This window comes from Rhodococcus sp. YL-1, assembly GCF_001942025.1.
GTDB lineage: Bacteria > Actinomycetota > Actinomycetes > Mycobacteriales > Mycobacteriaceae > Rhodococcus_F > Rhodococcus_F qingshengii.
This window is the reverse complement of record NZ_CP017299.1, coordinates 3,241,190-3,298,860: the sequence shown is the minus strand read 5'-3', so window position 1 is coordinate 3,298,860 and position 57,671 is coordinate 3,241,190. Positions and strand designations below refer to the sequence as shown.

Annotated in this window: 52 protein-coding genes, 2 tRNA genes and 1 riboswitch (2 of these 55 running past the window's edge); of the genes, 26 read left to right on the top strand and 28 right to left on the bottom strand. The window is 63.0% G+C overall.

Features of this window, described 5'->3' with window-relative positions:
• The 6 genes from BH682_RS15315 to BH682_RS15290 all read right to left on the bottom strand — a co-directional run.
• On the bottom strand, positions 1-21 hold the 5' end (the start) of the coding sequence (locus BH682_RS15315) for an SCO6745 family protein (RefSeq protein ID WP_075833275.1). It extends 864 nt beyond the left edge of the window; only the first 21 of its 885 coding nucleotides appear in the window; its start codon is at positions 19-21; its stop codon lies off the left edge, out of view.
• 65 nt (positions 22-86) lie between these two features.
• The gene (locus BH682_RS15310; protein WP_075833273.1) at positions 87-947 is read right to left on the bottom strand and encodes an ABC transporter permease; all 861 of its coding nucleotides are present in this window, start codon (positions 945-947) and stop codon (positions 87-89) included.
• Positions 944-1,888 carry an ABC transporter permease gene (locus BH682_RS15305; protein WP_075833272.1) on the bottom strand — a complete coding sequence of 315 codons (945 nt, stop codon included), beginning with the start codon at positions 1,886-1,888 and terminating at the stop codon, positions 944-946. Before BH682_RS15305 ends, BH682_RS15310 begins: the two co-directional genes overlap by 4 nt.
• Positions 1,889-1,986: 98 nt before the next feature.
• Positions 1,987-3,519, bottom strand: coding sequence for an ABC transporter substrate-binding protein (locus tag BH682_RS15300; RefSeq protein WP_190287613.1), 1,533 nt, complete (start codon positions 3,517-3,519; stop codon positions 1,987-1,989).
• Between the two features lie 130 nt (positions 3,520-3,649).
• Positions 3,650-4,624, bottom strand: coding sequence for an oligopeptide/dipeptide ABC transporter ATP-binding protein (locus BH682_RS15295; protein ID WP_075833268.1), 975 nt, complete (start codon positions 4,622-4,624; stop codon positions 3,650-3,652).
• Positions 4,624-5,535: an ABC transporter ATP-binding protein gene (locus tag BH682_RS15290; RefSeq protein ID WP_232354218.1), complete on the bottom strand. Its 912-nt coding sequence runs from the start codon at positions 5,533-5,535 to the stop codon at positions 4,624-4,626. Before BH682_RS15290 ends, BH682_RS15295 begins: the two co-directional genes overlap by 1 nt.
• 275 nt (positions 5,536-5,810) lie before the next feature.
• Here BH682_RS15290 and BH682_RS15285 point away from each other — a divergent pair, with 275 nt between their 5' ends.
• Positions 5,811-6,368: a QsdR family transcriptional regulator gene (locus BH682_RS15285; protein ID WP_021333511.1), complete on the top strand. Its 558-nt coding sequence runs from the start codon at positions 5,811-5,813 to the stop codon at positions 6,366-6,368.
• Positions 6,369-6,453: 85 nt separating this feature from the next.
• Here the strand turns inward: BH682_RS15285 and BH682_RS15280 are convergent, their stop codons facing one another.
• Both BH682_RS15280 and BH682_RS15275 read right to left on the bottom strand, forming a co-directional pair.
• Complete coding sequence (locus BH682_RS15280; RefSeq protein WP_031331541.1) at positions 6,454-7,275, bottom strand: class II glutamine amidotransferase; 822 nt, start codon at positions 7,273-7,275, stop codon at positions 6,454-6,456.
• A 21-nt stretch (positions 7,276-7,296) separates the two neighbouring features.
• On the bottom strand, positions 7,297-7,740 hold the full coding sequence (locus tag BH682_RS15275) for a DUF7144 family membrane protein (protein WP_042451026.1): 444 nt from the start codon (positions 7,738-7,740) through the stop codon (positions 7,297-7,299).
• A 344-nt stretch (positions 7,741-8,084) separates the two neighbouring features.
• On the opposite strand from BH682_RS15275, the gene BH682_RS15270 reads away from it, so the two are divergent.
• From BH682_RS15270 to BH682_RS15250, 5 genes are all read left to right on the top strand, one after another.
• Positions 8,085-8,807: a hypothetical protein gene (locus tag BH682_RS15270; RefSeq protein WP_064688168.1), complete on the top strand. Its 723-nt coding sequence runs from the start codon at positions 8,085-8,087 to the stop codon at positions 8,805-8,807.
• Entirely contained in the window at positions 8,804-9,418 is a 615-nt protein-coding gene (locus tag BH682_RS15265) for a class F sortase (protein WP_223304532.1), read from the top strand. Before BH682_RS15270 ends, BH682_RS15265 begins: the two co-directional genes overlap by 4 nt.
• Positions 9,419-9,511: 93 nt before the next feature.
• Positions 9,512-10,312, top strand: a complete 801-nt coding sequence (gene thiD / locus BH682_RS15260; protein WP_075833264.1) for a bifunctional hydroxymethylpyrimidine kinase/phosphomethylpyrimidine kinase — start codon at positions 9,512-9,514, stop codon at positions 10,310-10,312.
• A gap of 48 nt (positions 10,313-10,360) precedes the next feature.
• Entirely contained in the window at positions 10,361-12,844 is a 2,484-nt protein-coding gene (pepN, locus tag BH682_RS15255; protein WP_075833262.1) for an aminopeptidase N, read from the top strand.
• Positions 12,845-12,909: 65 nt separating this feature from the next.
• Positions 12,910-14,199, top strand: coding sequence for an alpha/beta hydrolase (locus tag BH682_RS15250; RefSeq protein ID WP_007731985.1), 1,290 nt, complete (start codon positions 12,910-12,912; stop codon positions 14,197-14,199).
• On the opposite strand, the gene BH682_RS15245 is transcribed toward BH682_RS15250, so the two are convergent.
• The gene (locus BH682_RS15245) at positions 14,161-16,428 is read right to left on the bottom strand and encodes a DUF2254 family protein (RefSeq protein ID WP_075833260.1); all 2,268 of its coding nucleotides are present in this window, start codon (positions 16,426-16,428) and stop codon (positions 14,161-14,163) included. The genes BH682_RS15250 and BH682_RS15245 overlap by 39 nt on opposite strands.
• 4 nt (positions 16,429-16,432) lie before the next feature.
• On the bottom strand, positions 16,433-18,568 hold the full coding sequence (locus tag BH682_RS15240) for a bifunctional lysylphosphatidylglycerol flippase/synthetase MprF (protein ID WP_075833258.1): 2,136 nt from the start codon (positions 18,566-18,568) through the stop codon (positions 16,433-16,435).
• A gap of 139 nt (positions 18,569-18,707) precedes the next feature.
• Here BH682_RS15240 and BH682_RS15235 point away from each other — a divergent pair, with 139 nt between their 5' ends.
• From BH682_RS15235 to gcvP, 11 genes are all read left to right on the top strand, one after another.
• On the top strand, positions 18,708-19,322 hold the full coding sequence (locus tag BH682_RS15235; RefSeq protein ID WP_003946186.1) for an NUDIX hydrolase: 615 nt from the start codon (positions 18,708-18,710) through the stop codon (positions 19,320-19,322).
• Between the two features lie 109 nt (positions 19,323-19,431).
• Complete coding sequence (locus BH682_RS15230) at positions 19,432-20,031, top strand: CDP-alcohol phosphatidyltransferase family protein (protein ID WP_030537518.1); 600 nt, start codon at positions 19,432-19,434, stop codon at positions 20,029-20,031.
• Positions 20,028-20,894 carry a DUF881 domain-containing protein gene (locus tag BH682_RS15225; RefSeq protein ID WP_075833256.1) on the top strand — a complete coding sequence of 289 codons (867 nt, stop codon included), beginning with the start codon at positions 20,028-20,030 and terminating at the stop codon, positions 20,892-20,894. Before BH682_RS15230 ends, BH682_RS15225 begins: the two co-directional genes overlap by 4 nt.
• A 13-nt stretch (positions 20,895-20,907) precedes the next feature.
• The gene (locus BH682_RS15220) at positions 20,908-21,258 is read left to right on the top strand and encodes a small basic family protein (protein WP_003946178.1); all 351 of its coding nucleotides are present in this window, start codon (positions 20,908-20,910) and stop codon (positions 21,256-21,258) included.
• A gap of 3 nt (positions 21,259-21,261) precedes the next feature.
• Positions 21,262-22,044, top strand: a complete 783-nt coding sequence (locus BH682_RS15215; RefSeq protein ID WP_075833253.1) for a DUF881 domain-containing protein — start codon at positions 21,262-21,264, stop codon at positions 22,042-22,044.
• 45 nt (positions 22,045-22,089) lie between these two features.
• The gene (gcvH, locus tag BH682_RS15210) at positions 22,090-22,494 is read left to right on the top strand and encodes a glycine cleavage system protein GcvH (protein WP_003946160.1); all 405 of its coding nucleotides are present in this window, start codon (positions 22,090-22,092) and stop codon (positions 22,492-22,494) included.
• Between the two features lie 211 nt (positions 22,495-22,705).
• The gene (gene garA / locus BH682_RS15205) at positions 22,706-23,200 is read left to right on the top strand and encodes a glycogen accumulation regulator GarA (protein ID WP_003946166.1); all 495 of its coding nucleotides are present in this window, start codon (positions 22,706-22,708) and stop codon (positions 23,198-23,200) included.
• Positions 23,200-23,937 (top strand): transcriptional regulator FtsR, encoded by a 738-nt coding sequence (gene ftsR, locus BH682_RS15200; protein WP_003946161.1) that lies wholly within the window; start codon positions 23,200-23,202, stop codon positions 23,935-23,937. The genes garA and ftsR overlap by 1 nt, the downstream gene beginning before the upstream one ends.
• A gap of 93 nt (positions 23,938-24,030) precedes the next feature.
• Positions 24,031-24,504 carry a bifunctional nuclease family protein gene (locus BH682_RS15195; protein ID WP_003946194.1) on the top strand — a complete coding sequence of 158 codons (474 nt, stop codon included), beginning with the start codon at positions 24,031-24,033 and terminating at the stop codon, positions 24,502-24,504.
• 332 nt (positions 24,505-24,836) lie between these two features.
• On the top strand, positions 24,837-25,391 hold the full coding sequence (locus tag BH682_RS15190) for a MerR family transcriptional regulator (protein WP_021344354.1): 555 nt from the start codon (positions 24,837-24,839) through the stop codon (positions 25,389-25,391).
• Positions 25,392-25,611: 220 nt separating this feature from the next.
• A riboswitch (glycine riboswitch) is annotated at positions 25,612-25,740 on the top strand.
• A gap of 53 nt (positions 25,741-25,793) precedes the next feature.
• Positions 25,794-28,652: an aminomethyl-transferring glycine dehydrogenase gene (gcvP, locus tag BH682_RS15185; RefSeq protein ID WP_058038820.1), complete on the top strand. Its 2,859-nt coding sequence runs from the start codon at positions 25,794-25,796 to the stop codon at positions 28,650-28,652.
• Between the two features lie 22 nt (positions 28,653-28,674).
• Here gcvP and BH682_RS15180 read toward each other — a convergent pair whose 3' ends face one another.
• The 8 genes from BH682_RS15180 to BH682_RS15145 all read right to left on the bottom strand — a co-directional run bounded on the left by BH682_RS15180 (position 28,675) and on the right by BH682_RS15145 (position 37,879).
• Entirely contained in the window at positions 28,675-29,823 is a 1,149-nt protein-coding gene (locus tag BH682_RS15180) for a metallophosphoesterase (RefSeq protein ID WP_058038819.1), read from the bottom strand.
• Entirely contained in the window at positions 29,823-31,517 is a 1,695-nt protein-coding gene (locus tag BH682_RS15175; protein ID WP_058038818.1) for a VWA domain-containing protein, read from the bottom strand. Before BH682_RS15175 ends, BH682_RS15180 begins: the two co-directional genes overlap by 1 nt.
• A 159-nt stretch (positions 31,518-31,676) precedes the next feature.
• On the bottom strand, positions 31,677-33,860 hold the full coding sequence (locus BH682_RS15170) for a malate synthase G (protein ID WP_058038817.1): 2,184 nt from the start codon (positions 33,858-33,860) through the stop codon (positions 31,677-31,679).
• Between the two features lie 152 nt (positions 33,861-34,012).
• Positions 34,013-35,263, bottom strand: coding sequence for a saccharopine dehydrogenase family protein (locus tag BH682_RS15165; protein WP_042451005.1), 1,251 nt, complete (start codon positions 35,261-35,263; stop codon positions 34,013-34,015).
• 44 nt (positions 35,264-35,307) lie between these two features.
• Complete coding sequence (locus tag BH682_RS15160; protein WP_003946198.1) at positions 35,308-35,739, bottom strand: universal stress protein; 432 nt, start codon at positions 35,737-35,739, stop codon at positions 35,308-35,310.
• A 156-nt stretch (positions 35,740-35,895) separates the two neighbouring features.
• Positions 35,896-37,437 (bottom strand): SDR family NAD(P)-dependent oxidoreductase, encoded by a 1,542-nt coding sequence (locus tag BH682_RS15155; protein WP_074447104.1) that lies wholly within the window; start codon positions 37,435-37,437, stop codon positions 35,896-35,898.
• Positions 37,438-37,545: 108 nt separating this feature from the next.
• A tRNA-Leu gene (locus tag BH682_RS15150) sits at positions 37,546-37,631 on the bottom strand.
• Between the two features lie 162 nt (positions 37,632-37,793).
• Positions 37,794-37,879: transfer RNA gene (locus BH682_RS15145), tRNA-Leu, on the bottom strand.
• 118 nt (positions 37,880-37,997) lie between these two features.
• Here BH682_RS15145 and BH682_RS15140 point away from each other — a divergent pair.
• Together BH682_RS15140 and BH682_RS15135 are read left to right on the top strand one after the other, a co-directional pair.
• The gene (locus BH682_RS15140; protein ID WP_075833251.1) at positions 37,998-39,350 is read left to right on the top strand and encodes a M20/M25/M40 family metallo-hydrolase; all 1,353 of its coding nucleotides are present in this window, start codon (positions 37,998-38,000) and stop codon (positions 39,348-39,350) included.
• A 65-nt stretch (positions 39,351-39,415) separates the two neighbouring features.
• Positions 39,416-39,952 carry a YbhB/YbcL family Raf kinase inhibitor-like protein gene (locus BH682_RS15135; RefSeq protein WP_007733394.1) on the top strand — a complete coding sequence of 179 codons (537 nt, stop codon included), beginning with the start codon at positions 39,416-39,418 and terminating at the stop codon, positions 39,950-39,952.
• A gap of 58 nt (positions 39,953-40,010) precedes the next feature.
• On the opposite strand, the gene BH682_RS15130 is transcribed toward BH682_RS15135, so the two are convergent.
• The 3 genes from BH682_RS15130 to BH682_RS15120 form a co-directional block, all read right to left on the bottom strand.
• Complete coding sequence (locus tag BH682_RS15130; protein WP_075833249.1) at positions 40,011-41,081, bottom strand: quinone-dependent dihydroorotate dehydrogenase; 1,071 nt, start codon at positions 41,079-41,081, stop codon at positions 40,011-40,013.
• Positions 41,082-41,144: 63 nt separating this feature from the next.
• Positions 41,145-41,393 carry a DUF5703 family protein gene (locus tag BH682_RS15125; protein WP_003946171.1) on the bottom strand — a complete coding sequence of 83 codons (249 nt, stop codon included), beginning with the start codon at positions 41,391-41,393 and terminating at the stop codon, positions 41,145-41,147.
• On the bottom strand, positions 41,393-42,418 hold the full coding sequence (locus tag BH682_RS15120; RefSeq protein ID WP_007733389.1) for a hypothetical protein: 1,026 nt from the start codon (positions 42,416-42,418) through the stop codon (positions 41,393-41,395). Before BH682_RS15120 ends, BH682_RS15125 begins: the two co-directional genes overlap by 1 nt.
• A 183-nt stretch (positions 42,419-42,601) precedes the next feature.
• On the opposite strand from BH682_RS15120, the gene BH682_RS15115 reads away from it, so the two are divergent.
• Positions 42,602-43,024, top strand: coding sequence for a hypothetical protein (locus tag BH682_RS15115; protein WP_042924727.1), 423 nt, complete (start codon positions 42,602-42,604; stop codon positions 43,022-43,024).
• Here the strand turns inward: BH682_RS15115 and BH682_RS15110 are convergent.
• The 5 genes from BH682_RS15110 to BH682_RS15090 form a co-directional block, all read right to left on the bottom strand.
• Positions 43,005-43,868, bottom strand: coding sequence for a heme ABC transporter ATP-binding protein (locus BH682_RS15110; RefSeq protein ID WP_007733386.1), 864 nt, complete (start codon positions 43,866-43,868; stop codon positions 43,005-43,007). The genes BH682_RS15115 and BH682_RS15110 overlap by 20 nt on opposite strands.
• Entirely contained in the window at positions 43,865-44,959 is a 1,095-nt protein-coding gene (locus BH682_RS15105; RefSeq protein ID WP_050655282.1) for a FecCD family ABC transporter permease, read from the bottom strand. Before BH682_RS15105 ends, BH682_RS15110 begins: the two co-directional genes overlap by 4 nt.
• Positions 44,960-45,022: 63 nt before the next feature.
• Positions 45,023-46,030 carry a heme/hemin ABC transporter substrate-binding protein gene (locus BH682_RS15100; protein WP_075833247.1) on the bottom strand — a complete coding sequence of 336 codons (1,008 nt, stop codon included), beginning with the start codon at positions 46,028-46,030 and terminating at the stop codon, positions 45,023-45,025.
• A complete protein-coding gene (locus tag BH682_RS15095; protein ID WP_003946162.1) occupies positions 46,027-46,713 on the bottom strand; it encodes a biliverdin-producing heme oxygenase in 687 nt (228 codons plus the stop codon). The genes BH682_RS15100 and BH682_RS15095 overlap by 4 nt, the downstream gene beginning before the upstream one ends.
• Before the next feature lie 92 nt (positions 46,714-46,805).
• The gene (locus tag BH682_RS15090; protein WP_003946175.1) at positions 46,806-47,741 is read right to left on the bottom strand and encodes an aldo/keto reductase; all 936 of its coding nucleotides are present in this window, start codon (positions 47,739-47,741) and stop codon (positions 46,806-46,808) included.
• Positions 47,742-47,969: 228 nt separating this feature from the next.
• Between BH682_RS15090 and BH682_RS15085 the strand changes: the two genes are divergently transcribed.
• Genes BH682_RS15085 through BH682_RS15070 form a run of 4 tightly spaced genes read left to right on the top strand, consistent with a single transcriptional unit; the run spans position 47,970 to position 51,035 of the window.
• The gene (locus BH682_RS15085; RefSeq protein ID WP_030537531.1) at positions 47,970-48,815 is read left to right on the top strand and encodes an undecaprenyl-diphosphate phosphatase; all 846 of its coding nucleotides are present in this window, start codon (positions 47,970-47,972) and stop codon (positions 48,813-48,815) included.
• A 58-nt stretch (positions 48,816-48,873) separates the two neighbouring features.
• Entirely contained in the window at positions 48,874-49,569 is a 696-nt protein-coding gene (locus tag BH682_RS15080) for a histidine phosphatase family protein (protein WP_003946173.1), read from the top strand.
• Positions 49,570-49,624: 55 nt separating this feature from the next.
• Positions 49,625-50,224, top strand: a complete 600-nt coding sequence (locus tag BH682_RS15075; RefSeq protein WP_003946200.1) for a DUF3090 domain-containing protein — start codon at positions 49,625-49,627, stop codon at positions 50,222-50,224.
• Positions 50,225-50,228: 4 nt separating this feature from the next.
• Positions 50,229-51,035 (top strand): SCO1664 family protein, encoded by an 807-nt coding sequence (locus BH682_RS15070; protein WP_030537533.1) that lies wholly within the window; start codon positions 50,229-50,231, stop codon positions 51,033-51,035.
• Here the strand turns inward: BH682_RS15070 and BH682_RS15065 are convergent.
• Positions 51,032-51,493 (bottom strand): MarR family winged helix-turn-helix transcriptional regulator, encoded by a 462-nt coding sequence (locus BH682_RS15065; RefSeq protein WP_003946187.1) that lies wholly within the window; start codon positions 51,491-51,493, stop codon positions 51,032-51,034. The two genes, BH682_RS15070 and BH682_RS15065, sit on opposite strands and share 4 nt — an antisense overlap.
• Positions 51,494-51,620: 127 nt before the next feature.
• Between BH682_RS15065 and BH682_RS15060 the strand changes: the two genes are divergently transcribed.
• Both BH682_RS15060 and mshC read left to right on the top strand, forming a co-directional pair.
• Complete coding sequence (locus BH682_RS15060) at positions 51,621-53,711, top strand: MMPL family transporter (protein ID WP_411561120.1); 2,091 nt, start codon at positions 51,621-51,623, stop codon at positions 53,709-53,711.
• Between the two features lie 10 nt (positions 53,712-53,721).
• Positions 53,722-54,963 carry a cysteine--1-D-myo-inosityl 2-amino-2-deoxy-alpha-D-glucopyranoside ligase gene (gene mshC / locus BH682_RS15055; protein ID WP_075833243.1) on the top strand — a complete coding sequence of 414 codons (1,242 nt, stop codon included), beginning with the start codon at positions 53,722-53,724 and terminating at the stop codon, positions 54,961-54,963.
• A 57-nt stretch (positions 54,964-55,020) separates the two neighbouring features.
• Here mshC and BH682_RS15050 read toward each other — a convergent pair whose 3' ends face one another.
• Positions 55,021-57,671, bottom strand: partial view of a TIGR02680 family protein gene (locus BH682_RS15050; RefSeq protein WP_075833241.1) — the 3' portion only. It continues 1,525 nt past the right edge of the window; 2,651 of the gene's 4,176 nt are visible here — the last part of the coding sequence; the start codon falls outside the window, past its right edge; the stop codon is at positions 55,021-55,023.

The following is a 57,671-nucleotide window of genomic DNA, read 5'->3' as shown; positions in this document are numbered from 1 at the left end:
TTCTGGTGCGATCAAGGTCATCGGTATTCCTTCATGCGGGTGGTGTGGTGGTCGAGAAGTCGGACTGGGTGCGGGATCTTCGTAAGCTATCTCCCCTTGACGTACATGCGGTCTCGGACGGCATCACCCACTCGGTAGACGGCCAGGACGACCAGTGAAATCAGAATGCCGGAGGGGAGAATCTGTTGTGGGGCGCTCAAGATGTGCAGGTACGCATCGGATAAGTCACCGCCCCAACTCGGAGTGGGCGGCTGTATACCCAACCCGAGGAACGAGAGGGCGGCCTGCGCGAGAAAGGTCAGACCGGTGAGCACAGTCACCTGAACGACAACCGGTCCGATCGCGTGCGGTAGGAGATGACGCAAAAGCACTACGTGCGGCGGACATCCCGAGAGTCGCGCGCTCAGGACGAAGTCTCGGTTCCTCGTCTCGCTGACCCCGGCAGCCAGAATTCTTGCAATCGTGGGTGCGTAGACGACTCCGAGGGCAGACATCGACGTAATCAGGCTCGGCCCCAGAACGCCCGTAATTGCCACTGCAAGAACCAAACCGGGGAATGCCAGTAGTGCGTCTGCCACCCGGAGGAGCGACGCACCGATCCAGCGTGGCCAGTATCCGGCGATCAGTCCCCATGGAATTCCCAACAGCAGGCTGACAGCGACCGCAATCGCAACGCCGAAGAAGGCGGAGCGTCCTCCCCAGATGAGCCGACTGAGCACGTCGCGGCCGAATCCGTCAGTGCCCAGCAGGTGCTGGGCACTTGGCCCGGCGAACGTGTTGGTCAGGTTCTGATCGGTCGGACTGTACGGAGCCACGAACGAGGCCAAGGCGGACGCCGCGATCAGTATTCCGAGAAAGCAGTAGCTGAGCCATAATCCGGGCGCCAGTCGGTAACGAGGCCGCTTGGAACGAAATTCGCCTGCAGTGGTCACTACGAGTTGGCTCACGAGATCGTTCCCTTTCTCAATTGCGGGCTGATCATGTTGTTGACGACGTCGACCAGGATGTTCACGAGAAGCACGATCACGACGAACAGCAACACGATGCCTTGAAGCATCGGATAATCTCGCGTGTCGATCGCGATGACCAAAGCGCTGCCGAGGCCCGGGAGCACGAAGATCTGCTCGAGGATGACCGTCGCACCCAGCATTGCCACGGCGAGCAATCCATAGACTGTGACAATGGTGGGAACGATGTTTCGTAACGCATAGCGCCACACGATCTTCCGCTCGTCGATACCCATCGCACGCGCGGTTCGCACGTAGTCACCGGACAGCGTCTCGATCATCGCGGCCCTGGTCTGCCGGACCGCAATCGATGCTGCGCCGGCAGCGAGTGCCGTTGCAGGTAGGACGAGATGGCTCAGATTGTCGATCACACCGTCGCCCGGAGGAACCCAGCCGAGCACCGGTAGAACTCCCAAGCCGAGGGCAAAGACATCGACCAGCACGATAGCGAGGAAGAAGTCCGGCACCGCGAGTCCGATCCCTGAAACCGTGCGGGTCAGGCCATCGCTGCGTCGTCCCTGCCGCGTCGCGGTCCACACTCCGAGCGGTATGGCGACGACGGCGGAGAGTAACAGTGCGAGTACAACGAGCTCGGCGCTCGCCGGCAGGCGCGCAAGGATCTGTGGGCCGACGGGGGCGCTGTTCTGTAGCGACGTGCCTAGATCTCCGTGCAGAGCCGACACCACCCAGTTCCAGTACTGGGCCAGGAAGGGTTGATTCAATCCGAGGCGCTCGTTGAGTGCGGCGATCGATTCATCGCTGCCGTTCGGACCGAGAAGGGCCTCGGCTGGTCCACCTGGAATGATCCGGATAAGGGCAAAGGTTATGAAACTGGCGATAACCGCGGTCGGAATGATTTGCGCGAACCGGACGGCGATCATCCGTATATGTGGATTGACGGGCGATCGGTGAGAGTTTCGAGTCGGAACGCTCTCAGGCTCGGGCCTCACCGAATTCTCGTGTGATACGACGGTCGCTGTCATGACTTCGAGAGGTACGTCAGATTGGGGGAGCCGTTCAGTGCAGGAACGGCCCCGTGGACGTTCTTGGTGTAGGCGACCACGTCGGGAGTGAAGTACAACGGTACGTACTCAGCGGACTTGATCACGACTTGATTGATCTGTTTGACGATGTCGAGCTGAGCGGTTTCGTCATACGTGTTGTTCAACAGTGCGATCAACTTCTCCAAATCCTCGTTGGGGACGGAATTCTGCCGGAAGTACGACCGCGAACCCAGCGAGGCTTCGAAATTGAGCGGTGCGGATGCTCGCGTGGGCCATCCCACGCTGAAGACGTCCGCGCTGTTGTGTGCGACGAACTCCGTAATCGCCTGAGGTCCACTCATTTCGACGAAGTCGACCTTGATGCCGACTTTCTCCCATTGTTCTCCGACAAGGACCGCGTTGGTCGAGTACGGCGGTAGGTTGCCTGCTAGTCCGCGCACGGTGACCCCATTCGGATACCCCGCCTCCGCTAGCAGCGATTTGGCCTTCTCCGGGTCGTACGGCCATGCATCTTCGGTTTCCTCGTCGTAGAACTGCGAACCGGGAGGATATTGACCGAACGCCGCAGTTCCTTCCGAGCTGTCCAGCGCGGCTCGCGCAATTGCCTTGCGGTCGAGCGCATACTGCATCGCCAGACGAACCCGGACGTCGTTAACCACAGGGTTCTTGTTGTTGATCACGACGAGCGCAACTCCGAGTCTCGGGTCGTGACTGACGTTCAGGTTGGGATTCCGTTCGAGGATCGGAGCACTCGACGGTGTGAGCCCGTATGCAAAATCCGCAGCGTTCGATGTCAGGGCATTTGTCAGCGCTGTGGGATTGGAGATCACCTGGATCTGGATCTTGGCGAGCTGGGGGCTGGGTGGACCTGCCGGTTTGTAATCGTCGAATCGACTGAATGTGTATGAACTGTTCGGGACTGCGCTGGTGAATGTGTACGGCCCTGCGCCTACAGGCTTGTTGGCGAAGTCTGCCCCTGCTGCTGCCAGCGCAGTGGGGGAGACCACCATTCCCAATCTGCCGTTGAGCCAGCCTGGTAAACCGGAGGTAGGTGAACTCAACGAGATCGTGACGTGATCTGGGGACGTTGCTTCGATGCTCTTGATCGTCGGGACGGAAACGATTCCGAGACTCAAGCAGTGTTCCATGCTTGCCTTGACGGCTGCTGCATCGACAGCTGTACCGTCGTGGAAGGTCAAGCCGTTCTGCAACGTCATCTCGAACGTCAGGTTGTCCGGTCCGGAGAAGCCCCACTCGCTGGCGATTCCGGGCCGCAACTTCTGGGTGGCAGGTTCCGCATCGATCAGTGGTGCATACATCAACTGTAAGTAGTCGATGTCGTATCCGATGTTTCCCGCACACGGGTCGAGCGAGGCGGGGACGTGCGATGTCGCGACCTTGAGTTCGGCGTTCGGATCGGCAGGTCCGGTATCGCCGGCGGTACCGGTGGCGCTGCTCGAACAGCCGCTGAGCACAAGAGCAGAAAGTGCAAACGCAGCTACCAGCACACGTGGGCCACTTTTCCCATGATTCTGGAAGCGTGTGATCGGATATCGGGATCGCAAAGACAGACGCGGATTCATATGGTGGACTTTCGCTTTGGTCTTCTCGGAAGGGGGAGACTGACGCGGCACGCATTTACTGCGGCGGGTTGGAGATTCCGATCGATGTGGCCGGGGACGATAGATGGCAGGCGGAGCTGTGTGCGGAATTCGAGGCCGCGCGAAGTGACGGCGCTTCCGACGCACAGCGATCCATCGCAAACGGGCAGCGGGTGCGGAATCGACAGCCCGAGGGTGGATTCCGTGGGTCGGGTAACTCGCCCCGCACCAATGCTTTCCGACGACTGCGCCGCTCGAGTTCGATGTGCGGGGCCGCGGCGAGAAGCGCCTGCGTGTAGGGGTGCGATGGAGTCCTCAGGACCGTGGCAACCGGTCCGATCTCGACGATTCGGCCGAGGTACATCACCGCGACGCGATCGGCGATCCGTGCCACCGAACCCAAATCGTGCGAAATGAAGATGTACGTGAGGTCATGTTCTTCTCGGAGATCGGCAAGAAGTTGCAACACCTCTTCCTGAAGCGAAACATCTAGGGAGGCAACAGGTTCGTCGCAGAGAATCAGTGGCGCCTTGGAGGCAAGTGCACGAGCGATGGTCACGCGTTGGCGTTGGCCACCGGAGAGCTGGGTCGGGAGGCGGTCGGCAAGCTCAGCGCCGAGACCGACCCGACGCAACAGCTCGACGGCTTTCGGCCGCAAGGACTGTGGGATGCGCAGACGCCCTGGCGCCATCGGCTCGGCCACGCAAGCCCATGAGGCCATCCGATTGTTCAAGGCCGACGTAGGGTTTTGAAAAATGAGATGGGAAGATCTACCCTTGCCGAACGCCGGGTCGTCGAGATTCATAGTGATGGAGCCTGCGGCCGTAGCCACCAGACCCGCGAGAGCGTGAGCCGTCGAGGATTTTCCCGATCCTGATTCACCGATTATCGCAAGGGTTTCGCCCCTCTGTACGGAGAAGCTGACGTCGTCGACCGCGCGAAGAGCTTTGCGTCCGCGTCCGTACTCGACTGCCAGATTCCGAACGTCGACGATGACGTCGGTGTTGCTCATCAGCTCACCAGTCCGAGCAACTCGAGTTCGTCGCTGCGGTGACATCTTGTTGCCGATTCCGGTGATCCGATCAGAAGTGGATGATCGGATATGCAGAGCTCCTCGGAGTAGTTGCACCGGGCGACGTATCGGCAACCCACGCCGTCAGCAGGGGCTTTGCTGGTGAAATCGCCTCGCGCCTTGGGTGATTGGGAGGAGACTTCTTCGAATGTCGAGCGTGCCGCCTCGAGAAGGCTGAACGTGTAGGGATGCGCGGGCCGCCGAAGCAGCGCGTCCCGCGGCGCGACGTCGACGATCTCGCCGCGAAACATGGTGATGACTCGATCCGCGACCTCGGCGACAACCGCGAGGTCGTGACTGATCAACAACACGGCAAGATCGCGCTGTTCGGCCAGTTCTCGAAGGAGATCGACAATCTGAGCTTGGATGGTGACGTCGAGCGCTGTTGTCGGTTCGTCCGCGATCAGCAACTTCGGACCGCATGCCAGGGCCATCGCGATAATCACCCGCTGACACATCCCGCCGGAAAGCTCGTACCCGTACGACTTCAAGGTTCTGCTCGGGTCGGCCAGTCCGACCTGGTGGAGAAGATCTGTAGCCACGTCCTCCGCATCGACTTTCGTGATGTCGCGGTGGGCCTTCAACACATCGACGATCTGGCGACCGATGCTGACGGAGGGGTTGAGAGCCGAACTCGGGTCCTGGAAGACCATACTGACGTCGCGACCGCGTATTTTCCTCAACTTGGCGGCGGGCAGACCCACAAGTTCCTGTCCTTCCAAACGGATGCTTCCGCTGGTTGTTGCCGTACGGGGCAAGAGACCGAGCAGAGCGAGTCCGGTCAGTGTCTTTCCGCTCCCGCTCTCTCCTACGAGGCCGGTGATTTCGCCCGACCCCAACTCGAAGCTCACTCGGTCGAGGAGTCTGTTCGAAATCGATTCTGTCCCAATGTCAACCGTGAGGTCTCGTACTTGCAGAAGTGGGCTCATCGTCGGGTCGTCCACGTGTGATCGTTCATCGCATTCCTCCGTAAACAACTGAACTGTTGTGACTGGAATCACGTACCGGGGAACCATAAACACTCACCTGCAACAAAGTCAATGAATGTTGCAACGATTGCCGTCGATGGCGCCGTCTGATCGCCTCCGGCTACCGACCAGCACGTCGTCAGCGATACATTCACTCCATGGCCGAGACACGTGACATCCGCGCGGAAGCGTTGAGTGCCGCCCGACGACAGTTCGCGGCCGGAAAACCGCTCGATGTGAATGCTTTGGCCACCGAGTTGGGGGTGGATCGGACCACCTTGTTCCGGCGTGCAGGGAATCGCGACACAATTACCGGTGACGTGCTCGATTCGCTGGCGCGCCGAACGTGGCGAATGGGCCTCGAGGAGTGCGGTGGAAGCGGAGCGTCAAGGGTTGTCGACGTCCTCACTTACCATGCACGGGCGACAATCGAGACCGAATTCTTCCGGACGTATTTGACTCGGGAACCGCAAAAGGCGTTGTGCATACTCACAACTGGACTGGGGCCGATTCAGGGTACGATGGTCGAATCCGTGCGAAGGCTGATCGAAGCTGAAATACCGGAGCAGATTCGGCCAGACCTGCCCGTCGAGGACATGGCATATCTGCTGGTTCGCGTGGGTGAGTCGTTCATCTACAACGATTTGCTCACTGGTGGCACTCCGGATACGGAGAAGGCTCGCTTGGCGTTCCGGCTCATCCTCTCGCGTGACTAGTGTGCCGAGTTTCCGTTGTCTCAGTTTTCGTGAAAGCGCTTCGAATGCAAGCTATTTCATAGCTATGCCTGGTTGTATGAGCCAATCAGGCTGGTGGGATCGGCACAAAGCTCCGCATCTCGTCCCGTCCGGGCCGGATGACGCCTGCGGCGGATTCGGGAACCTCGTTCCAGGCGCCGGGAAGGTCACGTAGAGGCTCGGAGACGACGATTCGGGTCTCCTCACTCAGATGGTGCAGGGCATCCACCTCAGGATGGAGCTTGCGCAACGTGGAAATCTCGGTGGAGAAGAACAACGACCTCGACTGGTGCTCGCTGGAATAGCGAAAGATCCAGGTGGAGATGCCATCCGACGTGGCGACGGTCATCTGAACCGGATTGTCGATTCCCTGCGAGCGGGCCGTGTGCTCGACGAATCCGACGGCCCTCGCGACACCTTCGAACGGATCGTCGGTCAGGCCGAACGTCAGCGCGAGGAAGAACAAGGTTTCCGAGTCCGTCGATCCTTCGAGATCCGGAAAGAGCGACGGATCAATGGCAGTCACCAATTCCCGTTTCATGTCGTGGAATCCGTGTAGTGAACCGTTGTGCATCCACAACCATTGCCGGTGCCGGAACGGGTGACAGTTGCTGCGCTGCACTGCAGTTCCCGTCGAGGCGCGGATGTGAGCGAACAGCAGAGGGGTGCGCAATTGGGAGGTGACTTCGCGCAGGTTCGAGTCGTTCCACGCGGGTTCGATGCTCTTGAAAACTGCCGGTTGGGGGCCTTCCCCGTACCAGCCGATTCCGAAGCCGTCGCCATTTGTCGTCGTGGCCCCGAGTTGAGAATGCAGGCTCTGGTCGATCAGCGAGTGCTGTGGCCTGAACAGCAAGTCATGGGCCAGTATCGGCTCTCCGGAATACGCCATCCACCTACACATACTTTCAACTCAAGCAGATCGAGTCGGCGTTGACGGTGCATGCGTAGCGGCGTGCGTCGTCTGGGTGGGCTTCCATGTCGACACAGCCCAGATCACGACGATGTTCAGCGCGATGATGAGAGTCGACCACCAGGGGTAGTACGGCAGCCACAAGAAGTTCGCGATGATCGAGATCGCGCAGATCACCACTGCCGACACCCGCGCCCAGGCCGCTCCGGTGAACAGTGCAAGCCCGACGAGAGCGACGAGCGCGCCCAACACGAGATGGATCCAACCCCACGTCGTCAGGTCGAACTGATAGACGTAGTCGATCCCGACTACGAACACTTCGTTTTCGGCGACGGCAGCGAGTCCTTGGAAGAACTGCACGATGCCGACCGTCACCAAGATGACGGCTGCCCCGATCGATGTTCCTACCGCGAAACCCTGCTTGACTGATGTTGTATCCGACATGACGGTTTCCCTTGATTCGGTGGGGGGCGACCGGACACGTGCCCGGCACGCTCGTTGTAGTGATCGTTGTTCCACCGGCTGACCGCTATGAAACGGAAATACCTGTCCAATGCGGTGAGAAATCAGTGCGATCTGCTCCGATGTGCGGGCGAAATGTAACTTCTGACCCCTGTTGATCCGATGGACCCCTTGCCGGAACGCGTGTGCGGAGAAATTGCTCGTAACCGAAGTTCACAGAAAATAAGAAGAATTCGGCACGGAATTCGACCTATTTGTCCAGCTGTACTGGTATTTTGACTGAATTGACCGGAAGCTACGGTCCGCGGAAAAAAGGTAGCGAGAGAATGACGATCTTCGGCAGGCGTACCGCGGGCATCACCGCGACGGCCTTCGTCTTGGCGACCGTTGTGTCGACAGCACTCCCCGCAGTGGGATCGGCTGCCCCCGTTTCGCTCACCCGCGCGTGCAACTCGGAAATCAACGAAAATTCGATGTCACTCGATCCGGCCGTGATCGACGGTTGGTACGACATCTCGACTGGATCGCCTGGAACGAAAATCAACTCGATCGAGGCGTGGCGGACAGTGCCGGGAGACATCCTCGAGTTTCGCGCATCGGTGACGATCAGAGCCCACGGAAGTCCCGTCCGAGGGACCCTTCGGATCGACGGCGCCGGCTTGACCGGAGATCAGGATTTGATCTCCAGAATGACGTTGACCCAAGATCTCGGTCGCTCAGGATCAACGGTCACCGATGCCGACGACGGTTCGGTCATCCCCGTACGTGCCAAGCTCGCATTCGACGTCACAACTCCTGGACAAGTCGCGCAGAACCAGACGGTCAACCTCTCGGCAGTCAAGATTGTCTTGGCAGGCGACACCACCGATCCGGGAGGTGAGTGCCCCGGCCCCGGCGGCGGGGGGAATGGAAGCGGTGGCGGAAACGGCAGCGGTGGTGACGGTTCCGGTGGCAACGGTGGGGATTCCGGTGACGCACTTCCCGGTCGTGACGTAGGAAACCGAGTACCAATTTCCCAGATTCCGTCCGGCCCGACTTCTCGTCCGTGACAGCGGCACCTGGATCCACGGCCAGCCGAACGTGGGCCGCTGCAGTAGTGGCGACAATGCTCTTGATCGGCGGATGTTCCGACGACGGTGACTCGCCGACCCGCGTCCTCGCGACCGGCCAACAAGATTTGCCGCCAGAGATTCGCGCGGTGGTCGACGGTCCGGATGTCCCGACCACGCTGCGCACAGGCAACAGCAACGCTGACATCCTGCCGATCAAGACGACGACGGACGGCTCGCTCATTCCGCCCGAGGATGTCAGTGAGATCGGATGGTGGGCAGATTCGGCATTTCCCGGCTCCGGCGCGGGCACCGTGGTGATCACCGGACACATCAACGACATCTATCAGGGTGACGGTTTCGGAAAGAAGTTCTCGACACTGGAAATCGGCTCGGTCGTGACCGTGGCGGGCGCCGGGGGACAGACCTGGAACTACCGTATCGATGCGGTCGATCACTACGGCAAGGACGGCGAGCTGCCGGTCGAGCGATTGAACAGCCTCGACGGACCCGAAACCCTCGCGCTGATCACCTGCGGCGGCGAGTTCGTCGGTCCGCCGTTCGGATACGAGGACAACGACGTCGCGTGGGGAACTCCGGTGCCCGCATAGCCGAAAACCAGACGTCGGAACGGTTGATAAACTGGGTCCCGCGTTCGTGGCCATCCACGCACGTTTCGAAAGTCCGAAGAAGGAGATTGTGCTGTGGTTGACCTCGCCTATGTCATCGCTGGGTCCGAAGCGACTGGCGGTGCCGGCCTGCAGGTCGACCTGAAGACGTTCCAGGCATTGGACGTCTACGGCGTAGCGACCACCACATGCATCGTCTCGTTCGATCCCAAGAACAATTGGGATCATCGCTTCGTGCCGATCGCTCCTGACGTGATCGCTGATCAGATCGAGGCTGCCACGGCAGCTCACGATCTGGACGTCGTCAAGATCGGAATGTTGGGAACTCCCGCCACGATCGAGGTTGTGGCAGAGGGTCTGCGTCGGCAGTCCTGGCGCCACGTCGTCCTCGACCCGGTCCTGATCTGCAAGGGCCAGGAGCCCGGCGCGGCTCTCGATACCGATACAGCACTTCGTGATTCGATCCTCCCGCTCGCCACAGTCGTCACACCCAACCTGTTCGAGGCACGCACCCTCGCCGGAATGGACAGCATCGAAAGCGTCGACGACCTCATCGAGGCCGCCCGTCGTATCCACGACCTCGGACCCAAGTACGTGCTCGCAAAGGGCGGTGTCGAACTCGCCGGTGGCGACGCCGTCGACGTGTTGTTCGACGGGACCGACGTGACTGTTCTCTCCGCCCCCAAGGTCGGCGAAGAGCGCGTCTCGGGTGCCGGTTGCACGCTGGCCGCCGCAGTGACCGCGGAGCTGGCAAAAGGCGCCGACGTGGGAGAAGCCGTCGCTCTGGCAAAGAAGTTCGTCACGGCGGGCATCGAAGGCCGCGTCTCGGCACACACGCCGTTCGACACCGTCTGGCAGGGCGCGTTCAAGGGATAGGCGCACGGCGGCTCACATCGCCGCGCGCGGCCTGGCAGGATCGAGTGCGTGAGTACTGCGAACCTGAATCGAAGCGAAGTCGCCGAACGATCTCGAGCCATCTCCGTCGCCGGTTACCGGGTGGAGTTGGATCTGCGATCGGCGGTCGACTCCGCCGTGAAGACCTTTTCGACGGTCACGACAATTGATCTGACGTCCTCGGTGGAGTCCACGTGGCTCGATTTCATCGGTGCTGCAGTCGATTCCGTGGACGTCGACGGTGCGTCGATTCCGGTGGAGTACGACGGATCCCGGATCGGGCTGCGCGGACTCGGCGGATCGAACGTCGTTCGGGTGGCAGCTCACGGCAACTACAGCCGTTCCGGTGAAGGGCTGCACCGATTTGTCGACGACGCTGACGATCAGACGTATCTGTACACGCAATACGAGCCTGCCGATGCCAGGCGTGTTTTCGCCTGCTTCGAGCAGCCGGACCTCAAGGCGCCCTTCACATTCGAGGTGACAGCACCTGACGGCTGGGAAGTCCTGTCGAATCAGCCCGCGACCCAGACTCTCTCCGTGGACGGTGCACAACGCGTCACTTTCGCCCCGACGCTGCCGATCTCGACCTACATCACCGCGATCGCGGCCGGGCCGTATCACCGCGTGGCGTCGTCGTGGAGTCGCGGCGAACTCACTGTCGAGTTGGGTGCGCTGTGCCGGGCGTCGTTGGCTCCGTACCTCGATGCGGAGAACGTTTTCGACATCACCCGTCAGGGGTTGGACTTCTACGCCGAGTACTTCGACTATCCGTATCCGTTCGGCAAGTACGACCAGATCTTTGTCCCCGAGTACAACCTCGGCGCCATGGAGAACCCGGGACTGGTGACCTTCACCGAGGCATACGTGTTCCGCGGCTCCGCAACCGACGAGCAGCATCAGCGCCGCGCCAACACGATCCTGCACGAAATGGCGCACATGTGGTTCGGCGATCTCGTGACCATGGTCTGGTGGGACGACCTGTGGCTCAAGGAATCTTTTGCCGATTTCATGGGATCGCTGGTCAGCGCCGAAGCCACTCGCTTCACCGATGCCTGGGTGGCATTCGCCATCAAGCGAAAAGCGTGGGCGTACCTCCAAGATCAGCTGCCGACGACTCATCCCATCGTCGCCGACATCGTCGATCTCGAAGCTGCGAAGCTTAACTTCGACGGAATCACCTACGCCAAGGGCGCCAGTGTCCTCAAACAACTTGTGGCGTTCGTCGGGCGTGACGCGTTCTTCGAAGCGGCACGCCGGTACTTCAAGGCTCACGCGTACGGAAACACCACGCTGGTCGATCTGCTCGACGTGCTCACGGAGACTTCCGGGCGCGACGTGCGCGAATGGGCCCGAATCTGGTTGCAGACCACCGGGGTGTCCACGCTGTCGCTCGACGGAACCGATGTGGTCCAGACGGACCCGCGGCCGCATCGGCTCGCAGTCGGAATCTACGACTACAACGAGTCCGGAGATCTTGTTCGCACCGAACGCGTCGAACTCGACATCACCGAATCACGCACGTCGGTCGACCTTCCGCCCGGAGCACTCACACTGCTCAACGACGAAGACCTCACCTACGCCAAGGTGCGATTGGACGCGGAATCTCTGTCCACTGTCGAGGCATCCCTGGACCGCGTGAGCGATCCGCTTGCGCGCGGGGTGATCTGGTCGTCGCTGTGGAACTCGGTGCGTGATGCGCAGCTCTCGGTGTTCCGGTACCTCGACATGGTGGAACGATTCGCTCCCGCGGAGACAGATCTTGCGATTCTCAGCTCGATCCTGACCGATGCCCAATACGCGGTTCTTCACTACGTTCCGAAAAGCTTGCGGCCCAATGTAAGTGCAGGCTGGTTGGAAACGACCTGGAAGGCGGTGTTCGAAGCCGAACCGGAGTCCGGAAGACAGCTGGCATGGGCACGGGCTCTGTCGGCCGCTGCAGCGGTCAACGATGCTCGCGCCGACGAGGTGCGGTCGATACTCGACGGCACCTGCCCGGGGCCGGTCGGACTGGCTCTCGATCCTGATCTGCGGTGGGCATTGTGGATCGCCCTGTCGGCGACCGGCCATGCGAGTGTGAGCGACTTCGATGGTGAGCTGAGCAAGGACAGCACGTCAGCGGGTCGAACGGCGTACGTCCGCGCCGCGGCGTCGATTCCCGATGCCGAGACCAAGGCGGCTGCCTGGGCGTCGGCGACCACCGATGCCTCACTCTCGAACGACCGCCTGGATGCGACGATCGCCGGATTCCGTTCGGGCACGGACCCGTCGTTGATCGAGGGATATGCGGCAGAGTACTTCTCGTCCCTGGGGAAGTGGTGGTCCGAACGCAGCATCGAGATCGCCCGACGGTTGGTGAACGGACTCTTCCCGGCAGCTGAAGACACCTCTGCTGTCGATTCCTGGATCCAGGCCAATGCTGAGGCGCCCGCGTCGCTGCGGAGGCTTGTTCTAGAGCGTCGGGATCACCTGGCCCGAGACCTACGTGCCCAGGCGTCGAACGCGGTGATCTGACGCCATCAGCTCCGAAATGTCCTGTTCTTGGATATTGTCTAAACAGGGCTGCGACAGGAGACGACGTGCACACGATCACGGATCTGTCGCTGGTCACGGGCCCGGTTCCGCCCGTGGTGACGGTGCTCGGAATTCTGGCACTTCTCTGGCTGATCTTCTCGAGATCGAGGCGTCACGTGCTGATCTCGATTCCGGTCTGCATCGTCGCGGCAATCGCGATCACTCTCGTGCTGTACTGGCTGATCGAGAAGGTGTGGCACCCGTTCCCCGATCCGATTGCCCGTCCGGTCTACGTGTGGATCGGGTTGGGCATTCTCGGCGTGCTGCTGGGTGTTTCGCGGGTATTTGCGGCGACGCGGATCGACGGTCGCGTGCTCACCGTGGTCTCGGTGCTCCTGGTGGTCGTGTCGAGCGCGGCTCACGTGAATCTGCAGTTCCAGTCGTATCCGACGTTGGGAACAGCGCTGGGACTCTCGGACGCGGAGAAGGTTTCACTCGCCGACCTGGACGACGGCAAGGACGGGGCGGTACCGGTTTCGCAATGGAAGGCTCCCGCCGACATGCCGTCGGCGGGCAAGGTCAGCACGGTCACGATTGCGGGGACGGTCTCCGGATTCAGCGCCCGCGACGCCGAGATCTACCTACCGCCCGCGTATTTCACCAACCCACGACCGGAGTTGCCGGTGTTGGTCCTGCTGGCCGGCCAACCAGGCGCGCCCGAGGACTGGCTACAGGGCGGACGTCTCGTCCAGACCATGGACGCCTACGCCGCTGCGCATTCGGGCTTGGCTCCCGTTGTCGTCGTTGCTGACGGGACCGGGTCGGAACTGGCGAATCCGCTCTGCGTCGATTCCCAACTCGGGAACGTCGCGACGTACCTTTCGCGCGATGTTCCCGACTGGGTGCGCGGGAACCTCCAGGTGGATCCCGACCCGAGGAAGTGGGCGATCGGGGGACTTTCCTACGGCGGTACCTGCGCGTTCCAGATGGCAACGAACTTCCCCGCGGTCTATCCGACGTTCCTGGATCTGTCCGGTCAGATCGAACCCACACTCGGCGATCGCAAGCAGACGGTCGATGCAGCGTTCGGCGGCAATGAAGCCGCGTTCGTGGCAGTGAATCCGCAGGATCTGCTCCGGGAGAAGAAGTTCCCCGACAGCGCCGGGGTGTTCGTGGTCGGCAAACAGGACAACGACTACCGCCCAGGTCTTCAAACGCTCTACGAAGCCGCAAAGGCCGCAGGGATGGACGTCCAGTACGCCGAGGTAGACGGAGGGCACAGCTTCCAGGTGTGGTCGGCTGGATTGGCGAGTCAATTAGGTTGGCTGGGAACGCGACTCGGTCTGCCCGGATGAACGATCGTCCGGAAGTTCCGAAGACCCGATGATCAGCGGGTGAATTCTTCCGGTCGCCCCGGCTTCGGAGCCCAATCCCTGCGGATCCGCCACACTCGCGAGCCGAAGGTCGAGTGCGCCGGTCCATTCTCGGGTCAATTGCGCATCGAGTGCGTCGACGCGCTCGAGTAGCGGAGGGTGCTGGTCCGGCGGGCAGGCTTCGAGCAAGGTCGCGAATACCGCGCGTAGACGGCGCTGGACCTGCGCGGAATTGGTACTGAAGTGCCGGATCTCGTCGGTGGCGACGGACACGTAATCGGTCCAGGTGCGTTGCTGCCCTCGGATCAGCGTGAGATCCGAGGTTGACGTGTCGAAGCGGACCCGCGGGGCGAGAAGTACCAGAAGATCTTCGATGTGGTCGAGAGCCTGCACCGCTCGGCCAGGGTCGTTGATGGCGGGTGACAGTGCCTTGAGTGCGATGTCCACGATCGACTGAAGCGCTGCACCGGGGCTGACGACCGGGCTGTGCGTGTCACCGAAGATCAAGCACGACATCAAGGTGTCAGGACGTACCTTCAGCGACGGTCCGCGTACCTCGAAGAGGGGCGCGTTCTGGGCGACGAACTCGCCGATGCTGGGGACGACCTCGACTGAGACGTCCCAGCGGCTCGCCAACCGCTGCAGGCGTGCGAGATCGATCGCCAGCAGAATCCGGCCGTCGGGTGAGAGGTGGCGCAGGCGAATCACCAGTGCGTCGGCGCTCTCGGAGGTTTCGGACTCGCGCGGTTGGTGGAGGGGGAGCGGCTGACTGGGTTTCGGTGCGCCGGAAGGTAAGTCCTCGTACAGCGGATAGGCACGAATCGTCGCGCTGCGACCCTGGGCCGCTATCCAACGCAGCAACCGACTGGAATTGAGGATCGACCCGACCTTCGCCACCAACGCGATGAACAGGATCGCACTGGCCAATGCCAGAAGGAGTGCGATCGCCGTGGAGATGGTCGGTGAGGAATTCTCCGAATCGAGCGCCAGATCGAGCGCAATGATCAAGGAGAAGACGAACGTGGCCAGAAACATGCCGATCGACCACCGCATCACTCGCTGTTGCGCAAGCATCGGGACCACCCGCACCGAAATCTGCGAGGCGCCGAACTGCATTGCGAGGGTGATGGCGGTGAACACCAGACCGGTGAGAGTGATCATCCCGCCGGCGATGACGCTGAGCAGCGTTGCGGTGGCCCCGGCGTCCACGCCCTCGGAAATGGTACCGACGTCGCCGTCGCTCACCAGGTCTCCGTCGATCCCGACGAGGATGTTCGCGGTGACGACGGACAGCACGACGAGGATCACGGGGAGGCGCCAGACCGGGACTGTTCGTAATCGTCGGCGAGTTCGGCGCCAGCGAATTCTGTCCGAAAGCCGCCGTGATAGTCCGACTTTCGTCGTGGGGGTTGTGGTGTCGACGACGGGGAGCGGTGGTGGGGGCGGGGGAGTGGAACCGAAACTTCCCGACACCGTTTCCTGAACGTAGATCTTCGCGTGGATCATCGGCTCGCGATAACGCTGTTCACGGGCCACTGCCCGGCTCATCTTCGCCGGCTTGTCGCGGTAACGCGAGCGCGCCCACGGGGCACCCGGGCGACTCAACCGAATTGCTCCGATCAACAGAAGTGGGGTGAAGAACAGCCCGATCAGGCCGGTCCAGAGTTTGCCCTTCATCAACGTGATCACGGCGAGTCCGAGTTGGATGACGATCGCGACGACAACGCCGATCAACGTCGCCAGGCTGCGGTCCTGCTCGTACGGGTCGAACTCTCCCGCGAACCCGATCGGGTGGACCCCGAGAAGGAAAAGGAACGAGATCGCGATGGCAACGAACACTGCGTCGATGGACGAGCGACCTTCCTCGGCCCAGTAGACATCGCGCAGATGCAACACGAGCGCGTACTCGTCGAGGACCAACGCGCTGCCGATGCCGAACACCGACGCGAGAACGCAATTGGCGATCGGGGTGTGATAGTCGGCCAGAGCGATGAAGGCGAAGCCGGACACGAGCATCATCATCAAACCGAAAACCATGTGGTGGATGTGCATTCCACCGGGCGTGACATTGCCTGGCCACCACGAGACCTCGGCCCGGATCATCCGGACGCTGAAGCGGATGAACAGGAACGTCAGGACAAAGGCGAGTAGGAGGAAGAACAGCGGGAGCCTGCCGGTGTCGACGACCGTGTGCTCGAACCAGGACCGCACGGCGTCAACTCTTGCTGGTGGCGAGCTTGATCAGCTGAGGAGCCGTTGCGTCGGGCAGGTAGGCACGCGTCAGTGCGATTCCGATCCGAGGCAGGTCGGCCTCGTCGCGGAAACACAGGAAAACGGGTTCGTACCTCGGCTTGAACTTCTTCTTGAACGCGTGAAGAGACCGGAAGCCGTAGAGCGGTTCCATCGCGGCTCCGAGCATGTCCAGCAGGCGGTCCATCGATGCGGCGTCGGCGCCGTCGTCGCTGCGGGCGAGCGGTGCTCCGGACAGTGAGACGAATTGGGCACCTTGTTCTTTGAACTCGAGGGCCGACGATGCGATGAGGAACTCGACCACCGGACGGAACCCGTCGGGACGTCGACGCATGACGTCGAGTGTCCAACCCCGAACCACGCCGCCTTCGCCGTACACCGGCAACCACGAGGTGACGCCGTGAATGCTTCCGGTCGGGTCGACGGCCAAGCCGACCCGGACGTCGCGGTCGAGCGCCTCCTCGACGCTTCCGAGGGTGAACCCCATCTCGGGTAGCCCCTTGTCGCCCACCCATTCCTCGGAGATGGCGCGCACCTGAGCCAATACGGAGAACGGCTCGTCGGCCAATGTTGTCATCCGGAAGGTGATGTCGTCCTTCTTGGCCTTGTTGAGCGCCGAGCGGATGTCCTGCCAGGATTTACCGGTGAACTGCAGTTCTGGTAGGTCGACGATCGTGTCTTCGGCGACCTGAACGGTGCGCCAGCCACGCCGGGTGGCGGCGTCGGCTGTCTCCTTCCCCACGGAGAACAAGCAGGGAGTGAGGCCGTTGGCTTCGGACATCGTCGTGAATTCGTCGACCGCTGCGGCAAGTCGGTCGGGGCTCGCTATCGGATCGGCCAGGACCACGACGACACCGACATGCCGTTGGAATGCAACGACGCTCTCACCCGACTCGCCGAAGTAGTAACTGTTGCCGTCCCACGTCGTCATCCACGACATGGTTCCGCCGCCGTGTCGTTTGAGTAGTTCCCGAGCGGCGGCGCGCGGATCGTTCCCGGACAACGGCCCGCCTCGAATCTTGCGCCGCATCGGTACGTGAAAAGCGTGGCGGCCCTTGATCAACAAGATGAGTTCGAGAAGCCAGAGCAGCGCGGTACCGACCGTGACGGCGCCGGCGCTCTCGTAGTCGAAGAAGATGACCGAGACGAGGACGAGGGCGGTGGCCAAAACCGTCAGTGAACCGAACACCACGGCAACCCACCAGGCCCAGCGGCGACCTCGTCGCAACTGGTCCGCGATCAGGGCAACGATGACCACGTCGATCAATGCCGTCCAGCCCGAACCGGTTTCGGCTTCCGTCGGCCCGAACGGTCCGCTTCCGGGGAACAGCCAGACGGCGATCTCGACCACGCCGATCAGGAGCAGGCCGATGAATCCGAGCAGGCGGATCTCGCGTCGCGTTCGGGGGATGAACCCGCGCTCTCCGTCGCCGAAGAACTTCTCGCCCACCGGCAGGAATATCGCGACCGCGATGAGGTGCTGCACGTCGGCGAGGCGGCCTTCGAAGAGGAACGCGATCGCAATGTACGCGCACAGAATGGCGCGCACTCGCATTCGCCAGGGCGAGCGGAGTGTTGCCGTGGTCGCGGCGAGTGCGGCGATGATTGCGGTGGTCACGCCGACGTCGCGGTGGGTGGCGAGGTTGCGAGCCCAATCCCAGTCGGTGTGGCTGCCCGCCCAGAGGAGGAGCGATGCACCGAGTTCGCCCGCCAACTGACCGCTGATCGTGACGATGGCCGCGTTCTTGGTTCCCAGGCGCCATTCGCACCAGCCGACCGCGAAGGCAAAAACGACGATGATCGAAACATACTGACCCGGCGTCAATCCGAAGAACCACCCCGTGACGAGAGTCCACCACTTGCCTTCCTGCAAGGCAGGAACTCCGTAGGCGATGTCGTTGAACCACGAATAGGTACGGACGTGATTCCACAGGGCGCCGGTCGCGATCCCGACGACGGTGATGGTGAGCACGACGCTCGCGGTGAACGGCACACGCCGCAGGACGCTCAGCGTGTCGGAAGCAAAGCGAGAGGCCCGATTCGACGCGCCCGGCGCGCCCTGGTCGGTCTGCGGGGTGGGGGTCTGGGACTGCTCAGCCATCGAGGTTCTCTTCTCGCCATGCCGCACGGTGGATTCTGCCTGTTCAGCATGACAGGAATACAGACCGATAATCAGGCGAAGCGGCCAAAATGGACCAGACTGGCTGAGGGTCTCAGTCTCGTGGCGCTACTGTCGAGCCATGGTGAACGGAGATTTACTGAATCGGGACCACGTGGTCGCCTCACTTGCCGCTTTCGAACCTCGGTCGGTCGAATTGGACGGAAGGCGCTCGGCGTCGGTGGTCATCGTCGTCATGCGGACAGCGGACGGAACACCAGTGTTCCCGGTGACGAAGCGGCCGAGCAAGATGCGCGCCCACCCCGGTCAATTCGCGTTGCCGGGCGGAAGCGTCGACCCGGGCGAGTCGTCCGAACAGGCAGCGGTTCGGGAACTTTCCGAGGAGCTGGGTGTCGACGTTCCCGAGTCGAAGATCATCGGCCGGCTCGACGACTACGTCACTCGTTCGGGATTCGTGATCCGGCCGTTCGTCATGTGGTCGGGCGAGGACATCGGGGGACTGGTACCCAATCCCGACGAGGTGGCCCAGGTGTATGCCGTCACGTCGGAGGAGCTCGACGTGGACTCGCGCTTCGTCACCATCGAGGAGTCACCGAACCCGGTGATCCAATGGCCGTTCCGAACGAGCCTGATCCATGCGCCGACCGGAGCCGTCATCTATCAGTTCCGCGAAGTGCTGAACGGACGGCACACGCGCATCGACAAGCTCGAGCAGCCGGTGTTCGCCTGGAGATAAGGGCAGCTCGACACGCTCGGGACAGTTCAGGCTACGGCGCCTCGGCGAATAGTCCGTCGTGCTGTGGAAAGCTGGCCGCACGGCAATCGAACGACGCGAGGTGTGTGCAGTGAACTCTGGCGAACAAGAACCGATCCCCACGGACCGGATTCTCACTGTTCCCAACGTGCTCAGTATCGTGCGTCTACTCGCTCTGCCGCTGTTCGCCTACCTGCTGCTCGTCACGCACTCGGACGGCTGGGCATTGGCGCTGCTGATGCTCAGCGGGTTCACCGACTGGCTCGACGGCAAGCTGGCCAGAGTGCTCGGACAGACCTCGCGTCTGGGAGCGCTTCTCGACCCGCTGGTCGATCGTCTGTACGTCGTGACGACTCTGGTCACCTTCGTCGCCCGCGATTTCATTCCCTGGTGGGTCGCAGCGATACTCATCGGCCGTGATCTTCTGCTTGCGTTGACGCTGCCGATCTACCGCAGGCGTGGCCTGCCACCGCCCGAGGTGGTTTATCTCGGCAAGGCTGCGACCTTCCTACTGATGTTCGCTCTGCCGTTGATTCTTGCCGGGCACGGAGACTGGGCCATCGGACCGTTCACCCATGCCTTCGGTTTCGCTTTCCTGATCTGGGGAACCGTCCTGTACGTGTGGACTGCCGCGATCTACGTGCTCAAGGCCGTTGACGTTGCGCGAACCCACGAGGTCGTGCCCCGATGAAGTCGACCGGGGAGGACGTCCGTCGTAACCCGGTACCGTCGCTGCTTCGGTCACTCATGACCGAACATCTCGACCCGGGCTACGAGGCAACTGCATTCGAACGCCAGCACGAGCACACCAAGAACAGATCCTCGAAGACGGGGCCGTGGCTGGCCCTCGGCGCACTGTTGATCGGGTTCATCGTCACGGTCTCGGCTGTTCAGGCGACGAAGCAGGTGACCGGCACCGAAGAGGTTCGAAGCGAGTTGGTGGCGAAGGTCCGTGATGCGGAGGATCGAATCGATTCACTGGCCGCGTCCCGCGATTCACTCGGCGGAGCCGTCGACGCCGCGCGCGGCGTGGTGCTCGAAGGCGATGCACGCGGCAGCGCCGTCCTCGACCAACTGCGAGCGGTCGAATCCGGCGCAGGAGCCGAAGCTGTTCACGGGGAGGGACTGGTGGTGACGTTGACCGACCCGGCCGGACGCCCGAACCTCTCGGATGCGTCGCAACGGAGTGTCGGCGGTAAGACAGTTGTCCTCGATCGCGATCTGCAGACCGTCGTAAACGCCCTGTGGGCTGGGGGAGCGGAGGCGATCGCCGTCGGCGGCGTGCGAATCGGGCCGACGGTGACCATTCGTCAGGCGGGCGGCGCGATGCTCGTCGACAACCAACCTGTTTTCTCCCCGTACCTCGTCGAGGCGATCGGAGACACGCGAGCACTGCAGCGGAAATTCGTCGTCAGCGACGCCTACGTGAGAATGTCTAGCGTCTCGCAACTGTACGGAGTCGGTTTCGCGGTGGCCGAAGACGATTCGTTGACTCTGCCGCCTACGGCGCCTCGCGCCGTCCGAGTGGCAACAGAACCCACAGAACCCAAGTGACAGAAGGAGTTCGATGAAGGCCGGTTCCGCCCTGTACGGACTCGCAGCACTGGTCGTCGGCATCGTCCTGGGCGTAGTTTTCAGCCCGCAGGTGCCCGACGTGATCCAGCCCTATCTTCCGATCGCTGTCGTTGCGGCGCTCGACGCCGTCTTCGGTGGACTACGCGCGTATCTGGACGAAATCTTCGACGCGAAGGTGTTCGTGGTTTCCTTCGTCTTCAACGTGCTCGTCGCGTCGTTGATCGTCTGGCTCGGTGATCAGTTGGGTGTCGGTACTCAACTCTCGACGGCGATCGTCGTCGTGTTGGGTATCCGGATCTTCGGCAACGCAGCGGCATTGCGACGCCGACTGTTCGGAGCGTGAGTCATGGCGGAACATTCCACGACCGAACCGGAAGAAGAACCTCCCGTCATCACTGCGGGTGAAGGTCGTCACGAGTTGCGTTCACCGTCCAAACACCGCACCAACGTCGTCTTCGCAATCCTCGCTGCTGTGCTGTTGGGCGTGCTCGGCGTTGCGATTGCCACACAGGTACGCAGCACAGTGGCCGGAGATTCACTCGACGCCGCGCGCCCTGCCGACCTCCTGGTGGTTCTCGACAATTTGAATCGGCGCGAAGCCGCGCTGAGGCAGGAAGTCGCGAATCTTCAGGAATCGCTTGCCACTTTGGAAGCCGGTGGCAACACGGGAGCAGCGCTGGACGAGGCGCGGGCGCGGCTGACCTCACTCTCCATTCAAGTGGGGACCGCTCCGGCCATTGGACCGGGTGTGACGATGACCCTGACAGATCCGGCGGGCGGCGTCGGATCGGAAGTGATTCTCGATCTCATCCAGGAACTGCGTGCTGCCGGTGCCGAAGCCATCTCGATCGCAGGTGCGAACGGCGAACCCATTCGTATCGGCGTGAACTCGTGGGTGAGTGGGCGCGGCGGCGAGATCGAATTGGACGGAACCCGGATCGAGCAGCCGTACACTGTGACCGCGATCGGAGATCCGCCGACATTGGCGGCAGCGTTGAACATTCCCGGAGGCGTCTTCGACAATGTCGCACGCAATGGCGGAACGTCGTCCGTCGAGCAATCGCAGCAGGTCACGATCTCCGTCTTGCGACAATTGAATCCGCGCCAATACGCTCAACCCGGAAATTGATCTTTTTGCGTCCGACTTTCGGACGGCCTGTGAAAGGAAGCCACTGTGAGTGAGCTCGATACACCTACCGATCTGCGCTACACCGCGGAGCACGAGTGGGTGAAGCGAACCGGCCCGACCTCAGTTCGAGTCGGTATCACCGACTTTGCTCAGTCGCAGCTCGGTGACGTCGTGTTCGTCCAGCTTCCCGCTGTCGACGAAGACGTGACCGCCGGTGAATCGCTCGGTGAGGTCGAGTCGACCAAGAGCGTCTCCGACATCTTTGCTCCGTTCACTGCGAAAGTTCTTGCAGCGAACGGTGAATTGGACGGACAGCCCGACCTCGTCAACACCGACCCGTACGACACGGGTTGGTTGGTCGAACTCGAGGTTGCCGACGAGGCCACACTCGACGCCGCACTCGCGGCAACTCTGGACGCGGAGGCATACAAGGGACTCACGTCCGAGTAGAAAACCTGCGCGTGGACCGGCCAACTCGTGTTGTGTCGCGGCCTGTCTCGCTGCACACGGCGGTCTGCGCAGGGTACGGTCGTTAGGTACGCATGTGCCGAGTCGGGGCGCAGGGCCGTATCGAACGTGACTGTGAAAGATGCTCGTGAAGAAAGTGCACTGCGTAGTCCAGTGATTCATGATCTGGATGATTGACCCAGGAGGAGAAACAGTGAGCGAGAACGGTAACGACGCGGGCTATGGGGAGTCGCCGGCGGAGACCACTTCGGTTTTCCGCGCGGACTTCCTCAATGAGCTCGACAACACCTCCTCTGCAGCACCGGCCGCCGAGCAGCCGGTTTCGGGCGTGGAAGGCCTTCCTGCCGGAGCCGCACTTCTGGTGGTCAAGCGGGGACCGAATGCAGGATCCCGCTTCTTGCTCGATCAGCCGACGACGTCGGCAGGTCGGCACCCGGACAGTGACATCTTCCTCGACGACGTGACCGTCAGCCGTCGTCACGCCGAGTTCCGTCAGGAAGATGCAGATTTCCACGTCGTCGACGTCGGAAGCCTCAACGGCACCTACGTCAACCGTGAGCCTGTCGATTCGGCAGTTCTCGCGAATGGTGACGAGGTTCAGATCGGCAAGTTCCGTCTGGTGTTCCTCACCGGCCCTCGTGCCGGCGGTTCGCAGGTCGGCGAGTCGTCAGCAGGTGCGGGTAGCTAATGACGGCAGTGCGGCAGCAGAGCCAGCCCGGAATGTCGATTGGTTCCGTGCTGGATCGGTTGCGTCCAGATTTTCCCGACGTGACGATTTCGAAGATCCGTTTCCTCGAGTCCGAGGGCTTGATCAGCCCGCAACGGACACCGTCGGGATACCGCAGATTCTCTGTCGAGGACTGCGAGCGTCTTCGCTTCGTGCTGACCGCTCAACGCGATCAGTACCTGCCGCTCAAAGTGATCAAAGAACAACTCGAAGCGATCGACAGTGGCGCAGCGACGGTGAGTGCAGAAGTTCCTGCGCCTCGTCGTGCTCGCGTCCTGTCGATCGCTACGGGCGATGTCTCACCCGAGGCGTTCCGGGTCGATCGCGAAGTTCGAGTCGGTCGTCAGGATCTTCTCGCGCGCGCTGACATCGACGATCGGTTTCTGACCGATCTGATCCGCACCGGTTTGGTCGTTCCCGGCGCGGCGGGCTTCTTCGACGAGGATGCCGTGACGTTGGCGCGCACCGCTAAGGCGATGTCCGAGTACGGCTTGGAGGTTCGCCATCTGCGGGCGTTCAAGTTGGCTGCTGATCGCGAAGCGGGACTGGTGACTCAGATCGCCGGACCGGTTGCCAAGGGTCGTGACGCCGGAGCACGTGATCGTGCCGAGGAAATGGTGCGGGAGCTGGCCGCTCTGTCACTGACTTTGCACACGTGTCTGGTCAAATCGGCAGTTCGGGGAAGTCTCGATCGCTGAGTTCCTCGATCAGCGGGGCACACTCGAATAGAATTTCAGTACGACCGCATCGGAGTCGGTCGGCTGGATCACGTCAGGTTGGAGGCAAGCTCGATGGGCGAAATGCGTGTGATCGGAGTTCGTGTCGAGCAGCCTCAGAATCAGCCGGTCCTGTTGCTGCGAGAGTCCGACGGCGATCGGTACCTGCCGATCTGGATCGGGCAAACCGAAGCTACCGCGATTGTTCTCGAACAACAGGGAGTCGAGCCGGCGCGGCCGCTGACTCACGACCTGATCAAGATCTTGATCGAATCTTTCGGTCGAAGCCTCAAGGAAGTTCGGATCGTGGACCTGCAAGAGGGCACTTTCTACGCGGATCTCGTCTTCGACGAGCAGACCACTGTCTCGGCACGTCCGTCGGATTCGATTGCATTGGCCCTGCGCATCGGCGTTCCGATCTTCGCGTCGGAGGCTGTTCTCGCCGAGGCCGGTCTGGTCATTCCCGACGAGCGCGAAGACGAGGTCGAGAAGTTCAAGGAATTCCTCGACACCATCTCGCCGGACGATTTCAAAGCCACTGATGGTTAGCCTGAATTGACTGGTTGCGGACTTTAGTCTTCAACTCTCAAGTAGAGGTTGAGTCTCGGTCGGCGTGTTGCGTTGACCATGCACCCTCCTGGACTTACCGTTGCGTGCGGTGGAGATCTTCTCGCCTTGTCGATCGAGGCGTACTCTGGGTAAGTCCACTCATGGAATTACCTGCCTTGGATTCACATCTGAAAGTTCGGTCGGCACGGGATTCTCGTGACTGCTGATAGCACAGGTTGGTTACATGATGGCGAAGCGAGAGGGAGACGGCAGTGGAAGAACAGTCGAATGAGCGCGGGACGGGCATAGCCGGTAGTGCCGCGACTGCAGAAATGTCTTCCGAAGAGCTGCAGCCGGGCCTGTTCCCGGACGATTCCATCCCCGACGACCTCGTCGGATATCGAGTACCCAGTGCGTGCCAGATCGCCGGGATCACGTACCGCCAACTCGACTACTGGGCACGGACGTCGTTGGTTGTTCCGTCGATCCGTGGCGCTGCCGGATCCGGAAGCCAACGTCTGTACTCCTTCAAGGACATTCTCGTTCTGAAGATCGTGAAGCGTCTGCTCGATACCGGCATCTCACTGCAGAACATCCGCGTTGCCGTCGATCACCTCCGTAAGCGTGGCGTCCGCGATCTTGCCAACATCACTCTGTTCTCCGACGGCACCACCGTGTACGAATGCACGTCCCCCGAAGAGGTCGTCGACCTCCTCCAGGGTGGGCAGGGCGTATTCGGCATCGCAGTCAGTGGCGCGATGCGTGAACTCACCGGAACGATCGCCGACTTCCCCGCCGAGCGGGCCGACGGCGGTGAAAGTGATCCCAACCCGGAAGACGAGTTGGCTTCGCGACGCAAGAATCGCGCCAGCCGCAAAACCGGATAACGTACGTCACATCTCTTTGGAGGATGCCACGGTGCAGCTAGGCGTTTCGGTCAACTAGACTGGGCCTGCGTCGCCGGCGTACGGGAGAGCCTCGGATACCGATTCACCGAACTTGTCTTTGTTTCAGTCTTTGTCTCAAAGGTCAGTCGTGAGCGGGATCAGGGCGCCGAAGGAGCAATACCTCCCCGTCAATCTCTCAGGCACCAAGGACCGTACGGGCTCCGACGCCTCTGGAAAGCGGTGGGACAACCCACCCGCCGACGGGGAAAGGCTGTGGCTTCCGCCTTCGGCGGATCACTACCGAATCTCTCAGGCGCTCGGGAATCGAGCATGCGACAGAGGGGGAGGAACACACCGCAGTTCGGTGTGTGTCCTGATCCTCCGATCTGTCTGGGAGTTGTCGTGATCGACGCTGCAAGCCGTATATTTGCCGACCGCCATGTCGGTCCGAACGCCGCGGAACTCGCGCGCATCCTCGAACTCGTCGGGGTCGATTCACTCGACGAACTGGCAACCAAGGCCGTTCCCTCCGTCATCCTCGACGCTGCCCCGAACGGCATCGCTGCCGGACTCGACGCTCTGCCGCTTCCGGTCGGAGAGCACGAGGCACTTGCCGAACTGACTGCACTCGCAGCCCAGAACACCGTCGCGACGTCGATGATCGGCCTCGGCTACTTCGACACGTTGACGCCGCCGGTGTTGTTGCGCAACATCATCGAGAACCCGGCCTGGTACACCGCGTACACCCCGTATCAGCCGGAGATCAGCCAGGGCCGTCTCGAAGCCCTCCTCAACTTCCAGACCATGGTCGCCGATCTCTCCGGCATGGAACTGGCAAACTCGTCGATGCTCGACGAGGCCACCGCCGCTGCCGAAGCCATGACGCTCCTGCGCCGCGCGAACCGCAGCAAGTCCCCACGATTTGTCGTCGACGCCGATCTCTACCCGCAGACCCTCGCCGTCATCGAGACTCGCGCCGAGCCGCTCGGAATCGAGATCGTCTCTGCGGACCTCACCGCTGGTCTTCCGGAAGGTGACTTCTTCGGCGTCATCGCCCAGATCCCAGGTGCCTCGGGACGAGTCGTCGATTACACCTCGATCATCGCGGAAGCTCACGAGCGCGGCGCACTGGTTGCCGTCGGCGCAGACCTCCTCGCGATGACGCTCATCACCTCACCCGGTGAGCTCGGCGCGGATGCGTGCTTCGGAACCACCCAGCGTTTCGGTGTTCCCATGGGATACGGCGGACCGCACGCCGGTTACCTGGCCGTGCACTCCAAGCATGCGCGTCAGCTGCCCGGCCGCTTGGTCGGCGTCTCCATCGACGCCGACGGAGACAAGGCATACCGCCTGGCGCTGCAGACACGTGAGCAGCACATTCGCCGCGAGAAGGCGACGTCCAACATCTGTACCGCTCAGGTGCTCCTCGCCATCCTCGCTGCGATGTACGCGAGCTACCACGGCGCCGAGGGACTCAAGGCGATTGCGTTGCGCGTCGCTGCCCGCGCACACGCGTTGGCAAACGGCCTGCGCGAAGGCGGCGTGACCGTTGTCCACGATTCGTTCTTCGACACCGTGCTCGCTCAGGTTCCGGGCAAGGCGGCCGACGTCGTCGCTGCGGCCAAGGAATCCGGGATCAACCTGCGTCTGGTCGACGCCGATCATGTCGGTATCTCCTGCGACGAGGCCACGACCGCCGACCACGTCCTTGCCGTGCTCGACGCGTTCGGGATCGAGGATGCTGTTGTCGCCATCGAAGCCGAGGGCAATTCGGTTCCGGTTGCTCAGGAGCGCACCTCCGACTACCTGCAGCACGAAGCCTTCACCCGTTACCGTACGGAAACGGCAATGCTTCGCTACCTGCGCGCGCTGTCCGACAAGGACATCGCGCTCGATCGCAGCATGATCCCGCTGGGTTCGTGCACCATGAAGCTCAATGCGACCGCCGAGATGGAATCCATCACCTGGCCCGCGTTCAACGCGATCCATCCGTTCGCGCCGACATCGGATGCGCCCGGTCTGCTGAAGATCATCAAGGATCTCGAAGACTGGCTGGTCGCGGTCACCGGCTACGACAACGTCAGCCTGCAACCCAACGCCGGCAGCCAGGGGGAATACGCGGGCCTGCTCGCGATCCGCAACTACCACCTCAGCCGGGGCGACGACCACCGCGACACCTGCCTCATTCCGTCGAGTGCTCACGGCACCAATGCGGCTTCTGCCGTCATGGCCGGGATGCGCGTCGAGGTTGTCGCCTGCCGTCCCAACGGTGACGTCGACGTCGACGATCTGCGCGCGAAGATCGCCGATCACGCCGAGCGTCTCGCCGCGATCATGATCACCTACCCTTCAACGCACGGTGTCTACGAGCACGAGATCGCCGACATCTGCGCAGCGGTACACGACGCCGGTGGCCAGGTGTACGTCGACGGCGCCAACCTCAATGCGCTTGTCGGCCTTGCCCGTCCGGGCCGATTCGGCGGCGACGTCAGCCACCTGAATCTGCACAAGACCTTCTGCATCCCGCACGGCGGCGGCGGACCCGGCGTCGGCCCGATCGGTGTGCGCTCACACTTGACGCCGTTTTTGCCCGGACACCCGATGGCGCCCGAACTCGGTGGTAGAGGAACGATCTCGGCAGCGCCCTACGGCAGTGCGTCCATTCTGCCCATCACCTGGACCTACATCCGGATGATGGGAGCTGCGGGCCTGCGCCGCGCCAGCCTGACCGCCATCGCGTCGGCCAACTACATCGCGCGTCGACTCGACGAGTACTTCCCGGTTCTCTACACCGGCGAGAACGGCATGGTCGCGCACGAGTGCATCCTCGACCTCCGGGGGTTGACCAAGGACACCGGCGTCACCGTCGACGACGTCGCAAAGCGTCTGGCCGACTACGGTTTCCATGCTCCGACCATGAGCTTCCCCGTGGTCGGCACACTGATGGTCGAGCCCACCGAGAGCGAGAACCTCGAAGAGATCGACGAGTTCTGCGAGGCGATGATCGCCATTCGCGGCGAAATCGATCGCGTCGGAGCGGGCGAGTGGACGGTGGAGGACAACCCGCTACGCGGTGCTCCCCACACTGCGGGAAGCATTGCAGCGCAGTGGGATCACCCGTACTCGCGTGAGATCGCCGTCTTCCCGCGTGGCAAGGCTCGCCCGAAGGTGTGGCCGTCCGTGCGTCGTATCGACGGTGCACATGGCGACCGCAACCTGGTCTGCTCCTGCCCGCCGATCGAAGCGTTCGCAGGCAACTAAGGCGTGTGCCCGCCGGAGATCATCACCTCTCGTGTACGAGTTCGAGAACAGTGATCTCCGGCGGGGCGCCGACGCGTACCGGCGGACCCCAAGCCCCGGCGCCACGCGTCGTGTACAGCACTGTGTTTCCGACCCTGTCCAAGCCTTGCACCGAAGGCTGCTGCAGCGGAACGAGATACCGCAGCGGCCACATCTGACCGCCGTGAGTGTGCCCGGACAGTTGCAGATCGATACCCATCTCGGATGCCTCGATCGCTTGACGCGGTTCGTGCGCGAGAAGCAAGGCGAAAGTATTCGGATCGCGACCTGCGAGCGCGGCAGTCAGGTTCGGCTCGTACGGGGCCGGCGACGTGTAGTCGTGGATGCCCACGATGTCGATGGTATCGCCGCCATGCTGGATCGAGGTGCGGCTGTTGCGAAGTGTGGTGATCCCCAATGTCTCCCACACGTCGAGCCATTTGCCGCCGTCGTCGGCGTAGAACTCGTGGTTTCCGCTGACTCCGAAGATTCCGTCGGGCGCCCGAAGATCGGCGAGCGGAGCAAGATCGGGAGCAACTTTCGCGACGGTTCCGTCTACGAGGTCGCCGCCGATCGCGATCAGATCGACATTCTGCGAGTTCACGATATCGACCACCTTGCGGGTGAAGTCGACCCCGCGGGCCGGTCCCACGTGCAGGTCGGTGATCAAGGCGATCCGGTATCCGTTGAAGCCCTCAGGTAGACGAGCGAGCGGCACGCGGACGCGGGAAATCTTGGGGCCCGACGCCTCGTAGACGCCGTAGCCGGCGGTGCTGATCGCCGCGAGAGTGACTGCTGCTGTAGCCAACTGCAACGTACGACGCTTGGCTGGGTCGACTTCGGTCGTGGTATCCGTGTGGCGTGCACGTAGTCGACCGATCCCGGCGAACAGGCCGATCACGAGCAGTCCGGGAATCAGATACAGCCACGAAGCCAGCCAGACCCATCCGACAAATCCGATCGGTCGCGCCCACGATGTCGGAAAGACTTCGCCGCTGCCGACCCCGATGAGCGTCGAGACCGCCAAGACGACAAGCGCAGTGTCGGCGAGACGAGCCCATCGCCTCGGGATGCCGGTGGCGCGAACGAGTCGGCGATGCAGGAACCAGGTCAGAAGGGCGAGAAGGACTGCAAAAACCGCGACGCGCCCCATCAGGACAGCATCTTGGTCACTGCGGCCGCGAGAGCGGGGTCGGACGTCGAATCGACCCGAACCAATGTGCCGCCCGTCCGATCCGAGACGTCTTGGAGTGTGGAGACGTCGTCGCCCGCACCGACGACGATCACGTCGACCTGTACCGGACGCGACGGATTGCCCGCAGCGGCGATCGCGCTGAGCAGTTCGGCTCGCGTCGTGGTGGATTCGTCAGGCGTACTCGAGGTGATCAGCAGCACCGAGTTGACTCGCCCCGCGTCGAAACCGTCCACGGCGGCTTTGTAGGAGCTGGCAAGCGCCGGGTATTTGGAGGTCTTTCCGCCGGCCCGAAGCCCGTTGAGGAAATCGGTGATCGTGGCACGCCGATTCGGCTCGGACAGTGAACCGCCCGGAACCAGGATGCGCTCGGACGGTTTTCCGTCGGTGCCCGTGCTGAACTCGCGAAGGCCGATGTCCGAAGCGTCAGGGCTGCGACCCAATTGGGTGTTCACCGCCGAGGCAACGTTCGCCAAGCGGGTAGTGCCACCGTCGTCGGTACCCATCGACGCCGACGTGTCCATCAGGATGGTGGCACTACGCGGCGAGACCGGGTTGGCGACTATGTCACCGAGCGCCGCTGCGGTCTCCGCCGAAGCCGGTTTCAACGTGGACGAGATCTTGGCCGGGGACACCGCCCCGAGATCGGGAAGGTCTTGGCCCTCGACCCGGAAACCGGCGCCGACGAACAACTGTGACTGATTCGGCTCACGCATGAAATCGGCAAACTGTGCCGCTGCGCGCGACGCGGTTTCGTCGATCCCGCTGCCCGAGACGATGACCGCCGGATAGTCCGCGACTGGCGTTGCGCCGGCGGGGGAGTACGTCGTCATCGCCGCGTTCGCGCTCTGCGCTATCGACTGTTCCGTGGCCGGAACGGCTTTCACCGAGTCCGGTGTTCCGGCGCTCAGTGCTCCGAGGGCTTCGGCGGTGGACGAGGGGGGAGTCGGCAAGGATTGGAACTGCAACGCCCGTGCACTGAGCGCAGCGTTGACCTGAGCGGACTTCGCCTGATCCGTCGTGACCGGTCCGGCACCCGCATCGGCGACGTCGGCAGCGATCGCCTGTGCAGCCATCGAGGTTTCGGTACTTCCGACCGGCAGGGCGACCGTCAGATCGGAAGGCAAAGACTTCCAACTCGATGCTGCGCCGGCCAATGCTGCCGCGGTCTCGGGACCGGCTGCCAGAACGATCGGGGAACTCGCGAGCGAGCGAGGATCACCGTTGATCACGGCCTTGCCCGACAGTGGCGCGAGTTCGAACGAACTCGTCGGGATCCACAGGGAGGGACGCGGTCCCAATGCTGCGTCGTCCCAGGGGGCCGCCGGACCGGCTTCGAGTGCCGTCGAGACCGACGCGGACGGCGCACCGTGCACCACGACGGCGATGCAGTGATCACGCACCACCGGCGAGGTCTGGGTGTACCGCTTCGCCAGTTCCTCGACCTGTGGGGCTATGGACGGATCCGCGGTGACGTCGAGTGTCTTGTTGCCCTCGACGCACGTACCGGCTGCCTGCTGTCCCTGATGGTCGATCCGGTTGCTGAGGGCCTTCCATCCGAAGAAGCCTGCCACGATCAAGACGATCAGCACGACGACGAGAATCGGCCCCTTACTGATACCTCTGGCGCCTGACCCGCCGCGATGTTCGCCCACGTACCTTGCCCTACCTTGGTCACTCGAAGAATGTCTGTTGAACGGACTTTGTCCTCGGCCAGTCTAGTGACGAAACTTCGGGGCCTACGCGAACAGCCTCGACACCGGGAGCGGTGCCGAGGCTGTTCGGGTTCAGCTTCGAGTTCGAAGAAGGTGAAATCAGGCGTTGGCGGCCTTGTACTCGCGGCGGCGGCGATGCAGGATCGGCTCCGTGTATCCGCTGGGCTGCTTCGCGCCTTCGAGGATGAGTTCCTTGGCAGCCTGGAACGCGATGTTGGAATCGAAATCAGGTGCCATGTTGCGGTACTCGGCGTCGCCCTCGTTCTGACGGTCGACAACCGGGGCCATGCGCTCGAGTGCACTGACAACGTCGCTCTCGCTGACGATGCCGTGACGCAGCCAGTTGGCGAGCAGCTGGCTCGAGATGCGCAGCGTGGCGCGATCCTCCATGAGCGCGACATCGTGGATGTCGGGAACCTTGGAGCAGCCGACGCCCGCGTCGATCCAACGGACCACGTAGCCGAGGATGGACTGGCAGTTGTTGTCGAGCTCTTCCTTCTTCTCCGCGTCCGTCCAGTCGGTGCTGGGAGCGAGCGGGATGGTCAGGATGTCGTCGACGCTCGCGCGAGGCTTGCCCTTCAGGCTGTCCTGAACTGCGAATACGTCGACGCGGTGGTAGTGCGTCGCGTGCAGCGTTGCGCCGGTCGGCGAAGGTACCCACGCGGTGTTGGCGCCGGCCTTGGGGTGACCGATCTTCTGCTCGAGCATGTCTGCCATCAGCTCGGTCATGGCCCACATGCCCTTGCCGATCTGCGCCTTGCCCTGCAGGCCGCAGGCCAGTCCGGTGTCGACGTTCCAGTCCTCGTACGCACCGATCCACTTCTGCTTCTTCATCTCGGCCTTGCGCACCATCGCGCCGGCTTCCATGGAGGTGTGGATCTCGTCGCCGGTGCGGTCGAGGAAGCCGGTGTTGATGAACACGACGCGGTCGACGGCTTCCTTGATGCAGGCGGCGAGGTTGACCGTCGTACGACGCTCCTCGTCCATGATGCCGACCTTGAGCGTGTTCTCCGGAAGCCCGAGGACCTGCTCGACACGGCCGAACAGTTCGGTGGTGAAGGCAACTTCCTCGGGACCGTGCTGCTTGGGCTTGACGATGTAGATCGAGCCGGTGCGGCTGTTGTCGAGCGGTCCGTTGGCGTCACTGATCGAGAGGCCGTGCACTGCACAGGCACTGGTGATCAAGGCGTCGAGGATGCCCTCGGGGACCTCGTTGCCGTCGGCGTCGAGGATCGCGGGGTTGGTCATGAGGTGACCGACGTTGCGGACGAACAGGAGCGAACGACCGTGCAGGCTGAGTTCGCTGCCGTCGACTGCGGTGTACTTACGGTCGCCGTTGAGCGTGCGGGTGAAGGACTTGGCGCCCTTCTTGATCTCCTCGGACAGGTCACCGCGGTTGAGACCCAACCAGTTTCGGTAGCCGACAACCTTGTCGTCGGCGTCGACAGCGGCGACCGAGTCCTCGAAGTCCATGATCGTGGTGACGGCGGATTCGAGAACGACGTCCTTGACGCCGGCGGCGTCGGTGCTGCCGATCGGGGACGAGGCGTCGATCTGGATCTCGGCGTGCAATCCGTTGTTGAGCAGCAGGATGCTCGTCGGTGCGTCCTTCTCGCCGAGGTAGCCGACGAGCTTCTCCGGCTGGGCGAGCGTGGTGACAGTACCGTCTGCCAACGTGATCTTCAGTTCACTGCCGTCGACAACGTACTTGGTTGAATCTGCATGCGATCCCGACGCGAGAGGTGCTGCCGCATCGAGGAATTCACGCGCCCAGGCGATGACTTTGTCGCCGCGGACCTTGTTGTAGCCGGAACCCTTCTCGGCGCCGTTCTCCTCGGAGATGGCGTTGGTGCCGTACAGCGCGTCGTACAACGAACCCCAGCGGGCGTTGGACGCGTTGAGTGCGAAGCGCGCGTTGAGGATCGGCACGACCAACTGCGGGCCGGCCGTCGAGGTGATCTCGGTGTCGACGTTCGCGGTGGTGACCGAGAACTCGGCAGGCGTCGGCAGGAGGTAGCCGATTTCCTGCAGGAACGCCTTGTACGCGGCGGCGTCGATGGGAGCGCCGGCGTGATCGCGATGCCACTGATCGATCTGAGCCTGCAGATCGTCACGCTTGGCAAGCAAGTCGCGGTTCTTCGGTGCGAGCTCGGTGATGACCTTGTCGGCGCCGGCCCAGAACGTTTCGGCGTCTACACCGGTGCCGGGAAGAGCCTCCTCGACCACGAAGTCGTAGAGAACCTTGGCAACCTGAAGACTGCCGACCTGAACGCGCTCAGTCATGAATAGCCTCACTTTTCCGAAAGCGGAGCATCACATATGGATGCCATGAACCAACATCAATGTTACCTGGGAGTATTCCCACCGCTGTCCGCGCCCTGAGCTGCGATAATCGGGCGCGAAGAGCTGAAACGATCAAGTGAAATTCGTTCTGTCTAGAGTTTGCGCGCGGAAATCTCGAAACCAGCCGCGCGTAGACGCTCGACCAGGACGTCGCCGAGCGCTGTCGCTGGAGTCAAAACGCCGGTGGCCGGGGGAAGAGCCTTTTGGTCCTTCGCCAACGACAACGCAGATTCGCCGAGCATTACCGCCGTCGCGCTGTATCCCGGGTCGCCCTTCGCCTTCACTCGTGATGTGTATCGGGCGCCGGTCGTGGTCGTGGTGAACACGTCGAGCGTGAAGTGGCCCTTCTTCTGGGTGCTCTCGCTCGGACCTTCACCGGGAGCCGGCAAGACCTTGTCGAGAAGGAAACGTGTCGGAGGTAGAGCGAGTCCGGCGACCAGCGCGCCGAGGCCGACCGCCACGCCGCCCGCAATCACCGGTGACACCACCGATGAGCCGACGCTCATCACCTCGCTGTACTTGAACTTCTTGCCGTACGCCCACTCTCGGAGCGCATTGCTGCGACGGACGACTCGTGTGTTGTACGACGCCATCACGAACGGCGCTTTCCACCCCTTCAACGACGGATCGATCTTCTTGCCGTCGATTACGCTTACGTCGCTCTGGCGTCCGAGTTCGGGCTCCCGATCACGATCGGGGCTCAGCGAGTACGGCGAGGCAGCAAGTTTCCGCAGGCGCGCATCGTCTTTCGACACGTCGATTTGGTTGCGAAGCGAATCGATGGTGCCACCGCTCACGCCGCCGCGCAGGGCCGTGACCACCAGGGTGGTGTCGGTGAGCTCGCCGGCGCCGTCGGCGGCGACCTTCTCGTGCAGGACGTGAACTCCGAGATCGGAAGGGATGGAATCGAATCCGCAGGAATGGACGATCTTGGCACCGGTCGAGACCGCCAGCTCATGGTTGTCGTCGATGCTCTCGCGGTGGAACAGCACCTCACCGGTCAGGTCGACGTAATGAGTTCCGGCGGAGGCGCATTCGTGAACAAGGGCGTGGCCGTACTTGGCATACGGGCCGACCGTGGTGGCGACGACCCGGGTTCGCTGGGCGAGTGCCTTCAGTGCGGTGGCGTCGTCGGCGTCGGCGATGATCAAGGGGAGATCGGCAGCGGCAGTACCCAGATCGGCGCGAGTGGCTGCCAACTTTTCGAGGGAGCGGCCACCGAGGCCGATCTTCGTGCCTTCGGGAGCATGTTTGACGAGGTAGTCGGCGAGAAGCTTACCGACGAAGCCGCTCGCTCCGTAGACGATGATGTCGAGTTCTCGGGCGGGCGAGGTTCCAGTCATGGAGCCAGCCTACAAACGAGTAGTCGAAAGTGATGTGACCGCGGTCACTCGGCGGGGAGGGGCTCCTTGACGACGAGGATCGGAGCCTCGACTTCGAGCAACAGGCGTTGCAGCGGGCGTTCGAGGAGGAACTTGCCGATGGGGGACATCCGGCGTGTTCCGACGATCAGGAGATCGACACCCGCGTCGTGGACCAGGTCGACGAGTGCGGTAACCGGATCGCCGTCGTGCTCGGTGGTGCGCAGATCCCACTTCGTCTCCGAGAATCCACCGGCGTCGAGCGCTGACTGGATCTCGCCGCGAAGAGCGGCCCTATCGTCCTCGGTGTCTCCGAGGTTGACCGTGCCTCCGATGTTGACGTCGTCCAGGACGTGCAGAACCAGCAGTTCCTCGCTTCGACCCACGGATTCCCGTGCAGCGGCCACGATTGCGGCACGGCCTTCCGGGCTGTCCTTGTGTACGACGGCGATCGTCATGGTTCCTCCGAGTCGGTGAGCAGTGTCGGCTCCATTATCGCCTGCAATGCTGTGCTCTACCTGAAATGAGCTACTCGACACGGGGGTTTGGGGGTGACGAGATCGCCACATCGGGGCGGCTGGGTGCTGCCCATCACGAATGCGGCGTGCTGCCGATCACCACGGCGAAGGTTTGTAATCCTTGAGGAAGCAGCCGTGCAGGTCGACGCCCAGTTCACCCTGAACGATGGGGTCGTAGACGCGGGCGGCACCGTCGACGAGGTCGAGTGGTGCGTGAAAACCTTCGTCGGCCAACCGCATCTTGGTGAAGTGCGGGCGTTCGTCGGTGATCCAACCGGTGTCGACGGCGGTCATGAGGATGCCGTCGTCGAGCATTTCCTTGGAGCTGGTGCGGGTCAGCATGTTCAGTGCTGCCTTGGCCATGTTGGTGTGCGGGTGGCCAGGGCCCTTGTACGCGCGGCTGAACTGGCCTTCCATGGCGGAAACGTTCACGACGTACTTGCGTCGTGCAGCGGCCGCGGCCATCGACGGGCGCAAGCGCGAAACGAGGATGAAGGGCGCGACCGAGTTGCAGAGCTGGACTTCGAGAAGCTCGATCGGATCGACCTCCTCGACGGTCTGGACCCAACTGTTGGTGTGCGCGAGGTCCGGCAGCAGCCCGCCGGCGTCGATGGCGATGCCTTGCTCGATGCGATCGGGTGAAGCCGACTTGGCGACGAGTGCGAGTGAACTGACCGCGTCGGCGGACAGATTTCCGGAGGTGATGCTTGCGACATCCGACAGCGATCCGGCCAGAGCCGCGGGGTGAGCGTCGCTCGTCTTGCCGAAGGTCAGGACATCAGGCAGTTCACCGGCGGGCAGCGCTCCGGACTCGGCGTCGACCAGAGCGCCGTAGGCACCGGGGGAGCGTCGGACGGTTTGCGCGGCGTTGTTGATGAGGATGTCGAGTGGACCCTGTGCGGCAACGGAATCCGCGAGTGCAACAACCTGGGCGGGGTCGCGGAGGTCGATGCCGACGATGCGCAGACGGTGAATCCAGTCGTTGCTGTCTTCCATCGCTTTGAATCGGCGGATCGCGTCGTTGGGGAATCGCGTCGTGATGGTCAGATGTGCGCCGTCACGCAGCAGGCGCAACGCGATGTACATGCCGATCTTCGCGCGGCCGCCGGTCAGAAGTGCGCGTCGGCCGGTGAGATCAGTGCTGGCATCACGTTTGCTGCGGCTGGTGGCAGCGCAATCGGGGCACAGTTGGTGGTAGAAGGCGTCGACTGCGGTGTAGCGCTGCTTGCAGATGTAGCACGGCCGCGCCTTGATGAGCGTTCCGGCGGAGGCGCCGGCGGTGTTCGACTTGATCGGAATGCCTGCGGTCTCGTCGTCGATGCGATCCGGTGAACCGGTGGCAGTCGCAGCGACTACTTGGCGGTCGGCTTCGTTGACGGCTGCGCGCGAGGCGAGGCGACGCTTCTTCTTGAGCCGCTTGAACAGATGGCCGACAGCGCGCTGCATGGTGATCGAATCGGGATGCTCGTCGTCGAGTTCGGCGGCTTCGGAAAGGACCTTCAGGCAGATTTCGAGTTCCGCGGGGTCGAGGCCGGTGAGTTCGGCTCGAGCAGATTCTGAATCGGCTGTTTCCAGCGAATCTGCCTGCAGTGCATCCGACTTCTTGGTGTCTGTATCCACTTCGAACTTCTGTTCCATCTCGATCGCCGCTCGCGCGGACTGTTCCCTGGTGCGGGAACTTCGCCAATTACGAGAAAAGCTCCGGTTCGATGAACCGGAGCTTTTCCTGTCTGTCTCAACACAGAGTGTCCGAGGGGGGACTTGAACCCCCACGTCCGTTAATAGGACACTAGCACCTCAAGCTAGCGCGTCTGCCATTCCGCCACTCGGACTCGGCCCCGATTTCTCGGTGCTGGGAAAGAGTATCCGATGCCATCCCCAGGTCCCAAATCGCCCCACTGCTGTGCGCCTTTATTAACCGCCGGGGGTTAATAAAGGCGCACAGCAAAAAGACCCCAACCTGATCAGGCTGGGGTCTTTCTGCTGTATTCGAGTGTCCGAGGGGGGACTTGAACCCCCACGTCCGTTAATAGGACACTAGCACCTCAAGCTAGCGCGTCTGCCATTCCGCCACTCGGACTCGGCCCCGATTTCTCGGTGCTGGGAAAGAGTATCCGATTAGGTGAGCTGCCCCAAATCGCCAGGTTGCGGGGCATTCCGGTCGCCCGCGTCGTTTGATTCGATGGTAGGAAAGTGGAATGACCACAACCCCGAATAATCCGAATCCGAGCAGAGCCGAAGCAGAAGTAGTCGAACTGGTCAGTTCCCTCATCCGCTTCGACACCTCGAACACGGGAGAACTCGAAACCACCAAAGGCGAGCGTGCGTGCGCGGAGTGGGTTGCCGCGCAGCTTCAAGAAGTCGGTTACGAGACGGAATACGTCGAGTCCGGAGCACCCGGCCGAGGAAATGTCTTTGCTCGTTTGAAGGGAGCCGAGTCGGGTCGTGGTGCGTTGATGCTTCACGGTCACCTCGACGTAGTTCCGGCCGAGCCCGCCGACTGGAGCGTCCATCCCTTTGCCGGCACCGTCCAGGACGGTTACGTCTGGGGGCGCGGCGCCGTGGACATGAAGGACATGGTCGGGATGATCCTGGCCCTCGCCAGACAGTTCAAGGCGGAAGGCGTCGTACCGCCGCGTGATCTGGTGTTCGCCTTCGTGGCGGACGAGGAAGCTGGCGGAAAGTACGGATGCCAGTGGCTGGTCGAGCACCGCCCGGATCTGTTCGAGGGAGTGACCGAGGCCGTGGGTGAGGTCGGCGGTTTCTCGCTGACGGTTCCGCGGCCTGACGGAACCGACCGCCGGCTCTACCTCGTGGAGACTGCGGAAAAGGGCCTCGGTTGGATGCGTCTGACTGCCAAGGGACGCACCGGACACGGCTCCTTCCTCCACGACGACAACGCAGTCGCGACACTCGCCGGCGCGGTCTCGAGGCTTGCTGCCCACCAGTTCCCGATCGTGATCTCGGATTCGGTCGCGGAGTTCCTGACCGCCGTCGGCGAGGAGACCGGATTGGACTTCGATCCGGGATCACCCGACATCGACGGGACTCTCGCGAAGTTGGGGACGATCGCCAACATCATCGGGGCGACGTTCCGTGACACGGCGAACCCGACGATGCTCAAGGCCGGATACAAGGCGAACGTCATTCCGCAGACTGCCGAGGCGGTCTTCGACTGCCGCGTGCTGCCGGGACGGCAGGCCGAATTCGAGCGCACGGTGGACCAACTGATCGGTCCCGACGTGACCCGCGAGTGGATCACCAAGCTGGATTCGTACGAAACAACGTTCGACGGCCACCTCGTAGACGCCATGAACGAGGCGATCCTCGCCCACGATCCGGAGGCTCGCACAGTTCCGTACATGCTCTCCGGCGGAACCGACGCGAAGGCATTCGCGAAACTGGGCATTCGCTGCTTCGGCTTCGCGCCGTTGCAGTTGCCGCCCGAGCTGGATTTCAGCGCGCTGTTCCACGGCGTCGACGAGCGAGTTCCGGTGGACGCACTACTGTTCGGGACACGTGTTCTGGAACATTTCCTGCTCAATTCCTGACGAGCACGTAGATAGATCCGTGAGCTCGACGCACATCGAGCTCTCTTGTCACAGAAAGGATTCGCATGGCGCACGATCCGTACGAACCATTGCCGAAGTTGCCGAGTTTCGAGCTGACCAGTGACGACATCACTGCGGGCCAGCCGCTGAAGCTTGCTCAGGCCAGTGGAGCCTTCGGTGTCCCCGGTGGCGAAGACATCTCACCGCAGCTCTCGTGGTCCGGCTTTCCGGCCGAGACGAAGAGCTTCGTCGTGACGGTGTTCGATCCGGACGCACCGACTGCGTCGGGGTTCTGGCACTGGGCCGTGGCGAACATCCCCGCTTCCGTCACCGAGCTCCCCGCCGGTGCCGGCGCGGCGGACAGCGATGTCCTGCCCGCCGGAACCGTGACCCTCCGCCACGACGGTGGCGGGTTCGGTTTCATCGGTGCAGGCCCGCCTCCTGGGCACGGTCCGCATCGCTACATCGTGGCGGTGCATGCCCTCGACGTGGAGACGCTCGACGGAGTCACCCCTGATTCGTCGCCGGCGTTCCTCGGTTTCAACGTGTTCCATCACGCGATTGCGCGTGCAACCCTGACCGGGACGTTCGAGGTCGAATAGTCACTTTGCTGTGCGCCTTTATTAACCGCGGGCGGTTAATAAAGGCGCACAGCAGTTTCTAGCGAGGGTTCTCAGCTCCCACAGCCTGGGCGATCGACGAGAAACCCGCTGCGCGGACCCGCTTGGCTATCCCCTTGTGGATGCTGCGAGCCCAGAACGGTCCGCCGTAGATGAAGCCGGTGTATCCCTGCACCAGCGTCGCGCCGGCTAGGATGCGTTCCCACGCCTGGTCGGCTGTCTCGATACCGCCGACCGAGATGATGGTCATCTTGTCGCCCACTCGGGCGTACAGGCGCCGAAGTACTTCGAGCGACCGGTCGGCAACCGGTGCACCGGACAGCCCGCCAGCGCCGAGTGCAGCTACCTCGGCATCCGGGGTCTTCAAACCGTCGCGGCGGATCGTGGTGTTGGTCGCGACGATTCCGGCAAGTCCGAGTTCGATTGCCAGATCGGCGACCGCGTCGACGTCCTCGTCCGAGAGGTCGGGCGCGATCTTCACCAGTACCGGCACGCTGACGGTGTCGAGCACGGCCTGCAGGATCGGGCGCAGTGATTCGACGGCCTGCAGATCACGGAGTCCGGGCGTGTTCGGCGAGCTGACATTCACGACCATGAAGTCGGCCAGCGGACCCAGAAGCTGCGCGCTGGCGGTGTAGTCGGCAGCGGCGTCGGCGGCTTCGACGATCTTGGTCTTGCCGATGTTGGCACCGATCGGGACCGTGACGCGGCGCTGTCGCAGGAAATTCGCCGCGTGACCAGCGCCGTGGTTGTTGAAGCCCATCCGGTTGATCAGAGCGCGGTCGGCCGGAAGACGGAAGAGACGCGGCGCGGGGTTACCGGGCTGAGCCTGGGCCGTCACTGTTCCGACCTCGGCGAAACCGAATCCCAACGGGCCCCAGGCGTCGACGCCGGTGGCGTCCTTGTCGAATCCTGCGGCCAGGCCGAGAGGTGCCGGGAACGTCTGACCGAATGCCTGACTCCGCAGAACCGGGTCGTCGACGACAAGGACTTTTGCGACCAGCCAGCGAAGGGGAGCGAACCGTGTCACCAGTTTCATCGCGGTGAAGGCAATGTGGTGGATGCGTTCCGGTGGGACCCGGAACATCAGGCTCAGCAGCAGTTGGTACACGATTCTCCAGCTCTTCGATGGTGTGTTTTTGTCAGCGGCGGGCTCTGGTCGTCTGTTGGACGATCAGTGCTGAATGCCGTCCGGATCGGTCACGTGCAGCGGCGTCTTCTTTCGCTTGAGGAGCACGCGACGACTGCCGTCGGGGTAGAGACGGACTCGGGAGAGTTCCCATCCGCCGAACTCGGCGGAGATCGCCAGGCGCATCGACGCCGTGACCCGCGAAACGTTCGGCGGTAGTCGAAGGGGCACATAGTCGAACTTGTCGTCCGACGTCTCCCACTGCGCGGGGATCCCGCGCGTACGCTTTTCCATCAGTTCTCCCGTGACGGGATGACCTGCAGCCCGTCACCGGTTGCCGATCCGACGATCAGATTGCCGTTGGAAGAGTCTACGGCCAACGAATTCGGCTGTCGCACCGTCTTGAACCGTCCGGTCTCCACGGGGATGCCGGACGACAGATCGAAGCCGACCACTTCATTGGTCGCGGTCAGCGTGACCCACACCCGATCCGCGGCCTCGTCGTAGGCGACGGCGTATGGCGACTCGCCGACGGGGTAGCGCTGGTGCATCAGGAGCGGATCGGCAGTGAAGACGAGCAGTTCGTTCCCGGTGGTGTCGGTGACAAGGATGCGTCCGAAGCGATCGGTGGCCAGATGAGTTGCGCCCTCACCGGCGCGAAGAGCGACGCCGAGTTTGCCGTCTTCGAGATTGATCGCCGTCAGCGAGGTCTGACGGTGATCGAGGGCGCTCAGGTTGTCGCCGGTGACCGCGAGTTCGTCGACGGATGCGAATCCCGAAACCGTCTGTGACTGATCGGTCTTCGGGTCGACGATGTGAACTGAACCATTGTCCGTGCCGATCGCGATGCGGCCGTCGTTGAGTTCGACCGCTGAATTCGCCTGCCCGTCTACCGGGATGGACGTCTGTTCGCCCGAAGTCAGATTCAGCTTCACTACCTGGCGATCCATCGACAGAAGAGCGCTACCGTCAGAGCCGATCGAAACGTCGCGTACGTCGGAATCCAGGGCTGTTGGACGACCTGCAGAGGCAGGGTCGGCGCCGGCCAAACTGTCCGAAGGAACGACCAGCACCGAACGGGGGTCGTTGGCAACCACTACAGCGCTGCGCGTGATCGGGTCGAATGTGATGGAATCGATCAGACCTGAATACGGGTGAACCACGCCGTCCGGGGTACTGGTGGTGGCCGGTGAGACCGCTGCCGTTGCGGGATCGATCGTGATGAGGTCGTCTCCGCCATCTCCGGAAGAACATCCTGTGACCAGCAGAACCGCCGCCCCCATTGCTGCTGCAGTGGTGCGGATCCCTAGGCGAGCCATGTGTAGTTCCTCTTTTTCTTGTCATCTGTTCTTCACGCAGTGCGACTGTCATCGATCATCCCTGATCGCAGTCGGGCGCCGTTCATCGCGTCGAGGAACTACCGACCATTCCGCTCACACCCTTGCCGCGATACCGTACGAACAGCGATTGCGGTTGACGCTGCAATCACCGAGGAGATCATTGTGATTCCCACAGAACCCACCGATTCCGGCGCGCAGTCGCCCGAACCGGCGCGGCCGGGCTTCGAGATCGAGGACCTCACCGTCGGCGCCCATGCACACGGTTTCGGCAGGTCCGACGGTCGAACTTTCGCGTTCCGCGTACGAAAGAGCATGCTGTTCGTCGAGGTATACGGCGAATACTGCGAGCACAGTGTGCCGACCCCTGCAGACGTTGTCGCCACCGCGGAGCGATCGGTGACCGACATCGATCTGACCGACGAGCGAAGCATCGCCGGTGTGGTCCGCGACGCAGTTCTGTCCACGGAGGCTGATTGGTCACAGCCCGGTCCCGGTGACGGAGTTCGTGAGAGCGACGGTCGCAGCCTGCCGACGGTGAGAGCCGTCCTGAACAGGCTGGGATCGATCATCGATTCTGTTCGGTGAATTCTCGGCGCGGGATGACCAGCGTTGCTCCGGTTGTCGGATGCGGGAAGACCTCGACCGGATAACCGTAGACGCGGGTCAGAAGCTCTTCGTGCAACACCGATTCCGGGGGACCGTCAGCGGCGATGCGGCCGTTTTCGAGCACGACGATCCGATCCGCGTACGCCGCTGCCAACGCGAGGTCGTGCAAAACGACGACGACGGCATCGCCGTCCGCAGCGCGAGCGCGCGCCACGGACATCACCGCTTCCTGGTGTCCGAGATCGAGAGCTGCAGTCGGCTCGTCCAGCAGGATGGTCGACGTTTCCTGTGCCAGTACCCGGGCCAGCGCGACCCGCGCTTGCTCGCCGCCGGACAGCACGGCGAACGGCCGATTGGCGAACCCCTCGACATCGCAGGTCTTCATCGCCGCGGTGATAGCAGCGCCGTCGCGGTCTTCTCGGCGAGTTCCGGTCCATGGCGCACGTCCCATACGAACCACCTGGCGAGCGCTGAACGAAAATCCGATGGTGTGTTTCTGGGGGAGCACCGCGCGTCGGCGCGCCATGTCGATCGGCGACCACTGAGTGAGGTCGGTGCCGTCAACGTCCACCCGCCCAGCGATGACGGGCTGATCACCGGCCAACGCCGCAAGAAGAGTCGACTTACCGGCGCCGTTCGGTCCGACGAGAACGACTAGCTCGCCTGCCCGGACTTCGATGGACACGCCTTCCAGAATCTGCCGACCACCGCGTTCGACGGTGATGTCGCGCGCCTCGAGGGTGACATCACCGACGGCTGGGCTCTTCGGTTCGGGGGTGACGCGGCCGAACAGTTCGCGCCAGTTTCTTACGAGGCTGCTCATGCCCACCCGCCCTGTTGCGCGCGCGTGCGTCGGAGAAGCCAGAAGAAGAAGGGGCCGCCCACCAGAGCGGTCAGCATTCCGAGGGGCAGGTCTGCGTTGTCGATCAGCGACCGCGAGCCCAGATCTGCGACAAGCAGAACCAGTGCGCCGGCGAGGGCGCTCGCCGGAATCAGCGCGCGGTGGCCAGGTCCGACGAGAATGCGCATCAGGTGCGGAACGACCAGGCCGACGAAGAGGATGATTCCCGTGAAGGCAACACTCGCCGAGACCAAGAGAGCGACGATCAGTACCGCGAACTGGCGAAGCCGTTCGACGTTGACGCCCAGATGACGGGCCGCGTGTTCACCGAGCGCCAGCAGGTCCAGACGTGGGGCGATCATCATGGTCGCGGCGATCCCGACGACGGTCATCGGCGCCACGATCAGGACTGCGTTCCAGGAAGCGCCGTTGAGTGAGCCGAGTTGCCAGAACACGATCTGATCGCGAGCGGACGGGCTGGCGACGAAGGTGAAGAACGCGATGAGCCCGCCGGCGAACGCGTTGATCGCGACGCCCGTCAGCACCAACGTCACCACTTCGGTTCGGCCTTCGTGCCGAGCCAGCAGGTAGACCGCCGCGGTGGTGACCAGCCCGGCGACGAACGCAGCCGCAGCAACGGCCCAGCCGGCCACGAACGTTCCCCCGACGACGATGACAGCACTCGCGCCAACTGCCGCGCCCGCAGACACTCCGATCACTCCGGGTTCTGCGAGCGGATTGGAGAACACACCCTGCAGGAGCGCACCGGAACATCCCAGTGCCGCGCCGACACAGATGGCGAGCACGACGCGGGGGAATCGAACCTCCCACAAAGTCACTTCACCGCTGGGATGGGCGGGCATCGGACCGAGGTCGAGCCCGATGCGATGCAGGATGCTGCCCAAAACCTCGAGTGGCGACGTCGGAACTTGACCGATGCACGCCGACAGCACCGCGACGATCACCAGGGCGAGAGTCAAGCTGACCAGAACCGCACTCACCCGCGACCGCGACGCGGGGGCAGACGCCGACTTGTCGGCGCCCCCGACGTCGTGTGAATCCTCGGCCGACACAGTCTTACCTGCTTCGGAACTACCTGTCTCTGTACTCACGAATCAGCACTCACGAATCTTTGCTCACGATCCACCGGGCTCGTAGATCGCTTCGGCGAGTGCCGCCATGACGCGTCCGGTGTTGGGCCCGAAGCTGAGCAGTACACCGTCCGCCATGTCGACTACTCGTTTGTTCTTTCCAGCCGGCGTCTGCGCGATGCCAGGGACCTTTTCGAGGCCGTCGATTCCGCCGATCGATGCCAATCCGTCCGTCATCATCAGCAGGGCGTCAGGCGCTGCGGCGATGAGCGCTTCGCTGGTGATGGGCACGAACTGTTGTGTGATGCCCGAGGCGGTTCCTGCATCGGTGGCGCCGAGTGCCTCGATCAAGGAATCTGCTCCGGACCCTTCACCGCCGATCATGGTGATGGCCGATCCGCGCATGTAGAGGAATGCGATTTTCAGTGGATCGCCCTCGGTGGGGACCAGGTCACGAGCTTTAGCGATTTCCGATTCGGTCCGATCGACCAGCGCCGCGCCCTGGGCGGGGACGCCGAGCGCGTCGGCGACGGCCTGGAGTTGTCCTGGCACACCCTCGAGTGTTCGGGTCGGATCGAAGAAGACGACGGGAACACCGGCGGCGCGCAACTGATCCTGGACGCTCTTGGGCCCGATACTGGTGTCGGTGAGAACAACGGTGGGATTGAGGTCGAGAATTGCCTCGGTGTTGAGCGATTGGCCGCCGACCGTGACAACCGGCACGTCCGCGACTGCGGGGAACTTGGCGGCGGTGTCGCGGCCGACGAGATTGTCACCGAGGCCGAGCGCCACCGTCGTCGTCGCGAGCGTCCCGTAGCGGTCGGCCGCAACAATCCGGCTGTTGTCGGTGATGGTCACGTCGACGCCGTCGAAGCTCTTCACCGTCAGGGGCAGTGTCGCGGTCGGGTTGTCGGACACGGGAACCGGGCTGGAATCTTCGAGTACCGCGGTCCTGGCACCCTGAGATGTCGTCGAAGTGTCGCTGGACCCGCAAGCCACCAGACCGAAACCGGCTGCTGCGACCAGAGCCGCCGCGGCCAAGCGCTTCATCATTTGACGAGGTAGCTCTCGATGTCGCCTTCGAGGTCGGCGAACAAGTCGCCGTTGAGGCGGTACGCCAGATTCACCTCGTCGATGAAACGCTGCTGTTCCTCGGCAGGAATCTGCAGTGCATCCAGATTCGAGCGGTAGTCGTCCTTGAAAGGCTTCGGCTTGGGGATGCCTTCGAAGATGTAGAAGCGAAGTCCGTCGGTCTCGAATCCGTAGGCGCGTTCGAGCATCCGGCGGATGATCTGTCCGCCCGAGAGATCGCCCATGTACCGAAGGTAGTGATGTGCGACGAAGCCGGCAGGCCAGTCGAACGCCACCTCCTTCAGGCGGGCGATGTAGCGCTCGGTTGCCGGCAGTGCCACGAGTTCGTCGCGCCAGTTCGGTCCGCCGAGGAACTCGAGATCGGCTTCGAGTGAAGCCACGCGCAACAGATCCTCGGACAGGAACGGGGCGACCAACTCGTTGTCGGCGTGTGTGCGGCCGGCCTCTTCGAGGCTCGTGTAGACGAGGTACGTCTGTCCCAGAAGTGCGGCGTAGCCAGCCGTGGTCAGCTCACCGCCGAGTAGAGCGCCTACGAATCGCGACTGCTCCGTCTCGCGGTGTGCTGCGTCCGTCTCGGTCTTGATTCGTTCGGAGAAGGCTGGGCCTGCGTCTGCGGAAAGGCTGTCTACGTCGAGCGTGGTCATTGATTCTCCTGAGGCTGTAGTCAAGCGTTGCCTACTAGGTTAGCCTGCCCTCGCCAACACGATACCTCCGGTATTTCGATCAGCGGGACAGATCAAGCGCTCACATCGTCGAGAGCCGCGGCAATCGCTTTCGGAAGTTCCAATTCTTCGGTTGCCAGTACTCCTGTCAACTGGGCGAGATCACGCGTGCCGACGACGGCGCTGGCCACCCCGGCGCGATCGCGCGCCCAGGCCAGTGCCACCGCCAGTGGGGAAGTACCCAGACCGTCGGCAGCGGTAACGACTGCGTCGACCACCCGGATCGAGGAATCGGTCAGATAGCTCTGCACATCCTGCGAATGTGCTTCGTCGGCGCCGCGGGAATCGACGGGAATGCCGTCGCGGTACTTGCCGGTCAGCACACCGCCCGCGAGGGGTACTGCGGCGAACACTCCGACGCCGTGATGGGCCGCCGCTGCGAACAATTCTTCCTCGACGCCGCGTGCGAGCAACGAGTACTCGGCCTGCGTCGCGGCGAGTGTTGTTGCGCCACCGGCTCCTACGGCCGTCGCGAGCTGCCAGCCGAGGTAGCCGCGAACTCCGACGTACCGCACCTTGCCGCTCGAGACGGCGTAGTCGAGGGTTGCTGCAACCTCGTCGACGGGCGTGAGCGGATCCCAGGTTGCGACCTGCCACATGTCGAGGAAGTCGGTTCCGAGTTCACGAAGAGTCGCGTCGAGCTGGCGGAGCAATCCGCGCCGCGAGCAGTCGACGCGGTCGGTGCCGATCGGTGTGGGGTCGATGCCGGCGCTCGAGCTGATGATGAGTTCGTCACGTGGAACGACGTCGTCGAGCAACTCGGCGAGGATTCGTTGCGCCGCACCGGCGCCGTAGGCGGGCGAGGTGTCGACCAGGGTTCCGCCGGCCTCGGCGAACGCGAGTAGCTGCGCAGCAGCCTCGTCGCCGTCCGTGTCGCGTCCCCATGTCAGTGTGCCGAGCCCAAGTCGCGAGACCCGAAGTCCGCTCGTTCCGACAGATCTGTGCTTCATAACCGCCTGCATCTCGCGCCCGACTCGTGTGCGCAAGTGCGGCACCCGAGAGATCTCACCACGTGCAGACTAGTAGGCGCTCGCCTCGAGTCGGGGTATTCGGACACGGACGTGCCGGGCGCGGCGCGGCGCCGTGGGCCCCGGTAGCGTGGCGCCGGTGAAACGTGAACCCGACACACGAAACCTGTGTGCAGTAACCCCATTCGAATCAGCCGGGATCGGTGAGTGATGGGCGAAGCGATGACCTGGCTCCAGGCCGTGATCCTGGGCCTCGTGCAGGGCTTGACCGAGTTCCTGCCCATCTCGTCTTCCGGACATTTGCGAATCGTGTCGGAGATATTCTTCGGCAGTGACGCCGGCGCGTCGTTCACCGCGGTGACGCAGCTCGGCACCGAGTTGGCGGTCCTGATCTACTTCGCACGCGACATCGTGAGGATCATCACTGCCTGGTTCCGAGGTGTGTTCAATGCCGAGCACCGGGGCGATCTCGATTACCGGATGGGCTGGTACGTCATCATCGGCACCATCCCGGTCGGCATCCTCGGGTTCTTCTTCAAAGACCAGATCCGTACCGGCGCACGCAATCTGTGGCTGATTGCCACGATGCTGATCGTGTTCGCGCTCGTCATCGCTGCTGCCGAGTACTACGGACGCAAGACGCGCCCGATCGAATCGCTCACAGCGCGCGACGGCATCATCATGGGTTCGGCTCAGGCGCTCGCGCTCATCCCGGGTGTCTCACGTTCGGGTGGCACGATCAGTGCCGGCCTTTTCCTCGGACTCACCCGTGAGGCCGCAGCCCGTTACTCGTTCCTGTTGGCGATTCCGGCAGTTCTCGCCTCCGGTTTGTTCAGCCTCCCGGATGCCTTCGAGCCGGCCGGTGAGGGTCTGAACGCGAGCGGTCCGCAGTTGCTGGTGGCAACCGTCATCGCCTTCGCGGTCGGTTACGCAGCGATCGCCTGGCTGCTTCGATTTGTTGTCGATCACTCCATGTACTGGTTCGTCGGATACAGAATCGCTCTCGGCGTAGTCGTCCTTGCGTTGCTGGCCACAGGGGTCGTGTCCGCGACATAGGGCCCGTTTCGACGTCGACCACCCGTCCGTGCGGCCACCGCCCCATTAGGGTTGTGGAATGACAGTTGTCCTACTGCGGCACGGGCGGTCGACGTCCAACACTGCCCATACCCTGGCCGGTCGAACGCCGGGTGTGGAACTCGACGACCACGGCCGGAAACAGGCCGAAGGCGTCGTCGATCGGCTGGTCGGTCTGGACATCGCGGAGATCGTCCGCTCGCCGCTGTTGCGGTGTGAGCAGACGGTCGGCCCCATTGCCGTCGACCGTGGTCTGACGCCGGTGGTCGAGGATCGCCTCATCGAGGTCGATTACGGCGACTGGACGGGTCGCCCGCTCAAGGAACTCTTGGAAGAACCGCTCTGGAAAGTGGTGCAGCGCCACGCTTCCGGTGCAGTGTTTCCCGGCGGTGAAGGGCTGGCCCAGGTACAGGCGCGAGCCGTTGCCGCGATCCGAGAGCACGACGCACGGCTGGCCGAAGAACACGGCAAGGACGTCGTCTGGATCGCGTGCACGCACGGTGACGTCATCAAATCGGTTCTCGCCGACGCGTTTGCGATGCATCTCGATTCGTTCCAGCGCATCGTCGCCGAGCCCGCCTCGGTCAGTGTGATTCGCTACACGGCGACACTGCCGTTCGTTCTTCGCGTCAACGACACCGGAGACGTGCTCGCCGCGATCGGTGCAGCGAAGGCCGCGACCAACGGTTCGGCTCCCGCGCAGGAGTCCGTCCCCGGCGGAGAGGTCGGTGCGTGAGCTGTGACGGATAATGGGTATTCAGTGATGTTCTGCTCGAACTCGAGGAGGTGCAATGTCGCGCGCGATTCACGTATTTCGCACTCCTGACCGATTTGTCGCAGGAACGGTGGGCGAACCCGGTGACAGGTCTTTCTATCTCCAGGCCGTGCACGAATCACGGGTGGTGAGTGTGCTGCTCGAGAAGCAGCAGGTTCAGGTTCTCGCCGATCGCATGGGCTTACTCCTCGAAGAGGTGCATCGACGCTTCGGAACCGAGGTTCCGCCACAAGCCGACGACGTCTCCGACCTCAGCCCGCTGGTCACACCACTCGACGCGGAGTTCCGGGTCGGCACGATGGGGCTCGGTTGGGACGCCGATGCCGGGGCGGTCGTCGTGGAGCTGCTTGCCGTCAGCGAGACGGAGTTCGACGAATCGGTTGTCCTCGACGACGCCGACGACGGTCCGGACGCAGTCCGTGTGTTCCTGACTCCGGAGCAAGCGCGCGAGTTTTCGCTGCGGTCCGAACGCGTCATCGCGGCGGGACGCGCGCCGTGCCCGCTGTGTGGTGAACCGTTGGCGCCCGAGGGGCACGTCTGCATCCGCACCAATGGGTACCGACGCGGCGAGTCCTTCGGTTTCGCGATCGACGACGCAGACGACGACGAGGTCTGACGTCGTGTCCGAACCTGGTGTGCCGGACGTGCTGCTCGAGGGTGATCTGACTCTGATCGGTCAGATCACCACGGCGAGCAACGCCACGCTGGTATGTGAGTCAACTCTGGGGGAGAAGTCCACCCGCGTGGTCTACAAGCCGGTCCGGGGTGAACGCCCACTGTGGGATTTCCCGGACGGCACTCTGGCGGGGCGTGAGGTCGCGTCGTACCGCGTGTCCGAGGCGCTGGGTTGGGGAGTGATTCCGCGAACAGTGTTGCGGGACGGCCCTTTCGGTCCAGGCATGGTGCAGCGATGGATCGACACCGTCGATCGCCGCGCGGATGGATCTGGCGGACTCGAGATGGTGGACCTGTGCAGTCCCGGCAATGTTCCGCCGGGGTGGTTCGAGGTCCTGCAGGCCTTCGACTCGGAGGGTGAACCAGTCTCCCTGATCCATGCGGACGATCCACGGCTGCAGCGAATGGCCGTTCTGGACGTCCTCATCAACAACGCCGACCGCAAAGGTGGTCACGCCCTCGAAGGCGTCGACGGCTCGGTGTACGGCGTTGATCACGGAATCTGTCTTCACTCGGAGAACAAGCTGCGGACCGTGTTGTGGGGGTGGGCCGGGCAGCCCGTACCCGGTGCTTTGATCGCCGACGTCGCCGAATTCGCGACAACTCTCGACGGGGATCTCGGCGACGAGTTGTCCGAACTGATCACCGAAGAGGAAATCGTGGCCTTGGCGGTGCGGGCGATGCAGTTCGCCGAGTCCGCTGTGATGCCTGAGCCGAACGGCCATCGAACGATTCCCTGGCCGGCCTTCTAGTCGCGAGACGTTTCCTGCTGTTCGCGAGTTGCCGTCTTCAATCCGGGTGAGCGAACCAATCGCAGTAGTTGTTCGCGCAGCGCGGCGACATCCCCGACGCCGACGGTCAACGCCGCATCTTCTTTCTCGAGCGTCAGTAGTCGCTCGTACGTCAGTCTTCCGGCGTCGGTTATCGCGATCACGCGCCGACGCTCGTCCCTCGGATCGGTGTCACGAGTGACGTAACCCGCTCGTTCGAGACGGTCGATCGTGCGGCTCATCGTCTGATCGGTGACTCGGGCGTTCTTCGCGATGTCGCGTTGAGACGCCGCCCCACCGGCGATCGAGTGGAGCACGATCAGGCCCGCGTGCGTCATGTCCTGAGACCGCAAGACCTTCTCCCATGAGTGCTCCACCAGGCGTGCAGCGGTGGACAACAGCCGGCCGGTGGGCCAGTCGTCCAGGCCGTCGCTGCTCATTTTTCTGCCTTCCGTTTGCAATTACTCAGCATGCTGAACAAAATAGTCGGCAAGTCCTCTGCTGCCGATCCCTGGAGACCCAGTGAGCACACCAGTACAAAATCGTCCTGTTCGTCGCCTTCGATGGATTGTGCCAGCTCTCCTCGTGATCGGCTGGCTGGTAATCGGAGGATTCGGCGGTCCGTTCGCCGGAAAGCTCAGCACGGTGCAGCAGAACGACAACACGTCGTTCCTGCCCGCGTCGGCCGAAGCGACCGAGGTGGCAAAGCTTCAAGAGAGCTTCACGGACACGCGCTTCGTGCCGGCCATCATCGTGGCGGAACGACCGGGTGGCCTCGAGCCCGCCGACTCCACCTTCCTTTCCCAGACCGTCGATTCGTTTGTCGGTACCGAAGGATTCGGCGACGCCTCATCGCCGCCGATCCCGTCGGCCGACGGCCAGGCACTCCAGATGTTCCTGCCGGTCGACAGCACCCTCGAAGTCAAGGACAGCGTGAAAGCGCTGCGCGCGGCGCTGGAGTCGAGCCCTGACGGACTGACAGTCAAGGTCACCGGCCCCGCTGGGCAGGTTGCGGATCTGTCGGCAGCATTCGCCGGTATCGACGGATTGCTGTTGTTGGTAGCCGGATCCGTCGTGATCGTGATCCTGATCATCGTTTACCGAAGCCCGATCCTGCCGTTCGTGGTGATCTTCTCGGCGATCTTCGCACTCGGATTGTCGAGCTTGCTCGTGTATCTGCTCGCGGACGCGGACGTCATCGCACTGAACGGTCAGAGCCAGGGCATCCTGTTCATCCTCGTGTTCGGTGCCGCCACCGACTACGCGCTACTGCTGGTCTCTCGCTACCGGGAAGAATTGCGGATCGAGAAGGACAAGTACGCAGCAATGCGCACTGCGTGGCGCGCGACGCTCGAACCTGTCGCAGCGTCTGCAGGAACGGTCATCGCGGGCGTTCTGTGCCTGTTGCTCTCCGACCTGAACTCGAACCGCGGACTCGGTCCGGTGGCCGCCATCGGTATCGCCGCGTCCTTCCTCGCATCGATGATCTTCCTACCTGCTGTCCTGGTTCTGTTCGGGAGGACGGCGTACTGGCCGACCAAGCCGAAGTTCGATGCCGACCGCGAGCACCACGACGAGGCGAACGATCACCGGTTCTGGGCCGGGCTCGCTGCTCGAATCGGTAGGCATCCGCGCCGCTTCTGGGTGGCGTCGACGCTGGTGCTGGTGATCTTCGCGATGATGATGCCGCAGTTCAAAGCCAGCGGTGTCTCGTCGTCCGACATCTTCTTGCTCGATGTCGATTCGGTTGCAGGCCAGGAGATTCTCGGCGAGCACTTCGACGCGGGTTCGGGTTCACCGGCCGTGGTCATCGCGAATGCAGACCAAGTGGATGCCGTTGCGGCAGCCAGTCGCGTGGAGGGTGTCAGCGACGTAAGCGTCGTGCAGAACGGGGGAGCGCCTCTGGTTGTCGACGGGCGAGTCTCCCTGCAGGCGACGTTGACTGACGCTGCCGACTCGCTCGAGGCCGAAGACACCATCGTGCGACTGCGTGATGCAGTTCACTCAGTGGAGGGCGCCGACGCATTGGTCGGTGGCGTCACTGCGACCGACCTCGACACGAAGACCACCTCGACACGGGACCGGACACTCATCATTCCCGTGGTGATCATCGTGGTGTTCGTGATTCTCTCGCTCTTGCTGCGTTCGCTTCTCGCACCGCTGCTTCTCATGGGCACCGTTGTGCTCTCGTTTGCTGCGACACTGGGCATTTCGTCGCTGGTGTTCGACCACATCTTCGGTTTCCCCGGCGCGGATCCGGTGGTCCCGCTCTTTGCGTTCGTGTTCCTCGTGGCTCTGGGAATCGACTACAACATCTTCCTCATGACGAGGGTGCGTGAGGAAGCGCTGAAGATCGGCACCAGGGCGGGCGCTCTGCGGGGACTCACGGTGACCGGCGGGGTGATCACATCTGCCGGAGTTGTTCTGGCAGCAACCTTCTCGGCGTTGGCGGTGATCCCTCTGTTGTTCCTCGCCCAGATCGCGTTCATCGTGGCGTTCGGTGTCCTGCTCGACGCTCTGATCGTCCGATCCTTGCTGGTCCCGGCCTTGACCTACGACATCGGTCAGAAGATCTGGTGGCCGAGCAAGCTCGCGTCGACGCCCGAACCAGAGCAGGATCAGCCAGCACCTTCCCAGCCTCAGAGCAGTCTCCACTAGGCTCGGCAGCATGCAGTCTTGGTCCGATACCGCACTCCCGTCCGTTCCCGGTCAGGGGCCGCCGTTGCGGCTGTACGACACAGCCGACCGTCAGGTTCGCCCCGTCACCCCGGGCGAGAAGGCGACGATGTACGTCTGCGGCATCACCCCGTACGACGCCACCCACCTCGGCCACGCGGCCACGTACCTCACGTTCGACCTCGTGAACCGCATCTGGCGCGACGCCGGACACGATGTCCACTACGTCCAGAACGTGACCGACGTGGACGACCCGCTGTTCGAGCGAGCCAATCGCGACGGCGAGGACTGGATCGTCCTCGGCATGCGTGAGACGGCTCTCTTCCGCGAGGACATGGAAGCGCTGCGTGTGCTTCCGCCGAAGGACTACATCGGCGCCGTCGAATCGGTGAACGAAGTAGTCGAGTTGGTGGAGAAGTTCGTGGCGTCCGGCGCCGCGTACATCGTCGACGACGCGGAGTTCCCTGACGTCTACTTCCGTGCCGACGCGACCGAGCAGTTCGGCTACGAGTCGGGCTACGACCGCGCGACGATGGAGAAGTTCTTTGCCGAACGCGGCGGAGATCCCGATCGCGTCGGAAAGCGCAATCCTCTCGACGCACTTGTCTGGCGTGCGGAGCGTCCGGGCGAGCCCTCGTGGCCCTCACCCTTCGGGCCGGGGCGCCCCGGCTGGCACATCGAATGCGCGGCCATTGCACTCAACCGCATCGGCTCCGGCTTCGACGTCCAGGGCGGTGGCAGCGATCTGATCTTCCCGCACCACGAGTTCTCGGCGGCGCATGCCGAATCGGCAACGGGTGATCGCCGATTCGCGCGGCACTATGTGCACACCGGCATGATCGGTCTCGACGGCGAGAAGATGTCGAAGAGTCGCGGAAACCTGGTCTTCGTCTCCAAGCTGCGCGGCGAGGGGGTGGACCCAGCGGCAATCCGCCTCGGACTGCTGTCCGGCCACTACCGCCAGGATCGCGCGTGGACCGATCAGGTCCTCGCGGATGCTCAGTCGCGCCTGAAAGTGTGGCGCGAGGCAGCGGCTCTCGATTCCGCGCCGTCAGCCACCGACACTGTTGCGCGTTTGCGTCAGCACCTGGCCGACGATCTCGACACCCCGAAGGCGCTCGACGCGCTCGACGGTTGGGCCCGCCGCGCCATCGAGGGCGGCGGATCCGACACGCAGGCACCCGGCGAGTTCGCCGATGCCGTCGACGCCCTACTGGGTATTTCGCTTCGCTGAACCCCTGCTGTGCGCCTTTGTTAACCGCGGGCGGTTAATAAAGGCGCACAGCAGTTTCTAGGCGTAGTCCAACGCACCTTCGGCGGGTGTCGGCACCCGGCGCCGTAGCGGCGAGCCCAATGCCCTCGCCAGATCCGTTCCGTCGTGCTCGGCAAGCAGCTCACCGTTCGACCAGACCAGCAGCGCGGCGCTGACAGCCTGTTCGGCCGTGGAGTGCGCGAGGTCGTAGTGCGCACAGCCGGGGACGTCTGCGTATGTGATCCACAGGTCGTAGCCGGTCATGAAGAGGTCCAGGTCGAACTGAACGCTCAAGCCGAGAAGCTCGCTGCGACCGTTGTCGTCGACACCGGCGAAGGCCTCGTCGAGTGCCAGCAGACGCGGGGCGTGCGGGTCGGCCGAGTCCAACATGACGTGCGCCGCGGCGAACAAAGGAAGGTGCAGCGAGACGGACTGCTCGCCACCGGACAGCGCGCTGTGCCGCGCGACGGTAAGACGGTCTTCCTTGCCCTCACCGCTGATGAGGGTGAACGAGAACACGCGCCATTGACGGTAGTCGAGCGCCGAGGACAGAATCTCCGGGTACGAGCGTTCGGGGTGCGCCGCGCGGGCGGTACGGATCTGCGTCGCGAAATGTGCTCGCAGAGTAGCTAGTTCATCGACGCCGAGGGCCGACGCGTCTCGATCCAGCAGCTTGGAGATCGCCCGCGAGCTGTCGTCGAGGTTGTCGGCGAGCACCCAGTGAACGCCGATGGTATTGCCTGAGGACATCCGACGCTCACGCATCTCGGTGCCCATCTGTGCGATCAACTCGCGTGCGTCGACCGTGCGCTCGTGGATCTGCTGAGCCAATCCGGTCAACAGGGCATCTTCGAGAATGCGACGCTCGGATTCGGTGAGCAACTGCTCCTGATCGCCGCGAGCGTCGTGGATCCGCGTTGCGAACTCGCCGATCGACGAATAGCCCTGATCGTCCTGGACTCGTACGACGGTCAGCCCATCCGGTGCATCCCACTGCAGACGGTAGTCCTGTCCGGCCGCTGCGAGTTGGGCGTCGAAGTCCTGCAACGCCGAGGTCAGTGCCGTGCGGGTTGCCTTGCGGGCTCCGTCGGTGACTCGGACTGCCGAGGTCGCAGCCTCGAGCGCTCGGTACAACTTGTCGACGTCTTCGGGGAGGACGGGCGGGTGGGCTGCGTCCTCGCTGCGATCTTCGTTCTGGATGCGGTAGACCAACTGATCTGGGCTCATCCACGCCGCTGAACTTGCCGGCCAGCTCAGATGTTCCTTGACGCCCAACAACTCGAGAAGGTCCGGGCGCGCGTAGGGTGCGAGTCGCTCTGCATCACTGCGGGTTTCGGTCAGGGTGTGACGCAAGGTCTCCACGGCGGTGTTGTACGCACCCTCCGCCGTGCCGATCTGGAGGACGGCGGCGTCGTACGCCTTTCGCGCCGCACGCTGTTCGACCTTGCATTCTTCGATCTTCGCGCGGGCTTTTGCCAGGTCCAGGTCGATCTGCTCGGCGCTGGCACCGAGGGTGTCGCGCAGCGTCTCGAGACGCTGCACCTGCTGGAGCAGACTCTCCTCGGCGATGGCGGCTTCCTCGGCGAATTCCTCCGCATTGGCGCGTGATTCGTCGAGACGGTCGCGAGACTCGCGTTCGAGTTCGACTTCCTTGGCATGCTCCCGTCGGCAGCGCAGCGCCAGTTCGCCCTGCTTCTCGAAATGACGGATCGCCGCCGCGAGGGAATCGAGTTCACGGCCGATATGCGGCGTCCGGTGCTGCGACGCCGTCGCTCGGAGTTGCTTTTCCTTCGCCGCGAGATCAGCGATCGCCGCATCGAGTTCGCGTTGTGCCGTTTCCGTGGCCTCCGAGCGAGTACGGAGTGCGCCGGCAGATTCGGTGACCGTCTTGAGTGCGCGCAGGATCGAACCTGTCTTCGGCAATTCCTTTGCCGCAGAGTTGATCCGGCTCAGTTGCTCGTTGGTCTGCGCCACCAGTGCCTTGGCCGTATCGACTGCCGCGGCAAGTTCTTCCAGAGCCGCGTCGATCTCGGTGATCCGAGCCTCGCGTCGACGCGCCCGTGCTGTGGTGCCGATGTACTCGGCGTCGGCCTTGACGTGCCGGCCACGCGCGACGCCCTGCCAGAAGCGACCGTCGACGCCGATCGCGACGCTTGCGTCGGAGTCGCCTGGCGCCTCGACGAGACTGATCGACGCGAGAATGTCCTGTACCCGAGCGTCGGGTACGTCGGCATTGCCTTCGACCTCGAGGACGTCGGCCAGCGTTCGTCCCTTCGGACGCTGCTTGACGGGCAGAGCCGTCAGGAACTGCTCGCTGACGTGCTCGGGAATCTTCTCGTCCGGGCAGATCCAGCCGTCGAGCAGATTTGCCGCCTGGAGTGCGGATTCGATTCCCGTGGCCACGTCTGGTTCGACGGAGTCGGCGAAGCGCACCAACTGCCACAGCGGTGCACCACCCAGTTCACTGCGGTTGTCGGTGCGTGCGTGGAAGGCAGGCGGAGCGTCGTCGTGTTCCGCGGAGACGGCCTTGCGCTCGGATTTGAGAGCCGCGATGGAGGCGTGTGAGGCAGATATTTCAGCTTCGGCCTCACGTCGACGCTCGCGCAGCGTCTCGGTGCCGGCTTCGGTGTGCTCGGCGAGAACTGCGGACAGCGCCGGAGCGTCTTCGTCGCCGACTTCGGCGAGCGCCG

Coding starts and splice junctions, on each gene's coding strand:
- BH682_RS15225 (WP_075833256.1), top strand. CDS start 20,028: ATGAAGTCGACCGGGGAGGACGTCCGTCGTAACCCGGTACCGTCGCTG.
- BH682_RS15120 (WP_007733389.1), bottom strand. CDS start 42,418: ATGGCTCGCCTAGGGATCCGCACCACTGCAGCAGCAATGGGGGCGGCG.
- mshC (WP_075833243.1), top strand. CDS start 53,722: ATGCAGTCTTGGTCCGATACCGCACTCCCGTCCGTTCCCGGTCAGGGG.
- BH682_RS15155 (WP_074447104.1), bottom strand. CDS start 37,437: ATGGAACAGAAGTTCGAAGTGGATACAGACACCAAGAAGTCGGATGCA.
- BH682_RS15240 (WP_075833258.1), bottom strand. CDS start 18,568: ATGGCTGAGCAGTCCCAGACCCCCACCCCGCAGACCGACCAGGGCGCG.
- BH682_RS15165 (WP_042451005.1), bottom strand. CDS start 35,263: ATGACTGGAACCTCGCCCGCCCGAGAACTCGACATCATCGTCTACGGA.
- BH682_RS15180 (WP_058038819.1), bottom strand. CDS start 29,823: ATGGGGCGCGTCGCGGTTTTTGCAGTCCTTCTCGCCCTTCTGACCTGG.
- BH682_RS15285 (WP_021333511.1), top strand. CDS start 5,811: ATGGCCGAGACACGTGACATCCGCGCGGAAGCGTTGAGTGCCGCCCGA.
- BH682_RS15090 (WP_003946175.1), bottom strand. CDS start 47,741: ATGAAGCACAGATCTGTCGGAACGAGCGGACTTCGGGTCTCGCGACTT.
- BH682_RS15140 (WP_075833251.1), top strand. CDS start 37,998: ATGACCACAACCCCGAATAATCCGAATCCGAGCAGAGCCGAAGCAGAA.
- BH682_RS15215 (WP_075833253.1), top strand. CDS start 21,262: ATGGCGGAACATTCCACGACCGAACCGGAAGAAGAACCTCCCGTCATC.
- BH682_RS15270 (WP_064688168.1), top strand. CDS start 8,085: ATGACGATCTTCGGCAGGCGTACCGCGGGCATCACCGCGACGGCCTTC.
- BH682_RS15275 (WP_042451026.1), bottom strand. CDS start 7,740: ATGTCGGATACAACATCAGTCAAGCAGGGTTTCGCGGTAGGAACATCG.
- BH682_RS15305 (WP_075833272.1), bottom strand. CDS start 1,888: ATGATCGCCGTCCGGTTCGCGCAAATCATTCCGACCGCGGTTATCGCC.
- BH682_RS15065 (WP_003946187.1), bottom strand. CDS start 51,493: ATGAGCAGCGACGGCCTGGACGACTGGCCCACCGGCCGGCTGTTGTCC.
- BH682_RS15095 (WP_003946162.1), bottom strand. CDS start 46,713: ATGACCACGCTCGACGTAGACAGCCTTTCCGCAGACGCAGGCCCAGCC.
- BH682_RS15080 (WP_003946173.1), top strand. CDS start 48,874: ATGACAGTTGTCCTACTGCGGCACGGGCGGTCGACGTCCAACACTGCC.
- BH682_RS15075 (WP_003946200.1), top strand. CDS start 49,625: ATGTCGCGCGCGATTCACGTATTTCGCACTCCTGACCGATTTGTCGCA.
- ftsR (WP_003946161.1), top strand. CDS start 23,200: ATGACGGCAGTGCGGCAGCAGAGCCAGCCCGGAATGTCGATTGGTTCC.
- BH682_RS15135 (WP_007733394.1), top strand. CDS start 39,416: ATGGCGCACGATCCGTACGAACCATTGCCGAAGTTGCCGAGTTTCGAG.
- BH682_RS15110 (WP_007733386.1), bottom strand. CDS start 43,868: ATGAGCAGCCTCGTAAGAAACTGGCGCGAACTGTTCGGCCGCGTCACC.
- BH682_RS15295 (WP_075833268.1), bottom strand. CDS start 4,624: ATGAGCAACACCGACGTCATCGTCGACGTTCGGAATCTGGCAGTCGAG.
- BH682_RS15100 (WP_075833247.1), bottom strand. CDS start 46,030: ATGATGAAGCGCTTGGCCGCGGCGGCTCTGGTCGCAGCAGCCGGTTTC.
- BH682_RS15170 (WP_058038817.1), bottom strand. CDS start 33,860: ATGACTGAGCGCGTTCAGGTCGGCAGTCTTCAGGTTGCCAAGGTTCTC.
- BH682_RS15235 (WP_003946186.1), top strand. CDS start 18,708: ATGGTGAACGGAGATTTACTGAATCGGGACCACGTGGTCGCCTCACTT.
- BH682_RS15190 (WP_021344354.1), top strand. CDS start 24,837: ATGTCTTCCGAAGAGCTGCAGCCGGGCCTGTTCCCGGACGATTCCATC.
- BH682_RS15085 (WP_030537531.1), top strand. CDS start 47,970: ATGGGCGAAGCGATGACCTGGCTCCAGGCCGTGATCCTGGGCCTCGTG.
- BH682_RS15125 (WP_003946171.1), bottom strand. CDS start 41,393: ATGGAAAAGCGTACGCGCGGGATCCCCGCGCAGTGGGAGACGTCGGAC.
- BH682_RS15220 (WP_003946178.1), top strand. CDS start 20,908: ATGAAGGCCGGTTCCGCCCTGTACGGACTCGCAGCACTGGTCGTCGGC.
- BH682_RS15195 (WP_003946194.1), top strand. CDS start 24,031: ATGGGCGAAATGCGTGTGATCGGAGTTCGTGTCGAGCAGCCTCAGAAT.
- BH682_RS15280 (WP_031331541.1), bottom strand. CDS start 7,275: ATGGCGTATTCCGGAGAGCCGATACTGGCCCATGACTTGCTGTTCAGG.
- BH682_RS15160 (WP_003946198.1), bottom strand. CDS start 35,739: ATGACGATCGCCGTCGTACACAAGGACAGCCCGGAAGGCCGTGCCGCA.